The organism is Flavobacterium hibernum, assembly GCF_000832125.1.
GTDB classification, from domain to species: Bacteria; Bacteroidota; Bacteroidia; order Flavobacteriales; family Flavobacteriaceae; genus Flavobacterium; species Flavobacterium hibernum.
Genome location: NZ_JPRK01000011.1, coordinates 230,687 through 288,357, shown reverse-complemented (window position 1 = coordinate 288,357; position 57,671 = coordinate 230,687). Strand labels below are relative to the sequence as shown.

56 protein-coding genes and 1 tRNA gene (2 of these 57 running past the window's edge) are annotated in these 57,671 nt (G+C 32.9%); 23 read left to right on the top strand and 34 right to left on the bottom strand.

Features of this window, described 5'->3' with window-relative positions:
- On the bottom strand, positions 1 to 810 hold the beginning of the coding sequence (locus tag IW18_RS14110) for an ATP-binding protein (RefSeq protein ID WP_240475562.1). The gene continues 1,611 nt to the left of window position 1, outside the view; 810 of the gene's 2,421 nt are visible here — the first part of the coding sequence; the start codon lies at positions 808 to 810; the stop codon falls past the left edge of the window.
- A 199-nt stretch (positions 811 to 1,009) separates the two neighbouring features.
- Positions 1,010 to 2,911, bottom strand: coding sequence for a S9 family peptidase (locus tag IW18_RS14105; RefSeq protein ID WP_041518520.1), 1,902 nt, complete (start codon positions 2,909 to 2,911; stop codon positions 1,010 to 1,012).
- Between the two features lie 289 nt (positions 2,912 to 3,200).
- Between IW18_RS14105 and IW18_RS14100 the strand changes: the two genes are divergently transcribed.
- From IW18_RS14100 to IW18_RS14080, 4 genes are all read left to right on the top strand, one after another.
- The gene (locus IW18_RS14100; protein WP_041518519.1) at positions 3,201 to 4,313 is read left to right on the top strand and encodes an NAD(P)/FAD-dependent oxidoreductase; all 1,113 of its coding nucleotides are present in this window, start codon (positions 3,201 to 3,203) and stop codon (positions 4,311 to 4,313) included.
- Complete coding sequence (mtgA, locus tag IW18_RS14095) at positions 4,313 to 5,086, top strand: monofunctional biosynthetic peptidoglycan transglycosylase (RefSeq protein ID WP_041518518.1); 774 nt, start codon at positions 4,313 to 4,315, stop codon at positions 5,084 to 5,086. The genes IW18_RS14100 and mtgA overlap by 1 nt, the downstream gene beginning before the upstream one ends.
- Positions 5,076 to 6,032: a lipid A deacylase LpxR family protein gene (locus IW18_RS14090; protein ID WP_041518517.1), complete on the top strand. Its 957-nt coding sequence runs from the start codon at positions 5,076 to 5,078 to the stop codon at positions 6,030 to 6,032. Before mtgA ends, IW18_RS14090 begins: the two co-directional genes overlap by 11 nt.
- Before the next feature lie 621 nt (positions 6,033 to 6,653).
- On the top strand, positions 6,654 to 6,923 hold the full coding sequence (locus IW18_RS14080; RefSeq protein WP_041518515.1) for a hypothetical protein: 270 nt from the start codon (positions 6,654 to 6,656) through the stop codon (positions 6,921 to 6,923).
- 64 nt (positions 6,924 to 6,987) lie between these two features.
- Here the strand turns inward: IW18_RS14080 and IW18_RS14075 are convergent, their stop codons facing one another.
- Positions 6,988 to 7,383 (bottom strand): helix-turn-helix domain-containing protein, encoded by a 396-nt coding sequence (locus IW18_RS14075; RefSeq protein WP_041518514.1) that lies wholly within the window; start codon positions 7,381 to 7,383, stop codon positions 6,988 to 6,990.
- Positions 7,384 to 7,604: 221 nt separating this feature from the next.
- On the bottom strand, positions 7,605 to 7,988 hold the full coding sequence (locus IW18_RS14070; protein ID WP_123902551.1) for a membrane lipoprotein lipid attachment site-containing protein: 384 nt from the start codon (positions 7,986 to 7,988) through the stop codon (positions 7,605 to 7,607).
- A 348-nt stretch (positions 7,989 to 8,336) separates the two neighbouring features.
- Between IW18_RS14070 and IW18_RS23210 the strand changes: the two genes are divergently transcribed.
- The gene (locus tag IW18_RS23210) at positions 8,337 to 8,513 is read left to right on the top strand and encodes a hypothetical protein (RefSeq protein ID WP_165587336.1); all 177 of its coding nucleotides are present in this window, start codon (positions 8,337 to 8,339) and stop codon (positions 8,511 to 8,513) included.
- A gap of 68 nt (positions 8,514 to 8,581) precedes the next feature.
- Here IW18_RS23210 and IW18_RS14065 read toward each other — a convergent pair whose 3' ends face one another.
- The 3 genes from IW18_RS14065 to IW18_RS14055 all read right to left on the bottom strand — a co-directional run bounded on the left by IW18_RS14065 (position 8,582) and on the right by IW18_RS14055 (position 11,669).
- Entirely contained in the window at positions 8,582 to 10,051 is a 1,470-nt protein-coding gene (locus tag IW18_RS14065) for a serine hydrolase domain-containing protein (RefSeq protein WP_041518512.1), read from the bottom strand.
- A 156-nt stretch (positions 10,052 to 10,207) separates the two neighbouring features.
- Complete coding sequence (locus IW18_RS14060; protein WP_041518511.1) at positions 10,208 to 11,347, bottom strand: helix-turn-helix domain-containing protein; 1,140 nt, start codon at positions 11,345 to 11,347, stop codon at positions 10,208 to 10,210.
- A gap of 248 nt (positions 11,348 to 11,595) precedes the next feature.
- Positions 11,596 to 11,669 (bottom strand) — tRNA-Ala (locus tag IW18_RS14055).
- 187 nt (positions 11,670 to 11,856) lie between these two features.
- Here IW18_RS14055 and IW18_RS14050 point away from each other — a divergent pair.
- The 4 genes from IW18_RS14050 to IW18_RS14040 all read left to right on the top strand — a co-directional run bounded on the left by IW18_RS14050 (position 11,857) and on the right by IW18_RS14040 (position 14,183).
- Complete coding sequence (locus IW18_RS14050) at positions 11,857 to 12,621, top strand: enoyl-CoA hydratase/isomerase family protein (protein WP_041518510.1); 765 nt, start codon at positions 11,857 to 11,859, stop codon at positions 12,619 to 12,621.
- A gap of 96 nt (positions 12,622 to 12,717) precedes the next feature.
- Positions 12,718 to 12,894 (top strand): hypothetical protein, encoded by a 177-nt coding sequence (locus IW18_RS23205; RefSeq protein ID WP_165587335.1) that lies wholly within the window; start codon positions 12,718 to 12,720, stop codon positions 12,892 to 12,894.
- Positions 12,895 to 12,925: 31 nt separating this feature from the next.
- Positions 12,926 to 13,378: a 6-pyruvoyl trahydropterin synthase family protein gene (locus IW18_RS14045; protein ID WP_041518509.1), complete on the top strand. Its 453-nt coding sequence runs from the start codon at positions 12,926 to 12,928 to the stop codon at positions 13,376 to 13,378.
- Between the two features lie 64 nt (positions 13,379 to 13,442).
- Complete coding sequence (locus tag IW18_RS14040; protein ID WP_041518508.1) at positions 13,443 to 14,183, top strand: UDP-2,3-diacylglucosamine diphosphatase; 741 nt, start codon at positions 13,443 to 13,445, stop codon at positions 14,181 to 14,183.
- 3 nt (positions 14,184 to 14,186) lie between these two features.
- Here the strand turns inward: IW18_RS14040 and IW18_RS14035 are convergent, their stop codons facing one another.
- The 9 genes from IW18_RS14035 to IW18_RS13995 form a co-directional block, all read right to left on the bottom strand.
- Entirely contained in the window at positions 14,187 to 15,398 is a 1,212-nt protein-coding gene (locus IW18_RS14035; protein WP_041518507.1) for a cytochrome c3 family protein, read from the bottom strand.
- Positions 15,399 to 15,482: 84 nt separating this feature from the next.
- A complete protein-coding gene (locus tag IW18_RS14030; RefSeq protein ID WP_041518506.1) occupies positions 15,483 to 15,839 on the bottom strand; it encodes a hypothetical protein in 357 nt (118 codons plus the stop codon).
- 149 nt (positions 15,840 to 15,988) lie between these two features.
- Positions 15,989 to 16,903 (bottom strand): alpha/beta hydrolase, encoded by a 915-nt coding sequence (locus IW18_RS14025; protein WP_041518661.1) that lies wholly within the window; start codon positions 16,901 to 16,903, stop codon positions 15,989 to 15,991.
- A 128-nt stretch (positions 16,904 to 17,031) separates the two neighbouring features.
- Complete coding sequence (locus IW18_RS14020) at positions 17,032 to 18,312, bottom strand: MFS transporter (RefSeq protein WP_041518505.1); 1,281 nt, start codon at positions 18,310 to 18,312, stop codon at positions 17,032 to 17,034.
- Positions 18,302 to 20,002 carry a single-stranded-DNA-specific exonuclease RecJ gene (gene recJ / locus IW18_RS14015; protein ID WP_041518504.1) on the bottom strand — a complete coding sequence of 567 codons (1,701 nt, stop codon included), beginning with the start codon at positions 20,000 to 20,002 and terminating at the stop codon, positions 18,302 to 18,304. Before recJ ends, IW18_RS14020 begins: the two co-directional genes overlap by 11 nt.
- A gap of 189 nt (positions 20,003 to 20,191) precedes the next feature.
- Positions 20,192 to 20,536 (bottom strand): HopJ type III effector protein, encoded by a 345-nt coding sequence (locus IW18_RS14010; RefSeq protein WP_041518503.1) that lies wholly within the window; start codon positions 20,534 to 20,536, stop codon positions 20,192 to 20,194.
- An 8-nt stretch (positions 20,537 to 20,544) separates the two neighbouring features.
- Complete coding sequence (locus tag IW18_RS14005) at positions 20,545 to 20,958, bottom strand: hypothetical protein (RefSeq protein ID WP_123902550.1); 414 nt, start codon at positions 20,956 to 20,958, stop codon at positions 20,545 to 20,547.
- A 7-nt stretch (positions 20,959 to 20,965) separates the two neighbouring features.
- Positions 20,966 to 21,700, bottom strand: coding sequence for a 16S rRNA (cytidine(1402)-2'-O)-methyltransferase (gene rsmI / locus IW18_RS14000; RefSeq protein WP_041518501.1), 735 nt, complete (start codon positions 21,698 to 21,700; stop codon positions 20,966 to 20,968).
- A 41-nt stretch (positions 21,701 to 21,741) separates the two neighbouring features.
- Complete coding sequence (locus IW18_RS13995; RefSeq protein WP_041518500.1) at positions 21,742 to 22,788, bottom strand: hypothetical protein; 1,047 nt, start codon at positions 22,786 to 22,788, stop codon at positions 21,742 to 21,744.
- Positions 22,789 to 23,024: 236 nt separating this feature from the next.
- Between IW18_RS13995 and IW18_RS13990 the strand changes: the two genes are divergently transcribed.
- Entirely contained in the window at positions 23,025 to 23,615 is a 591-nt protein-coding gene (locus tag IW18_RS13990) for a thymidine kinase (RefSeq protein ID WP_041518660.1), read from the top strand.
- Positions 23,616 to 23,644: 29 nt separating this feature from the next.
- On the top strand, positions 23,645 to 24,082 hold the full coding sequence (locus IW18_RS13985) for a hypothetical protein (protein ID WP_041518499.1): 438 nt from the start codon (positions 23,645 to 23,647) through the stop codon (positions 24,080 to 24,082).
- A gap of 266 nt (positions 24,083 to 24,348) precedes the next feature.
- Here IW18_RS13985 and rpoN read toward each other — a convergent pair whose 3' ends face one another.
- From rpoN to IW18_RS13970, 3 genes are all read right to left on the bottom strand, one after another.
- Positions 24,349 to 25,809: an RNA polymerase factor sigma-54 gene (gene rpoN, locus IW18_RS13980; RefSeq protein ID WP_041518498.1), complete on the bottom strand. Its 1,461-nt coding sequence runs from the start codon at positions 25,807 to 25,809 to the stop codon at positions 24,349 to 24,351.
- A gap of 142 nt (positions 25,810 to 25,951) precedes the next feature.
- Positions 25,952 to 27,397: an asparagine--tRNA ligase gene (gene asnS, locus IW18_RS13975; protein ID WP_041518497.1), complete on the bottom strand. Its 1,446-nt coding sequence runs from the start codon at positions 27,395 to 27,397 to the stop codon at positions 25,952 to 25,954.
- Positions 27,398 to 27,832: 435 nt separating this feature from the next.
- The gene (locus IW18_RS13970; RefSeq protein ID WP_041518496.1) at positions 27,833 to 30,199 is read right to left on the bottom strand and encodes an efflux RND transporter permease subunit; all 2,367 of its coding nucleotides are present in this window, start codon (positions 30,197 to 30,199) and stop codon (positions 27,833 to 27,835) included.
- Positions 30,200 to 30,376: 177 nt separating this feature from the next.
- On the opposite strand from IW18_RS13970, the gene IW18_RS13965 reads away from it, so the two are divergent.
- The 5 genes from IW18_RS13965 (at position 30,377) to IW18_RS13945 (ending at position 35,410) form a co-directional block, all read left to right on the top strand.
- Positions 30,377 to 30,706: a DMT family transporter gene (locus IW18_RS13965; RefSeq protein WP_041518495.1), complete on the top strand. Its 330-nt coding sequence runs from the start codon at positions 30,377 to 30,379 to the stop codon at positions 30,704 to 30,706.
- A gap of 29 nt (positions 30,707 to 30,735) precedes the next feature.
- Positions 30,736 to 31,296 carry a hypothetical protein gene (locus tag IW18_RS13960; protein ID WP_041518494.1) on the top strand — a complete coding sequence of 187 codons (561 nt, stop codon included), beginning with the start codon at positions 30,736 to 30,738 and terminating at the stop codon, positions 31,294 to 31,296.
- A gap of 159 nt (positions 31,297 to 31,455) precedes the next feature.
- Positions 31,456 to 32,217 carry a sensor histidine kinase gene (locus IW18_RS13955; RefSeq protein ID WP_041518493.1) on the top strand — a complete coding sequence of 254 codons (762 nt, stop codon included), beginning with the start codon at positions 31,456 to 31,458 and terminating at the stop codon, positions 32,215 to 32,217.
- A complete protein-coding gene (locus IW18_RS13950) occupies positions 32,180 to 32,899 on the top strand; it encodes a LytR/AlgR family response regulator transcription factor (protein WP_041518492.1) in 720 nt (239 codons plus the stop codon). Before IW18_RS13955 ends, IW18_RS13950 begins: the two co-directional genes overlap by 38 nt.
- Before the next feature lie 240 nt (positions 32,900 to 33,139).
- Positions 33,140 to 35,410 (top strand): cation:proton antiporter, encoded by a 2,271-nt coding sequence (locus IW18_RS13945; protein WP_041518491.1) that lies wholly within the window; start codon positions 33,140 to 33,142, stop codon positions 35,408 to 35,410.
- A 315-nt stretch (positions 35,411 to 35,725) separates the two neighbouring features.
- On the opposite strand, the gene IW18_RS13940 is transcribed toward IW18_RS13945, so the two are convergent.
- The 3 genes from IW18_RS13940 to pyrH form a co-directional block, all read right to left on the bottom strand.
- Positions 35,726 to 38,221 (bottom strand): DUF5686 family protein, encoded by a 2,496-nt coding sequence (locus tag IW18_RS13940; RefSeq protein WP_041518490.1) that lies wholly within the window; start codon positions 38,219 to 38,221, stop codon positions 35,726 to 35,728.
- A gap of 120 nt (positions 38,222 to 38,341) precedes the next feature.
- Complete coding sequence (frr, locus tag IW18_RS13935) at positions 38,342 to 38,905, bottom strand: ribosome recycling factor (protein WP_041518489.1); 564 nt, start codon at positions 38,903 to 38,905, stop codon at positions 38,342 to 38,344.
- A 150-nt stretch (positions 38,906 to 39,055) separates the two neighbouring features.
- Positions 39,056 to 39,763, bottom strand: coding sequence for a UMP kinase (gene pyrH, locus IW18_RS13930; RefSeq protein ID WP_041518488.1), 708 nt, complete (start codon positions 39,761 to 39,763; stop codon positions 39,056 to 39,058).
- Positions 39,764 to 39,955: 192 nt separating this feature from the next.
- Here pyrH and IW18_RS13925 point away from each other — a divergent pair, with 192 nt between their 5' ends.
- A complete protein-coding gene (locus IW18_RS13925) occupies positions 39,956 to 40,573 on the top strand; it encodes a thioredoxin family protein (RefSeq protein ID WP_041518487.1) in 618 nt (205 codons plus the stop codon).
- Positions 40,574 to 40,921: 348 nt separating this feature from the next.
- On the opposite strand, the gene truB is transcribed toward IW18_RS13925, so the two are convergent.
- From truB to IW18_RS13905, 4 genes are all read right to left on the bottom strand, one after another.
- Positions 40,922 to 41,617 (bottom strand): tRNA pseudouridine(55) synthase TruB, encoded by a 696-nt coding sequence (truB, locus tag IW18_RS13920; RefSeq protein WP_041518486.1) that lies wholly within the window; start codon positions 41,615 to 41,617, stop codon positions 40,922 to 40,924.
- Positions 41,617 to 42,414, bottom strand: coding sequence for an undecaprenyl-diphosphate phosphatase (locus IW18_RS13915; protein WP_041518485.1), 798 nt, complete (start codon positions 42,412 to 42,414; stop codon positions 41,617 to 41,619). The genes truB and IW18_RS13915 overlap by 1 nt, the downstream gene beginning before the upstream one ends.
- A gap of 107 nt (positions 42,415 to 42,521) precedes the next feature.
- A complete protein-coding gene (locus tag IW18_RS13910) occupies positions 42,522 to 42,776 on the bottom strand; it encodes a DUF3098 domain-containing protein (RefSeq protein ID WP_041518484.1) in 255 nt (84 codons plus the stop codon).
- Between the two features lie 85 nt (positions 42,777 to 42,861).
- Positions 42,862 to 43,737: a cell division protein FtsX gene (locus IW18_RS13905; RefSeq protein ID WP_041518483.1), complete on the bottom strand. Its 876-nt coding sequence runs from the start codon at positions 43,735 to 43,737 to the stop codon at positions 42,862 to 42,864.
- A 162-nt stretch (positions 43,738 to 43,899) separates the two neighbouring features.
- Here IW18_RS13905 and IW18_RS13900 point away from each other — a divergent pair, with 162 nt between their 5' ends.
- Positions 43,900 to 46,971 (top strand): leucine--tRNA ligase, encoded by a 3,072-nt coding sequence (locus tag IW18_RS13900; protein ID WP_041518482.1) that lies wholly within the window; start codon positions 43,900 to 43,902, stop codon positions 46,969 to 46,971.
- Positions 46,972 to 47,344: 373 nt separating this feature from the next.
- A complete protein-coding gene (locus IW18_RS13895) occupies positions 47,345 to 48,034 on the top strand; it encodes a zinc metallopeptidase (protein WP_041518481.1) in 690 nt (229 codons plus the stop codon).
- 83 nt (positions 48,035 to 48,117) lie between these two features.
- Here IW18_RS13895 and IW18_RS23110 read toward each other — a convergent pair whose 3' ends face one another.
- The 4 genes from IW18_RS23110 to IW18_RS13880 all read right to left on the bottom strand — a co-directional run bounded on the left by IW18_RS23110 (position 48,118) and on the right by IW18_RS13880 (position 50,608).
- Positions 48,118 to 48,390 (bottom strand): hypothetical protein, encoded by a 273-nt coding sequence (locus IW18_RS23110; protein ID WP_123902548.1) that lies wholly within the window; start codon positions 48,388 to 48,390, stop codon positions 48,118 to 48,120.
- A 45-nt stretch (positions 48,391 to 48,435) separates the two neighbouring features.
- Positions 48,436 to 48,906, bottom strand: coding sequence for an Lrp/AsnC family transcriptional regulator (locus IW18_RS13890; protein WP_041518480.1), 471 nt, complete (start codon positions 48,904 to 48,906; stop codon positions 48,436 to 48,438).
- 269 nt (positions 48,907 to 49,175) lie between these two features.
- Entirely contained in the window at positions 49,176 to 49,925 is a 750-nt protein-coding gene (locus IW18_RS13885; protein WP_041518659.1) for a uroporphyrinogen-III synthase, read from the bottom strand.
- A 14-nt stretch (positions 49,926 to 49,939) separates the two neighbouring features.
- On the bottom strand, positions 49,940 to 50,608 hold the full coding sequence (locus IW18_RS13880; RefSeq protein WP_041518479.1) for a DUF4271 domain-containing protein: 669 nt from the start codon (positions 50,606 to 50,608) through the stop codon (positions 49,940 to 49,942).
- A 105-nt stretch (positions 50,609 to 50,713) separates the two neighbouring features.
- Here IW18_RS13880 and IW18_RS13875 point away from each other — a divergent pair, with 105 nt between their 5' ends.
- Genes IW18_RS13875 through IW18_RS13865 form a run of 3 tightly spaced genes read left to right on the top strand, consistent with a single transcriptional unit; the run spans position 50,714 to position 53,274 of the window.
- Entirely contained in the window at positions 50,714 to 51,439 is a 726-nt protein-coding gene (locus IW18_RS13875) for a polyprenol monophosphomannose synthase (protein ID WP_041518478.1), read from the top strand.
- A gap of 14 nt (positions 51,440 to 51,453) precedes the next feature.
- Entirely contained in the window at positions 51,454 to 52,794 is a 1,341-nt protein-coding gene (locus tag IW18_RS13870; RefSeq protein WP_041518477.1) for a dihydroorotase, read from the top strand.
- Positions 52,795 to 52,803: 9 nt separating this feature from the next.
- Entirely contained in the window at positions 52,804 to 53,274 is a 471-nt protein-coding gene (locus IW18_RS13865) for a DUF4296 domain-containing protein (RefSeq protein ID WP_041518476.1), read from the top strand.
- 2 nt (positions 53,275 to 53,276) lie between these two features.
- On the opposite strand, the gene IW18_RS13860 is transcribed toward IW18_RS13865, so the two are convergent.
- Positions 53,277 to 54,278: an NAD-dependent epimerase/dehydratase family protein gene (locus tag IW18_RS13860; RefSeq protein WP_041518475.1), complete on the bottom strand. Its 1,002-nt coding sequence runs from the start codon at positions 54,276 to 54,278 to the stop codon at positions 53,277 to 53,279.
- 174 nt (positions 54,279 to 54,452) lie between these two features.
- Here IW18_RS13860 and tyrS point away from each other — a divergent pair, with 174 nt between their 5' ends.
- Positions 54,453 to 55,748 carry a tyrosine--tRNA ligase gene (gene tyrS / locus IW18_RS13855; protein WP_041518474.1) on the top strand — a complete coding sequence of 432 codons (1,296 nt, stop codon included), beginning with the start codon at positions 54,453 to 54,455 and terminating at the stop codon, positions 55,746 to 55,748.
- Positions 55,749 to 55,820: 72 nt separating this feature from the next.
- Here tyrS and IW18_RS13850 read toward each other — a convergent pair whose 3' ends face one another.
- The 3 genes from IW18_RS13850 to IW18_RS13840 form a co-directional block, all read right to left on the bottom strand.
- Complete coding sequence (locus IW18_RS13850) at positions 55,821 to 56,801, bottom strand: LuxE/PaaK family acyltransferase (RefSeq protein ID WP_041518473.1); 981 nt, start codon at positions 56,799 to 56,801, stop codon at positions 55,821 to 55,823.
- A 142-nt stretch (positions 56,802 to 56,943) separates the two neighbouring features.
- Positions 56,944 to 57,282, bottom strand: a complete 339-nt coding sequence (locus tag IW18_RS13845) for a T9SS type A sorting domain-containing protein (RefSeq protein WP_041518472.1) — start codon at positions 57,280 to 57,282, stop codon at positions 56,944 to 56,946.
- A gap of 108 nt (positions 57,283 to 57,390) precedes the next feature.
- Positions 57,391 to 57,671 carry the 3' end of a hypothetical protein gene (locus IW18_RS13840; protein ID WP_041518471.1) on the bottom strand. The gene runs 901 nt beyond the window's last position, so only the last 281 of its 1,182 coding nucleotides appear in the window; its start codon lies off the right edge, out of view; the stop codon is at positions 57,391 to 57,393.

The following is a 57,671-nucleotide window of genomic DNA, read 5'->3' as shown; positions in this document are numbered from 1 at the left end:
TACAATTTCGTTGACTTTTTTAAGTGATTTTTCTTTTAAGGAATTGTTTTTTATCGAATTGATAATGATTTCTCTTTCAATAATTCGAAGTACTTTCCTGAGTTGATCAGAAATTGCAATTTCGTTTTTAAGTAGTTTATTCTCTTCAAAATTCAAAGACTCTTTTTTCTTCTCAGCCTTCAGTTTTACATTACTAAGCAGTTTTTTCGAATTGGCTAAAATTGAGTCAGAAGCTTGCTTGCTTAATGTATTTGTGCTGTCATCCGGAATATTCTGATTGAGATAATCGACATATTTTTGAAGTACATTTCGCTGGTAACTTCCCAATTGATTTGGATTTTTATTAAAATCCTGAAGTTCTAATTTTCGGAGTTTAAACTCCATTTTAGTAATTTCATCAATAGCCGTATTGACTGAAACTTCGTCTTCGGCTTTGTTTTTTATAGCTTTTAATTGTTGGATGTTTTTGGTCTTTTCAGACAATAAATAGGTAACACTATCAAGTAAAGTTTTTTGATATTGAGTCGAAACAATTTGCTTTAAAGTATCAATTCTGGATTTTAGAGAATCGGTTTCAATAAGATAATTTTTAAAATCTTCTTCAGAATTGTTTTGAATTGTTTTTCGGGCTAAACTTTCGGTTTTATAAACATTCGAAAACAATTTACTCACTTTAAGAATCTTAGTTTTTTCGAATGCTATTTTACTTTCTAATTTATTATAAACTACATTTTCAGAATACAAAAACCATCCTACCGTAACAACCAAAGCCAGTAATGCAACATAACTGAAAAGGACTTTAATAGGCATGTAACTTTTTTTACTCTCCATAGAATGTTATTGTTGCGATTTTTGGGTTTTGTATTGGAAACAACTGCAATTTATTTAAAATTTATGTTTTAGAAATACAAATAAATGCTAATCTTTTACATAATTAAAAGGTACAGAAAAGAAAATAGCCGCAGATTATATAAATCTACGGCTATTTTTATATCAAATTATCGTTTGATTAAAGCGTTTCTTTTAACCATTTAAAAAATTCACCTTGCCAAACCTGAGCATTTTGTGGTTTTAAAACCCAGTGATTTTCATCAGGGAAATAAACAAATCTACTTTTGATTCCTCTTAATTGAGCCGCTTGAAAAGCTTCTTGTCCTTGTCCAATTGGTACACGGTAATCTTTTCCACCTTGGAAAATTAAAATTGGCTTGTTCCAATTTTGTACTAAAGTTGCAGGATTAAAAGTAGTGTAAGCTTTTTGAGCAACAGCATTGTCTTTTTCCCAATAAGCGCCACCAAAATCCCAGTTGTTAAAGAAAACCTCTTCAGTCGTTCCTAACATACTAACTGTATTGAAAACACCATCGTGAGCAATAAAAGTTTTGAAACGATTTTTATGAATTCCAGCTAAGTAAAACACAGAGTATCCACCGTAGCTTGCACCAACGCAACCTAAACGAGATTTGTCAACATAGTTTTCTTTAGATACATCATCAATCGCAGATAAGTAATCATCCATAACCTGTCCGCCCCAATCCTTACTAATTTGTTCGTTCCATTCAACACCATGTCCAGGCATTCCGCGACGATTTGGTGCAACAACAACATATCCTTTTGCAGCCATTAAAGAAAAATTCCAACGGAAAGAATACGATTGTGTCAACGCAGATTGTGGTCCACCTTGACAAAATAACAAAGTTGGATATTTTTTAGAAGCATCAAAATTTGGAGGTAAAATTACCCAAACCAACATTTTTTTACCGTCAGTTGTCGTAACGTAACGTTTCTCAGTTTTACTAAGAGTTAATGTTTTGTATGTTTCTGTATTTACATTCGACAATTGTTTCCAAGTATTTTTCTTCAAATTAAAAGAAAAAATCTCCGGAGCATGATTCATATCGTTTCTAGTTACGATAATATCGTCACCAGCAAAACCAACTAAATCATTAACGTCAAAATCACCATTTGTTAGTTGACGAACAGTAATTGCAATTCTGGTTAAGCCTGGAAAGTTTACCGTAAAAAGTTGTTTTGTACCATCAACCGGAGCAACAAAAAATACATTTTTACCATCTTTACTCCAAATGAAATTATCTACAGTTCCATCCCAATTTGCAGTTAAGTTAGTTTTAATACCTTTAAATTCAACAATAATGTCGTTTTTGTCAGCCTCATAACCGTCACGTTTCATTTGCAACCAAGTTAAATTTCCTGTTGGAGAAAATTGCGGAGCAGTATCGTAACCCAAATTAGCTTCGGTTCTGTTTGTAGTTTTTTGAGTCTCTAAATTGTACTCATAAATATCTGTATTTGTAGAAATAGCATATTGAGTTCCGGCTTTTTTCTTGCAAACATATAAAATGCTTTTGCTGTCAGGAGACCAGATATAATCTTCGTCACCACCAAAAGGTTTTTGTGGAGAGTCAAAATTTTCACCTTTTAAGATGTCAATTCCAGCAGCACCATCTTTGTTTTCTTTGTAAAAAACATGATTACATTTTCCTTCGTTCCAAGTGTCCCAATGACGATAATCTAAACCATCATAAATTTGAGCGTCAGATTTTTCAAGTTTCGGATAAAAATCTTTACCTAAAACTTTTTCAAGTTTTACCTCTTCATTGTACACTAAAAATTTTCCATCAGGCGAAACATTTTTGTCTGCCAAAATTTCTTTTGTGTCTTTAATTTCAGTTGCATTTCCTCCGTTTACAGGTACAATGTAAAATTTAGAAGACGATTTGTTTTCCTCAACAGAAGGAGTCGAAACCTTAAAAACAACATTTTTTGCATCTTTTGAAAGACCAAGCGCACTCACTCTTCCTAATTTCCATAACAATTCCGGAGACATCACATTTTGTCCGATAGCGTTTAAACTCATCATTATTAAGGTTGTAAATAATACTTTTTTCATAATAAAATTCTAATATTCGTGGGGCTAAAAATACAACATTTAAACACCAATATTTAAAATCCAAATTCCAATTATTGTTAAAGTTTTCGTTTTAAATTCCAATACAAAAATCCCAAATTCGAAAAACGCTTAAGAAATATTCAGTTAGAAATTCACGAATATTAATTCTCAAAGATTATTAAAAAAATAATTCGTGAATTCGTGGCAATTAAAATCAAAGCAAAACCTTAAATTTATTTCCTAAATTGGAATTTGGAATTTAAAATTTGGAATTTACTTTAAGATAAAGATGGAATTAAGTTATTGGGAACTTAAAAATTGGTTTACAAATGTAGACTATACTATTGTAGGAAGCGGTATTGTGGGTTTGCACGCAGCATTGCGCTTACGCGAAAGATTTCCAACGGCCAAAATTCTGGTACTCGAAAAAGGAATGTTGCCGCAAGGAGCAAGTACCAAAAATGCTGGTTTTGCCTGTTTTGGAAGTCTTTCTGAAATTATGGAAGATCTCAAAACACATTCAGAAGAAGATGTAATAAAACTGATCGAAAAACGTTGGAAAGGTTTACAATTGCTTCGAAAGAGATTGGGAGATGCTGCAATAGATTTTAAGCCTTACGGCGGATACGAATTGTTTTTGAAAGAAGATGAAAACGGATTTAATCAATGTATTTCGAAATTGCCTTTTGTCAATGAAATTTTGAAACCACTTTTTAAAGCAGATGTTTTTAATAAAGAAATTGATCGTTTTGGATTTGAAAATATCCAGGAATATTTAATCTTTAATCCTTTTGAAGCCCAAATTGATACCGGAAATATGATGCAGGAATTGCTGAAACAAGCTGTTTCTGAAAATATTTTAATCCTAAATCAACAAACCGTAACAGCATATTCTGATTTAAGAAATCAAGTCGAAATTGTCCTGAACGATTTTAGTTTTAAATCCAGAAAGATGCTTTTTGCGACCAATGGTTTTGCAAACGCAATAACAAAAGGAGCAGTGCAACCCGCAAGAGCGCAAGTCTTGATTACAGAACCAATCGAAAATTTGGCGATTAAGGGAACTTTTCATTTAGATCGCGGTTATTATTATTTTAGAAATATAGGCGACAGAATTTTGTTGGGCGGCGGACGAAATCTTGATTTTGAAACTGAAACGACAACAGAATTTGGTCAAACGAAAATTGTTCAAAATAAATTGGAAGATTTACTTAAAAATGTAATTTTACCAAATCAGGATTTCCAGATCGCACATCGTTGGAGCGGTATTATGGGAATTGGGAACAGTAAAAATCCTGTTGTTGCACAACTGTCTGAAAACGTGTTTTGTGGAGTGCGTTTGGGCGGAATGGGAGTAGCAATTGGGAGTTTAATAGGAACAGAATTAGCAGATTTAATATAATGGCAGTAGCGAAAAAACCAGCACCAAAAACAACCGCAAATAAACCAAAACCCAAAACGGCACCCAAAAAAGGCAATCGATCTTTTGGCGAAAAAGTGAAATGGTTTTTTATCAAAGCGTGTTTGTGGTTCTTTGGAGTCTCAATAGCATCGGTAGTGATTTTTAAATATATTCCGGTGCCTTTTACGCCATTGATGGTTATTCGGGCAATCGAAAATAAACTGGCAGGAAAAGAAGTTTATTTTGATCACGATTGGGAACCTATCGAAAAAATTTCGATGAATTTGCAAAAGGCTGTAATTGCCAGCGAAGACGGAACTTTTTTAAAACACAATGGTTTTGATTTTAAAGCACTTCAAAAAGCATATAAAAGTAACGAACGCGGACGTAGAATTCGTGGCGGAAGTACAATCTCGCAACAAACCGCCAAAAATGTATTTTTATGGCAAGGAAAAAGTTATTTGCGTAAAGGTTTAGAAGCTTATTTTACTGTTTTAATTGAGCTTATTTGGGGTAAAGAACGCATTATGGAAGTGTATTTGAACAGTATCGAAATGGGTGATGGAGTTTATGGTGCTTATGCAGCAACAGAACATTGGTACCGTCGCGATGCTTCGAGTTTAACGCCAATGCAAGCGGCAGGAATTGCGGCGATTTTGCCAAATCCAAGAAAATTTAAAGCAACAGGATCTTCAAGTTATATCAATCGCCGCAAAGAACGAATTGTTCGTGAAATGCGCGCGGTAGGAAAAATAAATTATAATGCGAAGTAAAAAAGCCTTTTTTGCGTTTTTAGTACTGACATCGGTTTGGGTCTTTGGACAGGGAAAAACGACCGAAATTGGTTTAATTACCGACAACGATTTATACACATCGTCTAAAAATGATATGTATTATACCAACGGTTTAGAGTTTTTTTATCGGTTTTTATCCAAGAATAACAACGAAAAAATCAACAAAAAAATTACCGAATTTAGAATTGGTCAATATATTTATAACCCAAGATTTATAAATGAAACGGCTGTCGATATAAATGATCGTCCGTTTACAGGTTATCTTTTTGCCGAAGCCGGACGAAGTTTTTTTTATAATAGTGAATCTGTTCTAAAAACCGATTTTCAGTTAGGTTTCATGGGGCCAAATGCTTTTGGTAGAGAAACGCAGGAAAGTTTTCATCATGTTATTGGGTATAAAAAAGTGTATGGTTGGGAAAACCAATTGCATAACGCTCTGGCTGTTCAGTTGCATGTCATGTATTCGAAGAAATTATTTCCAACAAAACACAATGATTTTATAGATCTCCATTTTCAGTCCGAAGCTAATTTAGGAACTATTTTTACCGGAGTTTCTACAGGATTCTTAACTAGAATTGGTTTCAAGAAATTACTCCCAATTTACGATTCTAATTTGCACGATGCTTCTGTAAGTGCGACACCACAATACAATATTCGTGAGTTTTATTTTTATGCAATGCCAAGTGTTAATTATCAATTTTATGATGCAACGATCGAGGGCAGTATGTTTAGCAATACAAGTCCGGTAACTTTTGATTTAGAACCGCTTCGTTTTAACGCCGAATTTGGTTTAAAATACCGCCACAACAACTTCAATATGTCGTATTCTTTTATTTATAGAGGACGAGAATTAAACGATCCGCTTACCAATACCAATTCAGGTTATTTTTATGGAAGTATCCGATTTGGGTTTTTGCTTCGTTAAGATTTCTTTTCAGAATAAAAATTTAAAAGTTATGTGGAATTATTTTTTCTTGTTCGTCTTTTTTGTCTTTTATGCTTTTATAAGCTATAAATTTGGAACGTTTTTGATTTCAAACTTTGTTGTGGGATTTTTTTTGTTGTTATTCTTGACATATTTTTATTATAAGTATACTGATAGAGGATTGATTATGATTTTTATGACTAATCTATTTTTTTATTTCCTTTTATTCCTTTCGTCGGGATTCATTTATTTTGATAAAGAAAATGAAAAAAGAATTTACTATATATTTCCTATTCTTACCTCTGTTTTATTAATGATTGTAGAAAAACAGACTATGAATTATGACGAGGCTTTTTGGGGTATTTATATGCCAGTTGCTGGGGCATTTTTTCCTTTATATTTTTTGAATTATTACAAGAAATATATTAGAGAAGAAGTCTGATATTTTTCCTGAGGTTTTTTTATAATAGCAGAAGATTTTTTTTTGATGAATATCAATAGCAATAGTTTATTATCGGTTTTTTCGATTTGACTATTTAGTTATAGAATAAAGTCTACACTACTTTTAAAAAATATTAGAAGTACCTTTGTAATAATTAACAAGCAGACCAATGGTCGCAGATGAAAAAAGGAGTTAAAAAGTTCATACCTATATTGGTGCATGTTGGATTATCAATGTTTCAAGTGAATAACTATAGTTATTCGTGTAATGAAAGTATAAAAATTAGCCGAATTAAGAATGAAAATTGTCGAATTGAGAATGTAAATAATAACGGAAAATTAAACAAAGAAATGGAGGTAAACATGGAAGCAAAAAAAACAATAATAGTAACGCAAGAAAAGCATGTAACAATAAAAAAATCTAATTCATCTGTTAGACATCAATTATAAAAGCTCAATATTTTTTATTGGGCTTTACTTTTTTTCTAATTGTTTTGTCAGATTATAAAAAGACTTATTTCTCCTTAAATAGTTTTTCCAAATACTCAACTTTATCTTTTTCAGCTTGAACTAAACGTTCGTAAAGTTCAACCACTTTATCAAGAGGATTAAAATTGCAAATTGCTCCATTCGCAAAAGTTCCAAAGTTTCCGGGACTATCGTTGAAAGTATTAAAGTAAGTAATCATATTTTCTTCTGAAAAACTTTTTATGGCTTCAGCAGTAACACCAAGTGCTTTTGCTATTTCAACTAGTTTTTCTTCTTCTATAGTTTCGCTGTTTTCTATTGCAGATACAGTTTGCTGGCTCATGCCTAAAGCTTGTGCCAAAGCTTCTTGCTTCATATCGCGAAGTTCACGAATACGGCTTATTTTGCGCCCTATATGATTTGATTTTGTTGCTGTGCTCATAATTCAAAGATATTTAAAATTCTTTTAGAAAATGGGTTTTGGTAAAAAACAGACTGTTGGGGTAAATTACAGTTTTGAAAAATTCATTATAATATAATCTACTATGTTTTGTGATAAACAAAAATACAGTTTTTCATACAGTATTTACGGTTTTTTGAATACGTAACTTTTACTTTCTGGTAAAAAAAAACCGCATTACAAATTGATAATGCGGTTTTTGATTAATGTTTTTTATAGTTACCACTAAGGTGTTCATTTGATGTTATTTTGGTAGCAGATATTTTGGAGAAACTAAAAATAGTTGTTTTATTAGAAACTTTAAATTCTGCAATATAACTGTCATTTGTTTTTGTTTCTGTAATGCTATAAGTTGATTTTCCACTTTTTAAAAATGCTACTTTATCTTTGTATGAAACTCGATTGCCTTCAGATGTGCAAATTATATCATCATTTCTAAAGGTATACATTGTACCATTATCTGATCTCCAGCTCCCTATTATCCAATCTGGTGGATTAAAATTGTCTTTTGAGTTTTCTTCATTGTCTGATGTAGAACATGCAGTAAGTATGACTAACAGACTAAATAATAAAATTAACTTTTTCATTGTTTTTTGGTTTAAGTGAATATATAGTTTGATATTATCCATGTGTTAGAATTAAACAAATCTATATGTTGACTCAAATAAATAATGCCTATAAAAGCTATATTTATATTAAAATAAGTTTTATCGCGTTTTGAATTATAAAATTAAAGAATGAGAAAAATTCTCAAAAAGCTTGAATGTAGTAAGATGAAAAGGATATATTCCTGCTATCTGGAATGTACAATTGGTCTTTTTTAAACTTGAATTTTGTAATGTTGATTTTTATGATGTTGTTTTTCTTTAAAGGCTTAACCTTTTGATAATGTGTTCAATATTTTTAAATTATATTTTTATTTAAAAATTAAAACTATGGATATTAATTGGGTAGTAATAGGAGTTGTAGCATTATTGATTGTCATTTTGGTTGTTTTAACAATTAAAAAAAATCAGAAGGAAAAAAAGAAGTTAACGAATCTTTTAAATAATGATTTCAAAAAAACTGACAAAGAAAGAGTAGATTTCGAGGATAACGCAAATGAACGATAATAGATTTGTTTAAACCAAAAAGCTGTAATACAATTGGAGTACTACAGCTTTTTGTTTTAAATCAGAGTTTATTTTGCTTTCTTGGTTAAGTCAACTTTAGTAGTAAGATTATCTCTCATTAAGGTTACAGAATTTGCTTTTCCATTGTCAAAATCGAATTTTAGTAAGTTTGGATAATCAACGATTTTAAAATATCCGTTTTTTAAATACACCAACTCATTATCATTTTTTCCTTTAAAATGATCCAATAACATAGATTGAACATAAAGGCGATTGTTTTTTTCTACAATTTTGGTTTCTACGCCTTGCGCATAAAGAAAATCATCATAAGTACCTACTAGCTTTTCTTTTAGAGTTGAAGGCATTTCCTGAATTTCGTCATTAGATGTCTTGTTGTCCCAGTTCATCAATTTTAAAAGCGTTTTTTGAGTATTTCCCATTACAGGAAAACGATTTGGTTTTTCGCCATTAGTTAAAAATGTAAAGCCATTTCCATCTGTCATCGTTGCAAAAATACTTCCGCCAACTCCTGTATTCGAACCATTGCATATAAACCAATCGTAGTTATTGTAACCAAAGGATTTTTGCCATCCGTAACTCCATCCGCCAACAGCATCTTTTATAGCAGTAACTTCTGTTACTTTTTTTGCAACATTATGAGAAATTACTTTGTTGTTTTTATTGCGCAAAGCATTTTGCATTTCAATAGCAATTATGGCTAGATCAGTAGGAGTAGACCACATTCCAGATGCTCCAACTTGCGGCGTAATTGGCAAACCTGTTCTAATAACTTTTTCGTTTTCGTCGTGAACCAGTGCTACATTTGTTGGGAATCCTTTCTCGTCAGGTTGTATCATTGTAGTGTTTTTTAGTCCAAGAGGAGCGAAAATGTATTCTCTGGCAAGTTCTCCAATAGGTTTTTTAAAAGTATCTTCTAATGCCATTTGAACAATTACATAACCACCGCCACTATATGCCCAACCCGTTCCAGGCGTGAACAAGAAATCTATTTCTTTATCATATCGCGGAATTTTTCCTAAAAGACTTTCTTTTATTGTTGGTATTGTATCGCCTTCATAATAATCGGCAAATCCGCTTTGAGTTGTGCCAGCCGTATGATTAAGAAATTGTCTCCATGTTGGGCTGTTATTCTCAGTAAATTTACTTTTTGGTAAATGCCAGCGTTTTAGGTAGCCATCTATCGGAGTATCTAGATTAATCAATCCTTTTTCTTCAAGCATAAAACAAAGTAACGCTGTAATTGGTTTTGAAATTGAAGCTGTAGAAAAAGCAGTGTTTTGATCTATTTTCTCTTTTGAATCTATTGATTTTACACCAAATTGGTTCGTGTACACAATCTCGTAGTTTTGAAAAACAACAAGACTAAATCCTGCAAGTTTATATTTCTCTAATTGTTTGTCAATATTTAAGCTGTCTGTAAGAAAGCTATAATCTCTTTCTTTAAATGCTGCTTTTTTGTTTGTTTGAGCACTTGCGACTGTTACTATAAGAAGTAATAAATAAATAGCGTTTTTCATGGTATCGTAAATTTTAAGGTTAGAAATTTATTTCGATACAAAGATGTGAGAGAAATTAAACCTATGCGACCGAATAAAAATATTCGAACGCATTTGTTTTAAAAAACTAGTACGAATATTTAAAAATGGAAGTACGAGTAATTACAAAGTCTTGTTTTATAGGCTTTTGCGGTAAGTTGTTGGAGTGTTTCCGGTATGTTTTTTAAACGCAGTATTAAAAGAAGATTTTGAATTAAAACCTACATCGTACAAAATTTCTAAAATAGTTACTTTGCTTTTGGTAACATCTTTTAAAATATTCATTGCATTTTCGATACGATAGGTATTAACGAAATCATAAAAATGCTGTTCTAGTTTGTGATTAATCAAAAGCGATAAGTCACGAACAGGAATTTGAATAGCAGCTGAAACATCTTGAATCGTTAAGGAAGGATTTAAGAATGGTTTTTCCTCTGCCATATATTGTTTCAACTTAATTAACTCTTGGTTGTATTCCTTTTCGTTTGTGGTTTTTTGGTCGTTATTTTTTTCTTCAGAAATAATATCCTGTACCAGTTTTAATTTTGAATCAATGTTTCTAAATAAATCTGGATGATTTAATGCCTTGTATAAGTACCAACATATAATAATGAGTTGAAACGGTACAATTCCAATTTTGATCCATTCGGAAATGTATGGGTAATCCGAAAATTTAAAAATATTCTTTACAAGAGCAATCAAATATAAAATAGTTAGTACACTCGTAAATTGAAATAACCAATTATAAGAATTTATACTCGCGCCTGAGTTGTTTTCGAGATATAGTTTTTTAGTTCTTTTTAAGATGACAAAAACGGCAGTAATATAGACAACTATTTGAATGTGAAATAGAATATGAATAAGCTGAAGCTCGATCATATTTTGACGATTTTGAATAAAACTAATTTTAGAAGCAAGATCAACGGCGTAAAAACGAGGTAATAAAATTAGATTTACAATCAAAAACGGAAGTAGGTGTATGAGGTTTTTAGATTTAAGCTTAAAATCAGAATAACAAACAGAGAGTACGTAAAGATAAAAAACAGGAATTTGCAAAAAAGCAAATGTAGTTCTAAGCATCCCTAGATTTGACGGATTTTTAACCACTAAGCTTAATAGGGGATCAATACTGTCTAATGCAGTTAGAAGCAGAAAAATCGCAAAAAGAGAATTGCTTAACTTATGTTTTGTTTTGACGGTAAAGAGAAAAAAGGCAAGAAATAATGAAACGAATAGGGTAATAATGATCACAATAATTAATAAATTAATTTTATCCATTCAGTATATTCTTTTGGTAATGTTGTGGTTTGTAATTGGTTCTTTCCGAAATTTCGGATGTTAATCGAATCAAAAATAGTAAAATATTCTTTGATTATGAAAATTGTTTAGCAAGGTTTAGAATTATTAAATACTCGATCAAATCAAGTGAATATTTATGTTCAGTGAAGTCTTTAAACAGATTTTAAAGGACATAAAAAAAAATACCCAAACAGATTTGTTTGGGTATTTTTGTTGTAAAATATTTGTGGAGAATACCGGATTCGAACCGGTCACCCCTTGCCTGCCAGGCAAGTACTCTAGCCAAATGAGCTAATCCCCCGTTAGTTGGTTTTGAAGGAAAATTCGAACTGTCACCTTCCCGATTTTTCATCGGGATACTCTAGCCAAATGAGCTAATCCCCCAAAGCGTTAGCAAATAAAGTCAATTAATTTACAAAAAACAAATTTCGAAAGCCATCAACTTAAAATAGTTGCAAAACCGTAACTTTACGTTCAAATCTATTTTTATGAGTACAACAATTCAAAACGGTTCTTTACAAACTATTTTTAATAATGCAGTTGCAACAGTACAGTTTGGTCATCCGGCCAGTAATTCTTTTCCGCGCGAATTATTAGATCAATTATCTGCCGAAATTAATGCTTTGAGTCTTAATAAAACGGTTTCTGTAATTGTTTTGCAAAGCGAAGGTTCGAAAGTTTTTTGTTCAGGAGCTTCGTTTGATGAGCTTTTGGCTGTAAAAAATGAAGAGCAAGGTGCTGAGTTTTTCTCGGGATTTGCTCATTTGCTAAACGCAATGCGAAATTGTTCTAAACTTATAATAGGTAGAGTTCAGGGGAAATCTGTTGGAGGAGGAGTTGGTATTATTTCGGCTTGTGATTATGTTTTGGCAACACCGGAAAGTGCTATAAAATTATCAGAATTAGCAATCGGAATTGGACCATTTGTAATTGAGCCAGCAGTTTCGCGTAAAATTGGAAAAGCAGCAATGGCCGAAATGACTTTGGCGGCTCACGAATGGAAATCGGCAGAATGGGCTTTAAGCAATAAACTTTTCTCTGAAATTCACTTGGCAGAGAATCTGGATAACGCCGTGGCAAATTTTGCACAAAAACTAAGTTCATACAATCCCGAAGCTTTATCTGAAATGAAAAAGATTATCTGGGAAGGAACAGAACATTGGGAATCGTTGCTTCTGGAACGCGCAGCAATTACAGGAAAATTAGTTTTGTCTGATTTTAGTAAAAATGCATTAATACAATTTAAAAAGTAATTTTTGCCACAGATTAAAGGATTAATAAGATTATTTTAAAATCATTTTAATCCTTTAATCTGTGGCAAAATAAAATATCAATAAAGATAATCTACAATGAAATTCATTTTATTACTGCAGCAAGTAGATGTTGCTGAGAAAATTAAAACCGCGCCTGATGGCAGTTATCAGATTGGAGTTGTTATTGGATCGTTTCTTCCGTTCGTAGTTCTGGTTGGAATTGCGTATTGGATGTATAACAGAGCCAAAAAAAGAGATAAAAACGGTTATTAATTCGTAAATTTGCAACCTAAAATTCAAATCGATGAGTAATATCAGAATTACAAAACAATTTAGTTTCGAAACCGGACATGCTTTGTACGGTTATGACGGAAAATGCAAGAACGTTCACGGACACAGTTATAAATTATCGGTAACAGTTATTGGTTCGCCAATTACAGATCGATCGAATGTGAAATTCGGAATGGTAATCGATTTTTCGGATCTAAAGAAAATTGTAAAAGAAGAAATCGTCGATCAATTTGATCACGCAACAGTTTTTAACGAAACTACACCACATATCGAATTAGCAAATGAATTAAAAAATCGTGGTCATCATGTTATTTTAGTTGATTATCAGCCAACAAGTGAAAATATGGTTGTTGATTTTGCCGATAGAATCATAGCTCGTTTGCCTGCAGATATTTCTCTTTTCTCACTTAAACTTCAAGAGACAGAATCGTCGTTTGCCGAATGGTACGCGAGTGATAATCTGTAAATAGTAAAAAGTAAATTGTGAAATGTAACACGTTTCACATCTCACAAATCACATCTCATAATACATGAAAAAAGTATATTTCGCTTCTGATCAGCATTTTGGTGCTCCAACGCCTGAATTGAGTTTGCCTCGTGAACAAAAATTTGTGGCTTGGTTAGATGAGGTTAAAAAAGATGCCGAAGCAATTTTTTTACTAGGCGATTTATTCGATTTTTGGTTTGAGTATAAAACGGTTGTACCAAAAGGTTTCGTACGTGTTTTAGGAAAATTGGCCGAAATTCGTGATAGCGGAATTCCGGTTTATTTTTTCGTAGGAAATCATGATTTGTGGATGAATGATTATTTTGAAACCGAATTGAATATTCCGGTTTATCATGATAACAAAGAATTTACTTTTAACGGAACAACATTCTTAATTGGTCACGGAGACGGAAAAGGTCCTGGTGATAAGGGATATAAACGAATGAAAAAGGTATTTACAAATCCATTTTCAAAATGGCTTTTCCGATGGTTACATCCCGATGTTGGCGTGAGTTTAGCGCAATATTTATCCGTAAAAAACAAACTGATTTCTGGAGACGAGGACGTTAAATTTTTAGGTGAAGAAAATGAATGGTTAGTTTTGTACGCCAAACGTAAACTCGAAACCAAACATTATAATTACTTTATTTTCGGACATCGTCATTTACCAATGATTATTCCGGTTGGTGAAGATTCAAAATATGTGAATCTAGGTGACTGGATTGGTTATTTTACGTATGGAGTTTTTGATGGCGAAACTTTTGAACTTAAAAAATTCGAATAATAATTACTTTTTATTGTTTGAATAAATTCCAATTTTGTGCGTGCGCAAAATGTAATTCGATAATTGTTTACTGTCAGAAAGTTGGAATTTAATCGCTCCGGACGATTTTTTAGGCATATGACATTCTACACAATTATTAGCCAATAAACTTCCTGACATTGTTTTTAACGTAGTTTCATTGTGTTTTAATCCTTGATGACAACTCATACAAATTTTAGAATAAGAAGCTAAATTTTTAGAAGCATTTTCGTGTGGATTGTGACACGTAATGCAATCCATTTTCTCGCTTTTAATAAAACATTTGCTTTGCGACATCAAACGAAATTGATTTCCGTGTACGTCAAATTGCGCTGTATCGGTAACGCTTCTAGTATTTCGGTAGAAATCAGATAAATTATCTCCCGGTTTAAAATCAAAACGAGATTTCATTTTCATTCCGTCATTTCCAGCATGACAAAGTGCGCAAGCATCTAATTTTTGTTGTCTGTTTAAGGTTTTAAAACTTGTAATACTATTTGCAGTTTTAACGTCAGGATTTTTTAAATGAAAGTCAACATGTTTTTTGGCTGGTCCATGGCAACGTTCGCAATCAATGCCGTAAACAATTGTTTTTTTATCAATAACATCTTCAACCTCTATCGAGAGAAAGTTTTTGTCCTGCGAGTTTTGGTTTATATTTCGACTGCTAATATTAGAGCTGTGACACGAATAACAGTCTTTAACCACCATTCTGTCAAAATAAGGTTTGTCCGCAGGAAATCCAGGACTTGTTGCCCAGTTATTTATCGAATTGTAGTAAGAAATTGGTAACTCGTAAGTATTATGATCTCGCCAGTAAACAGAAGTTTGCGCGTGTTTTGTTCCAAAAACGATTTCAAATCGATGTGCTTCAACTTCCTTCCCGTTTTTATACAAAACCTGATAAAGGCTGTCATTGCGTTTTTCCATGACCAATTTAGTGTTTTTGTCATAGATAAAAGTGTGATTTCCTTTGTCAAAATCTCCTAGAACATTTCCTGAAATAGCTGGAGCAGTCGCTTTGAAATGTGAACTTTTAGAAGCCATTTCATATTGCGTCTGATGACATTGAATACAGCTTTCAGAACCTGCGTAATCAGTTCCACGCGGGTCAATGTATTCGTCAGATTCGTTCTTGCAGCTTGTTAGAAAAGCGACTAAAACAACGATAGCAAAAAGAATGCAGTTTTTTTTCATTGTTGTAAATATAATTGTTTTTAAAGAAAATCAAAATATATTTAGATAATGAAAATATAGTTGTTAAATAAATGGGAATATGTGTTAGTTTAATCCAACTCCATAAACATATTCGTCTAATTCAATTCGGAATAATGATCCTTCGACCAAATCTTTAATTGATTTTAATTCTTTTACAGAAACAGCTAAGTCTATAGACGCGCAAGGAGTTTTTAATAAAAATTTGTTGCAGGAATTTTTTAGTTCGCAAGCTTCGCAACAAGCGTTTTCAATCATACTATCTTCGATTAAATCACAAAAAAGATTTAATTCCTGAACTGTAAAGTAAAAGCCAGTTTCCTTAAAAACCAATTGTATTTTATCAGTTATAGTTTCGTTTTCCTTTTTCCAGTAAAAAGCGATTCCAAAATTATTGTGGTATAATTGTTCTATTTCTCTCATTACAAATCCATTTATTTCAACAAATATAAATATTATTTATATTTATTCTAAATAAAAAATTCATAAAATTTGAAAATATATTTAACAGATAATTGATATCAGTTCATTTAAAAAGAGGAAGCTTATATCACTTATGTGGTTTAAAATCTTTATTTAAACCATTTTTTGATGTAAGATAGAAATTCTTTCTGTTGGTCAACAAATAAATAATGGGAACAATTGTTTAGTAAAGCAAAATGATTATCGCCCGCCAATTTTTTAATCGAATTGATTTGGTTAGTCGAAAAGATACCGTCTTCTTTACCGTAAATAGCATAAATAGAAATGCCTTCGGCTTTTATCTTCTTTAAAGAAGATCTCGTATCTATATTGTTTTTCTTTTCATTTTGATAGAAAAGCAGCGGAGCATTTTTGTTTCTGATATTGGTTTTAAAAAAGTCACTTGATTCATAATCGCTATAAAGCTTTTTAGAATCTGTTGTTGGATTTGGCATTTTAAAATAGTTATTTTCACTGGCTAATTCAAAACAAGCTTTTCGATATTGCGCAGAATTTTTGTCGAGTTTTTCTACCACGCTTATTTTATTTAATTGCTCAGATTCATTGCTGTATCTTTTCTTTAAAGAATTTATAATGTGATCGTAGGTTTCCTGTTGCGAGAATAAAGCTCCAGCCAATATCAATGAATTGACTTTTTGAGGATATTTCTCTGTAAAAAGAGTTGCAACCAAACCTCCAAAACTATGTGCAAGAAGTGTAGCTTTCTTTAAATCGTATTTTTTGTAAATGCTGTTTAAATCCTGAAAAGCTTCGTCATAAGTAAATTTTGCATCAAGATCTGTAGATCTTCCTTCGCCTCTTCGGTCGTAAACAATTACATAAAATCCAAGATCAGCCAATTTTTGAGCTGTTGTACTTTCGAATAAAGTCGAATTACCACTTGGACCGCCGTGAATAAAAATGATGCTTTCGTTTTTTTTGTTTCCGTACGTTTTGTTGTAGAGATTTTGTCCGTTTACAAAAAATGATATTGTTAAAAAGAATGTGAAAAGCAATGATTTCATCTCTTTATGAATTAGTGTTTTAAAACATGATGTATTTGCAAAAATCTTCACCATATAAGTGATATAAGTTCATTTAGAAAGAGAAAACCTTAAATTATCTTATATCACTTATATGGTAGAAAAACACGTTACTCCATATTATGGTGATCATCCATATCTTTCTTAAGATCTAAATTTCTAAATGTCGGTGATTTTAGTGCCGTTACAACAACAGTTAAAAGTGTAATGCTTCCTCCAAAAACGACAGAAGTTACAGTCCCCATTAATTTTGCTGTTGCACCACTTTCAAAAGCACCTAATTCATTAGAAGATCCAACAAAAATTGAATTTACGGCACCAACTCTTCCGCGCATATGATCGGGAGTTTTAAGCTGTAAAATCGTTTGACGAATTACTACAGAAATTCCGTCAGCTAGTCCGCTTAAAAATAAAGCGAAAACAGAAAGCCAGAATGACGTAGAAAGGCCAAATAAAATGATTGACAATCCGAAAATAAAAATGGCAACTAAAAGTTTCTTTCCCGCATTTTTATATAAAGGCACATAAGCCGAAACGAGCATCGTAATGAAAGCTCCTACTGCTGGAGCAGCTCTTAAAATTCCAAAACCTTCAGCACCAACTTTTAAGATATCCTGAGCAAAAATAGGTAATAATGCTACAGCGCCTCCAAAAAGTACTGCAATCATATCAAGCGATAAAGCGCCTAAAACAATTTGATTTTTGAATACGAAATTTAAACCTTCTGCAAGGCTGTCTTTTATTGATTCACCAATCTTAGGATTTGTGATTGGTTTTTTACTGATTTGCGACAAGGCAATTAACGAAAGAATCGAGAATCCAAAAACTAGACACATTGACCAATGAACGCCAATCCAGTTAATTGAAAATCCTGCCAGCGCCGGTCCCATTACGGCTCCGATTTGCCAAACCGAACTGCTCCATGTAGCGGCATTTGGATATGCTTTTTTAGGAATAATTAACGATAGAAGAGAGAAAATAGTTGGCCCAAGAAAAGCTCTAACTAATCCGCCTAAAAAAACTAATGTGTAAATTGAGTATAAAATAATCGTTGGAGATAAATCGCCAACAACTCTTGGCCACGTCACTAAAAACAATCCAAAGCTAATTACAGAAAATCCTAGAATACATTTTACTAATAATCCCTTCTTTTCCTTTTGATCCACAATATGTCCGGCAAACAATGCCATTCCCACTGCCGGAATAACTTCCATTAAACCAATAATTCCTAACGAAAGTGGGTTTTTAGTCAAACTATAAACTTCCCATTCGATCACTATAAACTGCATCGCCCAAGCAAAAACCATGGCAAAACGCAATAATAAAAAAACATTAAATTCCCTGTAACGTAATGCCTGATAGGGATCTTGTTTGGTTGTTTTAGTTGTCATTTGGTCTAATATCTTTAAGCATTAGTTGAGTAGAAACCGTTCCGTTCCATTCATTTTCGGATAATGAGTAGGCTAGTTGAAATGGTTTTAGATTTTTTACAATGTCTATTTTTTTTCCGAGTCCAAAGCCAATCGCGGCAATTCCATCAGAATTATTCTGTTTAACAAAAAGTCTTAAATGCTCGTCTTCAGAACCTAAAGTTTTTGCATAACCCGTGTCTTTTGCGTCTTTAGTCATAAAAACAGGCGTCATATTTAAAGGGCCAAAAGGTTCAAACTGTTTTAAAATCCGAACTAGTTTTGGAGTAATATCGGCAAAGTTAATTTCGGCATCGACCTCAATTTCCGGAGTTCGCATTTCTGGTAAAATGGTTTCCTCAACCTGTTTTTCGAAAGCGTCTTTAAATGTTTTATAGTTTTCGGCTTTCAAAGTCATTCCGGCAGCGTACATATGTCCTCCAAATTGCTCTAAATGTTCAGAACAAGCATCAAGAGCATTATAAACATCAAAACCTTTTACAGATCGTGCAGAAGCAGCATATTTATCACCGCTTTTAGTAAAAACTAAGGTAGGACGATAATAGGTCTCGATTAATCTCGAAGCTACAATCCCGATAACGCCTTTGTGCCAGTCTTCCTGAAAAACAACGGTAGAAAATCGTTCAATTTCATCATTATCATGAATTTGTTGAAAAGCTTCTTTAGTGATTTTTTTATCTAAGTCCTTTCGGTCTGCATTATATTGTTCTATTTCTGAGGCAAATTGTTGCGCTTGGTCAAAATCAAATTCAGTTAACAATTCAACCGCATGATTACCGTGTTTAATTCTTCCAGCCGCATTTATGCGTGGAGAAACAATAAAAACAACATCAGTAATATCCAAAGTTTTCTTTTTTACCTGATGTACCAAAGCTTTAATTCCAGGTCTTGGATCTGAATTGATTACCTGTAATCCGAAATAAGCCAAAACACGATTTTCGCCAGTAATAGGAACAATATCGGCAGCAATTGCGGTAGCTAGCAAATCCAGATACGGAACGAGGTCGTTTATCGTTTCATTTCGATTTAGGCCTAAAGCCTGAATCAATTTAAAACCAACTCCACAGCCGCACAATTCATCGTACGGATACGTGCAATCTTCTCTTTTTGGGTCAAGAATTGCAACAGCGTCCGGCAGAAATTCTCCGGGTCTATGGTGATCGCAAATAATAAAGTCAATATTTTTTTCTTTCGCATAAGCGATATGATCAATAGATTTAATTCCGCAATCGAGAGCAATAATTAGTGAAAATCCGTTATCATCGGCAAAGTCAATTCCTTTAAAAGAAATTCCGTAACCTTCGGCATAACGATCCGGAATATAAGTAGCAATATTAGGATAATGCGATTTTAAATACGAAGAAACCAAAGAAACGGCTGTTGTTCCATCGACATCATAATCGCCAAAAACCAAAATGTTTTCATGGTTTTCAATCGCCTGTTCGATTCTTGCAACTGCTTTATCCATATCTTTCATCAAGTATGGATCATGAAGATGTTCTAAAGAAGGACGAAAGAAATTCTTAGCATCTTCAAAAGTTTCAATACCACGCTGAATCAAAAGTGTTGCTACAAAATCTTCTACATTCAAGGCTTGAGCCAAATGTTTGATTTTATCTTTAGAAGGTTTTGGTTTTATTGTCCAACGCATGGTTGATTTTAGATTTTAGAGTGTTGATTTTAGATTGTAGAAATCGGAAATCGTTTAATCGGATATTTGTTTTTTTTGCCACAGATTTAAAGATTTAAAAGGATTTTTTTGATCTGTGTTAATCTGTGAAATCTGTGGCAGAAATATTTTGTATTGAAAAAGGCTTCGACTTCGCTCGGCCTGACAATATTATTTTGCTTCTAAAGCATTTCCTTCAAACTGGATTCCGTCCCAACCTAAGTTGATGAAGTTTCTAATGTTTTGATGATTCGTTCCGTTTGGATCTCCTAAAACTTCTTCAAAATAAAAAGCTCCAAAACATGCTAAAGTTTCATCTTTACTTAAGTTTTGAAGTTTTGCGAACGAAAATAATTTGCATGAACCCGAGTTTTCTCCGGCTGCATTATGTTGTGTCCCGTTTTGGAAAGCAGTTGGAGTAAAATTGTAATTTTCCTCAATTACTGTAATCGTTTCAGGGAATGTTATTTCGGTTGGAGTTTGTTTTAGTTTTTCTAAAAAGGCTTGTATACTCATGATATGCTTTATTTATTTTCAGATGGATTTAAATGTCTTTTATTTTCTATTTCTAACAATTGCTTTTCAGAATATTTAAAATCATAACTACTATTATTTTTTTGGTGAATCCTAACGACAATGTTATTATAATTATATTCATTTTGTATTAAAAAATTCCTATACAAAATTGCAATTTTCGCAGAATGACCTTTTAAAAATTTCATGTTTTTTTCTAATAAATCGCTATTGTAAATATTTATTTCGTAGCTTTTCTTATTTAGATCAATATCACTTTTAACAGGTCCGGTATTTATTTTTTCTGGCTGATAAAGATGCCCTATTTTCTGAATTTCAGTATCATTATCTTTAGAATGATCAATTTCTTTATTCTTGCAAGAAATTGTAATAATCAATAGAAAGAAAAATATTATTTTTTTCATAAATAATTTAATCTTCTTCGTTTTCTTCTGGTTCATCCTTCGAAAACTTGCTTTTCTTAGGTTCTTTTGTTATTGTTTTTCCGGCAACAACTACTACAATTTCACCACGTGGCGCTGTTTTTTCGAAATGGGTTAAAACTTCTCTTGCGGTTCCGCGTACATTTTCTTCGTGTAATTTTGATAATTCTCTAGAAACACAAACTTGTCTGTCCTCTCCAAAATACTGAATAAATTCTGCTAAAGTCTTAACGAGTTTATGTGGCGAAACGTATAAAATCATCGTTCTGGTTTCTTCGGCTAAAGCTAAAAAACGAGTTTGACGTCCTTTTTTGTCAGGCAGGAAACCTTCAAAAATAAATTTATCATTAGGTAATCCGCTGTTTACTAAAGCCGGAACAAAAGCAGTTGCTCCGGGCAAACATTCGACTTCGATTTTATTTTCCACACAAGCACGTGTCAATAAAAATCCAGGATCTGAAATTGCAGGAGTTCCAGCGTCCGAAATCAAAGCGATGGTTTCGCCGGCTTTCAAACGTGCAATTAAATTCTCGGTTGTTTTATGTTCGTTGTGCATATGATGGCTGTGCATGTGCGTGCCAATTTCAAAATGCTTCAACAGTTTTCCGCTCGTTCTGGTATCTTCGGCCAAGATCAAATCGACTTCTTTCAGAATCCGAATGGCGCGAAAAGTCATGTCTTCGAGATTGCCAATTGGCGTTGGAACGATATATAATTTAGACATAATTTAATATTGTGAAATGTAAAATGTGGTTTGTGAAAAGATTAAGAGAATTTCTTTTCTACAATTGCCAAGAAACGCTCAGCGTAATCATCTTTTCCTTCCCAGTTATTGTAATCTGGTTTTACCATATTCTCTATAAATTCCTGCGCTTCACCATAAGTGTCAAAAGTCAGTAATTGGTTTAGAACACGGCTATAATCTTCAGAGCTATTTCCGAAAAGATTTTTAGTAAAAGCAATTCTGTCATTCAAATCTACATGGAAACCTTTTGCAAGTTTTTCGTTCAAAGTCACCGTTTTTGTTTCGACAGGAGTTTCTAAAACTGCTGTTTCAACAATTTTTTGTTCTTTAAATTCGCTAATAGAAGGAGTTGGAGTAGCAGTAACGTTTTCAAAACTATCAACTTTTACAAACTGCGCATCTGCATAATTGATTCCAAAATCCTCAAACGAAATTGTAATAGGAGTTGGTTTTGATGTTGTTTCTGCTTTTGGTTCCTCTTTTATGGGCTCTTTTTCTTCTTCTATTTCTTCTAATTCGAAAGCAGGTTTAAAATCAGCAATCGGGTTTGAATCATTTACAGTTGTAAAAGATAATTGTTCAGCTTTTTCGACAACAGGTTCTTCGATAATTTCAGCAACAGGTTCAGGAGTTGTTTCTGTTATAGGTTCCGGAATAACTTCTTCTGGAATTTCTGCAACGATTTCTTCTTCAGCTTTGATCTCTTCAGGAGTTTCTGCGATGATTTCTTCCTCGATTTCTTCTGGAGTTTCTTCGGCTTTAACTTCTTCTGTAATTTCTGGCTCAGCCATTGTTTCAACTGGAGTTTCTACAACTACAATTGAAGTTTCAATTTCGGCAGGAGTTATTTCTTCCTTATCAAAAATAGATTCAATTTCAGAATTAATCTCGCTGTGGCCAATTGTTGGTTTTAAAGTGTCGAAATTTTCGTCTACAAACTTTAAAATTGCTAGTTTTTCATATAATTTCTGTGTTTCAAGATACAATTGATTGATATCGGATTTGTTTTTAAGCTTTAAAATTCGATGTGCAATGCTGATTAAATCGGCTTCCAATTTTTTTTTCATAACTGTTGAAATTATAGTGAATAGGGTATTTTAGTATATTTTGTATTTGAATGTCTTTATTCCTGGTAGAAATCCGAAAGATATTTTTTTATTTCTGTTAATAAGCGTTTGCGAATCCTCGATTTGATAAAATTTTTCTATTTTTGAAAAACCGTAAAACAGCAAATTTTTGCGTCGATTTATTACCAGTACAAAGTAATAAAAACTATTCATTTTTAAAGGTAGAAAAATACAAAATGTTTCTCGAAAATACAGTAAATCACAAAGAACAATTTGGTTGGATTGAAGTTATTTGTGGATCAATGTTTTCGGGTAAAACCGAGGAGTTAATCCGCAGATTAAAACGCGCCCAATTTGCCAAACAAAGAGTCGAAATTTTTAAACCCGCTATTGATACTCGCTATCATGACGAAATGGTCGTGTCGCATGATGCCAACGAAATCCGATCAACTCCAGTTCCCGCAGCAGCTAATATTTCTATTTTAGCGCAAGGTTGCGATGTAATTGGAATTGATGAAGCACAATTTTTTGATGATGAAATTGTTACAGTATGTAATGATTTGGCCAATCAGGGAATTCGTGTGATAGTTGCAGGACTTGATATGGATTTTAAAGGAAATCCTTTTGGGCCAATGCCTGCACTTATGGCAACTGCAGAGTATGTAACAAAAGTTCATGCAGTTTGCACCAGAACAGGAAATTTAGCCAATTATAGTTTTCGTAAAACTGACAATGATAAATTAGTTATGTTAGGCGAAACCGAAGAATATGAGCCTCTTAGTCGCGCGGCTTATTACAATGCAATGAAAAAAAGTCAAGAGAAATAAATTTTAACTCATTTAATTTTCAGTAAACTATGCAAGAAAAGGAAAGCAGAAGAAAACAAAATATCTTACTATTAGTTGTAATTGGAGTAGCTATAGCATTAGCTGTTTTTTTTCAGTTTTATTTATCCGAAAGTACTGCTGAAGTAAAAACTGAAATTGTAGAATTAGTTGGAAAGTACAATAAAAACTGCCCTTTAGCAATTCAGGAAGGCATTCGTCTGGATAGTGTTAGTTTGCCTGAAAGAGGTGTGGTTCAGTATAACTTGACATTATTGAATGTAGAAAAAGAAGCAGCTGAGTTGGACGTAATACAAGAGGAAATTGAAAAAAGCCTTTTAAGTACGGCAAAAGCAAATCCGGGGCTTCAGGTTTTTAGAGATAATGATTTTTCATTAAATTATAGTTATTACGACAAAAAGAAGGCTTTTTTGTTTAACATAAGAATACTTCCGGATCAATATAAGTAATTATAAAATTCACTTTACAACAAACCCGACAAATTTTGAAATTTGTCGGGTTTGTTGTTTTTAAAAATGATTGTCATCTTGAGCGAATTCGAAGGCTTGATTTTTGTAAAAAGCGTTGTGATTGTGCTCATTCATATGAAAGTGGAGTAAATTGATTCGAAAAGGTTCTATAAAACGAAACCCGACAGGTTTTAAAAACCTGTCGGGTTTGTATATAAAATTCAAGAATTTAATCCTTAATAATCTCTAAATCGTAAAAAAAAAATCTAAATTTTCTTTCTCATTCTCGCTACCGGAATGTCAAGCTGTTCGCGATATTTTGCAATAGTTCGTCTCGCAATTGGGTAACCTTTTTCTTTTAAGATTTCGGCCAATTGATCGTCTGGCAAAGGCTTCTTTTTATCTTCTTCTTCAATAGTATTTTGAAGGATTTTTTTGATTTCTAAAGTCGAAACATCTTCTCCCTGATCATTTTTCATGGCTTCAGAGAAAAACTCTTTGATTAGTTTTGTTCCGTATGGAGTTTCAACATATTTGCTGTTTGCAACACGCGAAATCGTCGAAATATCCAAACCAACCATATCTGCAATGTCTTTTAAGATCATTGGTTTTAGTTTGGTTTCGTCGCCATCTAAGAAATATTCTTCTTGATAATGCATAATCGCATTCATCGTTACAAAAAGTGTCTCCTGACGTTGTCTAATCGCATCAATAAACCATTTTGCAGAATCTAATTTCTGTTTGATAAACTGAACCGCATCTTTTTGAGCAGACGATTTATCACGAGAATCTTTATACGTCTGCATCATTTCCTGATAATCTTTAGAAACGTGCAATGACGGTGCATTTCTTCCGTTTAAAGTCAATTCCAGTTCTCCATCAACAATTCTGATGGCGAAATCAGGAACTACATTTTCTGTAACTTTATTATTTCCGGTGTAAGATCCGCCCGGTTTTGGGTTTAATCTTTCAATTTCGTGAATCGCTTTTTTAAGCTGTTCGTTCGAAACACCATATTTCTGTAATAGCTTATCGTAATGTTTTTTGGTAAAAGCATCAAACTGATTTTCGATAATATCAATTGCTAGATCAACATATTCTGTTGGCGTTTTGTGCTTTAATTGCAATAATAAACATTCTTGTAAATCACGTGCTCCAACTCCGGATGGTTCAAGTTCATGAATTACCTGAAGCATCTTTTCGACCATTTTCTCATCGGTATAAATACCTTGAGTAAAAGCCATATCATCTACAATATCAGGAACACTTCTGCGAATGTAGCCCATGTCATCAATGCTTCCAACAAGGAATTCAGCGATTTCGCGCTCTTCATCATTCAGAATAAAAGTATTCAACTGATTGATTAAATCCTGATGAAAACTAATTGGCGAAGCAAAAGGAGTTTCTCTTTCTTCGTCTTCACTATAGTTATTTACCTGAGTTTTGTAATCAGGAGTATCGTCGTCGCTTAAATATTCGTCGATATTAATGTCGTCTGCTTCGATTCTGTCGCCTTCTGCATCATCATAATCGTCGTAGTCTTCATTAGCAAATTCATCGGCTTCGTATTCATCCTCTTTTCCAGCTTCAAGAGCCGGATTTTCGTTCATTTCTTCTAATAAACGTTGTTCAAAAGCTTGCGTAGGCAATTGAATTAACTTCATCAGCTGAATTTGCTGTGGAGATAATTTTTGAGATAATTTTAAATTTAAAAATTGCTTTAGCATTTGATTTTGTTAAAAGTTTCAAGTTTCAAGTTTCAGGTTGTAGAACGTGACACAACTTGAAACTTGAAACCTGAAACAAATATTATTATTTTAGTTCGCGTCCCAATAACTTGAAACTTGAAACTTTTTTAAACTAAATCGATTAAAATTCTGCATTTCCAGGAGTTCTCGGGAAAGGAATTACATCTCTGATGTTTGTCATTCCAGTAACAAACAATACCAAACGCTCAAATCCTAAACCGAAACCTGCGTGAGTTGCAGATCCAAATCTTCGGGTATCTAAATACCAAGATAATTCTTCTTCGTCGATTTCTAATGCTTTCATTTTTTCTATCAAAACATCATAACGCTCTTCTCTTTCAGAACCTCCAACAATTTCTCCAATTCCAGGGAAAAGGATATCCATTGCGCGAACAGTTTCTTTTCCTGGCTCTGTGTTGTCATTCAAACGCATGTAAAACGCTTTGATGTTTGCTGGATAATCGTATAAAATTACCGGACATTTAAAGTGTTTTTCAACTAAATAACGTTCGTGTTCAGATTGTAAATCAGCTCCCCATTCGTTAATCAAATAGCTAAATTTTTTCTTTTTATTTGGAGTAGAATCTCTTAAAATATCAATTGCTTCAGTATAAGAAACACGTTTGAAGTTGTTCTCCAAAACAAAGTTTAATTTCTCTAACAAAGCCATTTCGCTTCTTTCTGCTTGTGGTTTCGATTTTTCTTCTTCAAGAAGTCTTCCTTCCAAAAATTTTAAATCGTCTTTACAATTGTCTAAAGCATATTTAATTACATACTGAATAAAATCTTCAGCCAAATCCATGTTGTCATCAAGATCGTTGAAAGCAACTTCTGGCTCAATCATCCAAAATTCTGCCAAGTGACGAGATGTATTTGAATTTTCGGCTCTAAAAGTTGGTCCAAAAGTATAAATCTGACCCAAAGCCATTGCAAAAGTTTCTCCTTCAAGTTGTCCAGAAACGGTTAAGTTTGTTTCTTTTCCAAAGAAATCTTCTTTGTAGTTTACTTTTCCATCTTCAGTTCTTGGTGTATTGTCAAATGGTAAAGCAGTAACTTTAAACATTTCTCCGGCACCTTCGGCATCAGATCCAGTAATAATTGGTGTGTTTACATACACAAAACCTTTTTGTTGAAAATAATTGTGAACCGCAAATGACAATACAGAACGTACACGCATAATTGCTCCAAAAGCATTTGTACGAACACGTAAATGCGCATTTTCACGCAAGAACTCCAAAGAGTGTTTTTTAGGCTGCATTGGGAATTTCTCAGCATCAGAATCTCCAAGAATTTCAAGTTTGTTTACTTGAATTTCGTATTTCTGACCCGCACCTTTACTTTCAACCAAAGTTCCAAAAACAGAAACTGCAGCTCCAGTTGTGATTCTTTTTAAAGTCTCTTCTGGTGTATTTTCAAAATCAACAACACATTGTATATTATTAATGGTAGAACCGTCATTAAGCGCGATGAACTGATTATTTCTAAAAGTTCTTACCCATCCTTTTGCATTAACCTCCTGAAGCGTCGTCGTACTGTTTAATAAGTCTTTAACTTTTGTGTGTTTCATTTTATATACAATATTGAAATTAAATTATTTGTTGTGTATTAACTGCAAATATAAACGATAATAATTAAAATTAGAAGCTGTTTCCCGCTCTCTGCTCTATCTTTCTATTTTTAAAGGAAAAATAGAAAAGATGCCTCCCGAAACTTCGGGACGATCGGGGCTATGGCTCTTCGTTTTCAAAAGAAGCAATTATTTATTTTTTTTTGTCATTTCGACCAGAGGGAGAAATCACACTAGTTGATCGACAAAGATTAACAACATTCTTTGCCAAATTTCTGGTGTGATTTCTCCTTCGTCGAAATGACAAACTTTGTAAAAATGCTATATTTTTAATATAACATTAATATGTCAATCTTTGTCCAAATTCAAAAATTCGACAAAGGTCAGGGCTATAAATTCGTGTTGATTTGTGAAATTCGTGGCAAAAGAAAATTTTTACCCCTCCAAATCCTCCGAATCTTCTCTCTTTGCTTTCTTCTTCTCGAAAGTCAAAACCAAAGCTGGTAAAACCAATAAATTCGCAAACATGGCAAACGCCAATGTGCAAGAAATTAATCCACCAAGTGCGATAGTTCCGCTGAAGCTCGAAAGCGTGAAAGTTGCAAATCCTAATATCAAAACTACTGATGTATAAAAAGTACTGATTCCCGTTTCCCTTAAAGCACTGAAAACAGATTTTTTAACCTTTCCTTTATTCTCTAATAAATCAAGTCGATACTTTGCCATAAACTGAATCGCGTTATCGACCGAAATACCAAACGCAATACTAAATACCAGAATTGTAGACGGTTTAAGCGGAATTCCAAAATAGCCCATTAATCCTGACGTAATACAAAGCGGTAAAATATTAGTAATTACCGATGCAAAAACCATTTTGAATGATCTGAATAAAAACAACATTAATGCAGCAATTACAAGTATCGCAAAAATTAATGACTCAATTAAGTTATCTACCAAATATGATGTTCCTTTCTGGAAAACCAAAGCTTTTCCGGTAATGGTGACTTCGTAACGGTCTTTTGGGAAAATCTCATCAATTTTTGAGTGCAATTTTTTCTCCACTTTTGCCATTTCATCCGTTCCAATATCTTTCATGAAAGTCGTAATTCTGGCATACTGTCCCGTAGAATCGACATAAGCTTTCATTAAATTGTCTTTGCTGTTTTTTGTTGCATTTTTGGCATACGACAAAATAAAAGTCTGTTCTTGAGATGTCGGTAATTGATAATATTCAGGATTTCCATTGTAGTAAGCCTGTTTAGAATATTTTACCAAGTTTACGATAGAAACAGGTTTAGATAATTCAGGAAGACTTGCAATTGTATTTTGCAATTCGTCCATTTTTTTCATTGTAGATAATTTCATAACACCTTTTTTATGTTTGGTGTCAATCATAATTTCTAGAGGCATTACGCCGTTGAATTCTTTTTCGTAGAATAAAATATCTTTAAAGAAAGAAGCGCTTTTTGGCATTTCGCCAATCAAACTTCCTGAAACCTTCATTTGTGCAACACCAATTACGCTAAAAACCAAAAGCAATCCGTAAATCGTGTAGATTACTTTTCGTTTGTTTTTTACCATATTTTCAACAAAATCCAACAAAGTCGAAATGTAAGTTTTAGTCAAATGATATAAATGTTTTTCATCTGGAACTGACATGAAACTGTAGATAATTGGCACTATTAAAAGCGTCAATAAGTAAACCGAAATTACATTGATAGAGGTTACTAAACCAAATTCAAAAAGTAAATCATTACCCGTAATCATAAATGTTGCAAATCCCATTGCTGTAGTTAAATTCGTCATTAAAGTCGAAACTCCAATTTTAGAAATAATACGTTGCAAAGCTTTTGCCTGATTGTTATGTAGTTTTATTTCCTGCTGGTATTTATTGATCAGGAAAATACAATTCGTAATACCAATAACGATAATTAATGGCGGAATTATAGCAGTTAGAATTGTAATTTTATAATGAAATAAGCCTAAAGTCCCAAATGACCAAATAACACCTACAATTAAGATGCAAATTGAGATAAATGTTGCTCTGAACGAACGGAAAAAGAAAAAGAAAATTAAAGAAACAGTGAATAGGGCTGCTCCAATAAAAAGTCCAATTTCGCCTTTCATATTATCGGCATTAATCGTTCTAATGTATGGCATTCCAGAAACGCGAAGATCTATTCCAGTTGTTTTTTCGAATTTTTCAATTTTCGGAACCAGATTTTCTAGAATAAAAGTTTTTCTTTCGGCAGTATTTACAATGTTTTTTTTGATGTAAACCGCAGAACGAATACTACCACTTTCTTTATTAAAAAGTAATCCTTCGTAAAAAGGCAGATTATGAAACAAATCATATTGCGCCTTTTTTAAATATTCCGAATCAAGTGCTTTCTTTTGATCGATAAACGGAGTAAGAACAAATTTTTGGTTGACAGTATCTTTTTCTAATTTTTTTAAATCATTCAAAGAAACAACCAAATCTACTTCTTTAGAATTTTTCAAACCCGTCATTAACTCATTCCAGGCGGCGTAATTTTTTGGCGTGAAGAATTTTGGATCTTGAAAACCAATAACGACAAGGTTTCCTTCTTCTCCAAATTTAGAAAGGAATTTTTGGTAATCTTTATTTGCAATATGATTTTTAGGAAGCAAATTAGCTTCGGTATAAGTCATAGCAAGGTTTTTCCATTGGTAACCAAGGAAGATTGTTAATAGTGAAACTCCAACCAGAATTGAAATTCTATTTTTAAGTATGATTCTGGCTAGTTTTTCCCAAAATCCAACTTGTACAGCGTTTTTCATAAAATTTGTAAAATGGATGCAAATGTAGTGAAAAGTGCTCGAAATCATAAATATTCGGTTGCATTTTACGCAATGTTAACACAATTTGCAATTTGTGTTTGTGATAAAATTCTTTCTTTTTGCTGTTTAGTCGCTAGCTTTTCCCATATTTGCATTTAATTTAAAAATGAGAAGATAATGAATTGGATTTTATTAATTATTGCGGGACTTTTCGAGGTAGGATTTGCATCTTGTTTAGGAAAAGCCAAAGAAACAACAGGAATGATCTCAACATATTGGATGGTCGGTTTTTTTGTATGTCTTTCTATTAGTATGTTATTGCTTTATAAAGCAACTCAAGTTTTACCAATTGGAACTGCTTATGCTGTTTGGACTGGAATTGGAGCTGTAGGAACTGTTTTAGTTGGAATTTTGGTTTTTAAAGAACCAGCGACATTCTGGAGAATATTTTTTCTTTCAACATTAATTGCTTCCATTATCGGATTGAAATTTGTTTCTAGTCATTAATTATTTGTAGGCTTATAAAGTTTTGTATAATGAGAAATCCATTTTTAGTTTTATTATTTTCCTTTCTTGTAATAAGTTGTCAAGATAAAATAGGGTATGGTGACTTACATCCAGACTTAATGAAGCCTAAATGGGATAATGTTAAAACTGACAAATTGAAATTTAAAATTGGGGATGTAATTTCAATTTATCCTGATAAATATTGTTATTTAGGAGTTATACTTGATTTTGATAAAGATGAAAGTGGAATTTGGTACGGAATATCATTAAGCAACTATAGATGGATTAGCCCCAATAAGAAAAAGATTAGTGATTTGGATTTTTTTGGTAGAAGAATTTCAAGTGGTTTTACTGGTGATTTTATTGATTGCTTTGATCTTGTCTACATTAATGAAAAGACTATAGATAAGAGGGTTCATTTAGTGAAAAATGTTAAAGTTGATATTGACAAAATTAGTATAGGATCTATTTATCCGATTACAGATTTAAGACAGATAGAAACAGAATATGTAAATGGAGTAAAAGAAAGGCGGGCACCAAATAAAGTAGTAGAAAGATATTTTAAAATTGAAAATATTTTGCTCAAATAATATTTTTTTGCTGATTATCTGATTGAAATTTGTTTCTAGTCATTAGAAAATATATGCCACAGATTTTAAAGATTCTCACAGATTAATTTTTTAAATATCCTTAGAAAAAATCTTTTTAATCATTTTAATCTGTGGCAAAAAATAAACTTTACATAAACAATGCAGGAAAACAATACCACAACATTTATTTTTTTAGCAATTCTGTTGCTTCTAATTGTCATAATTTGCTTTATGATCTATCAATTAATGCAGGCAAGAAAAGCAAAAGATGATGCTGAGAAAAGTTTTTATGCACTCGAAATGAAAGTCAATGATTTGCAGTTAGAGACTTTAGAATCAAAGTTGAATCCGCATTTGTTTAAGAATATTTTAAATTCGATTCAGTCGCACGCTTATCAAACCTATTTTGCTTTAGATAAATTGGCGAATGTTCTGGATTATATTTTATACGAAAGCAAAAAGAAATTCGTCACCGCTAAAGAAGAAATTGATTTTGCGATGAATTTAATCGAAATCAACAAAATTAAAATCAGTCCACTTTTCGAATTAAAGATAAAAACCAATATCAATAAAGAAGACAAATTATACGACCAACCTTTATTGGCGCCGTTAATTTCTATCGATTTAATCGAAAATGCCTTTAAACATGCTGATTTGCAAAGTGCTGATGCTTTTATTTCGGTTGTTTTTGAGTTTAGAGACAATGCCTTTTTTATGACAGTTTCAAATAAAATCTCAGATAAAAAGGTTTTGAAAAAAGAACGAAGCGGATTTGGTCATGCTACTTTAGAACATCGTTTAAGAATCATTTATAAGAATAATTTTAAACTCGATCGATTCATTGAAAATGATGTTTATATTGCGCATCTAAAAATAGATCTACTTGAATACAAAACTGAAATGCTTGCTTCTGGACGATGAGTTACCGGGATTGATGTACTTAAAAATGCTTTGCGAACAAATTGACGAAGTCGAAATTGTAAAGACATTTAATAATCCTGAAAAACTCCTTGCTGATATTCCGAATCTCGATTTTGATTTATTAATATCAGATATCGAAATGCCGGGAATCGACGGTTTGCATTTGGCAGAAATGCTAGAAAATAAATTAGTCATTTTTTGCACCGCTTATAAAGAATATGCTTCCGAAGCTTTTAATATAGATGCGGTAGATTATATTACAAAACCTGTAAAATTAGAACGTTTACAAAAAGCGATCTCAAAAGCTTTTGAACGTTTTCATAAACCCGATGCTGCTAAAAAATTCATTCAGCTAAATACCGATAAAGGAAAAACTTTATTGTATTTCAATCAAATTCAATACATAAAAACTGCTATTAGCGATAGTCGTGATAAAACGGTTTTATTGTCTGATGGTAGCTTTTTGAATTTAAAAAATGTTAAGTTCGATACACTTTTAAGTGAATTGCCAGAATCTGATTTTTGCCGTGTTAATAAAAAAGAAATTGTGGCCGTAAAAGCCATTAAGTTTTTTAATCATAACGAAATTGTTTTGCATCACACTGAAGAAAACAATAAAAACGCCACCTTAATTTTAAGCGAAACCTACCGTTCTGATTTTTTGAAAAAGGTAAAACTCTAGAATGACAGTTTTTTACGAGATATTCTAAGTAAAGCTATGTCGGGCTCAGCGTCCCGACGCTTCGGGAGAAGCCTTTTTTTGGTGATAAAAGCTTTCAATTTGGATTAGAAATAGATTGATTTTGCAACTTATTACAAAGTTTTTCCGACTTATTACATACATTAAAAATTAGATGTAAATTTACGCTTTCACTTCGTTTTCAGTTCTGATATTTGCAGCAATAAATCAAAAAAATGAGTTATGAATAACATTAAAAACTCCTTATTTTATGTTACTGTTATTGGCGGTTTTACTGCTTTAATATATTGGGTAATCTCAAAAGGTGCATCACTCGAAGTGGGTCGGGGAATTATTAAGAAAAAAATTGAAAGCAATCATTGGAATGATTTTCTTCATTCGATGGTCGAAAATCTACAACATCCCTTAGCTATTTTACTAGCGCAAATCGTTACTATTATTTTAGTGGCTCGTTTGTTTGGATGGGTTTTTAGAAAAATTGGACAGCCTTCTGTAATTGGAGAAATGATTGCAGGTATTGTTTTAGGGCCATCTTTGGTCGGAATGTATTTTCCTGAATTCTCAGCCGCATTGTTTCCAAAAGAATCTTTAGGAAATCTTCAATTCCTAAGTCAAATTGGTTTAATCCTTTTCATGTTCGTTATTGGTATGGAATTGGATTTGAAAGTATTAAAAAATAAAGCGCATGATGCTGTTGTTATCAGTCATGCAAGTATCGTTATCCCTTTTGCCCTGGGTCTATCATTAGCTTATTTTATCTACCATACTTTTGCGCCTGTTGGTGTAGAATTCGCATCTTTTGGTTTATTCATGGGAATTGCGATGAGTATAACAGCTTTCCCAGTTCTGGCCAGAATTGTTCAGGAACGAGGCATGCAAAAAACAAAACTTGGAACTATTGCCATTACTTGTGCTGCTGCGGATGATATTACAGCTTGGTGTATTTTGGCAGTTGTAATTGCTATTGTAAAAGCAGGTTCGTTTACGAGTTCATTGTACGTGATTGGTTTGGCTATTTTGTACGTAATAGTGATGTTAAAAATAGTTCGTCCGTTCTTAAAACGTGTGGGTGATTTAAATTCAACTCGCGAAAGTTTGAACAAACCTGTTGTTGCTATTTTCTTTTTAACGCTTTTGTTTTCTGCATACGCATCTGAATTAATTGGAATCCATGCTTTATTTGGAGCGTTTTTAGCGGGAGCAATTATGCCGGAAAACAATAAATTTAGAAATATATTTATCGAAAAAGTAGAAGATGTTGCCATTATTGTATTATTACCATTGTTCTTTGTTTTTACCGGTTTACGTACACAAATTGGGTTACTAAACGATCCTTATTTATGGAAAGTTACTGCTGTAATTATTGCTGTTGCTGTTGCAGGTAAATTTTTAGGAAGTGCGTTTGCAGCAAAATTTGTTGGACAAAGCTGGAAAGATAGTTTGGCAATTGGAGCTTTAATGAATACTCGTGGTTTAATGGAGTTGGTAGTTCTAAATATTGGTTACGACTTAGGAGTTTTATCAACAGAAATTTTTACTATGATGGTAATTATGGCGTTAGTAACTACTTTTATGACTGGGCCGGCACTAGATTTTATTGGATTTATTTTTAAAGATAAAGCAACCGTAGTTCCGCAGGAAATTGGAAATAAAAGCAAATACAAAATTTTACTTTCGTTTGCGACTCCGGAAAGAGGAAAGAAATTGTTGAAAATCGCAAATAGCTTAGTGAAGAAGCAAGGCGATAATTCGATTGTAACAGCAATGCATTTGTCGTTAAGTACCGAGATACATTCGTTTGATGTAAAAGATCATGAACGCAAAATGTTGGTGCCTGTTATCGAAGAGTCAGAGCGATTGAGCCAAAATATGGTGAGTGTTTTTAAAGTCACAAACGATATTGATACTGATATTATTGATACAGCAAATCAAGGTGATTATGACTTATTGTTAGTTGGATTAGGGCAATCTATTTTTGAGGGAACTTTACTTGGAAAGATTCTTGGTTTTACCACAAGAATTGTGAATCCGGATCGTTTGATCGATAAATTTACAGGAAAAGAAGGTTTGTTTGAAAACTCTCCTTTTGACGAAAGAACGCGTCATATTATTGCAAAAAGTAAAATGCCGGTGGGAATTTTTATTGATAAAGATTTAGAAGAAGTCAATCAGGTTTTCATTCCGATTTTTAGTAAAGAAGACGCTTTCTTGATTGAATATGCTAAAAAGTTAATCAATAATAATGGATCGCAAATTACGGTTCTTGATGCAAGTGGAGAAGTAAAAAGTACACGCGATATTCAGGAAACTATTCGCTCAATCGAGCAAATAGCACCAAATCATATTATGATTATGCACGACAGAATCATAAAGAAAGAGTTTTTAGAAAATCAGAATATGATGATTATTAGTTTGGACAGTTGGAAAAAACTAATAGAATCTCAAAGTACATGGTTGAATAATACACCGTCTGTTTTGATTTTGAAACCATAAAAGGAAAATAAATTTTAATATTTTTAAATTCCAAATTCCAATTTTATTGATTGGGGTTTGGGATTTTTTTTTGAGGATTTTGGAGATTGCGGGATGACACGCGGATGATACGGATTCGCTAATGCGAAAACACGGATTTATACGGATTTTTTTATAGCAGGTTTTGTTAGCGTATGTCAGACTGAGCGAAGTTGAAGTCCCACAAGAAACTCCTCAGAGAATATCGCCAATCTTTGTCAAGCTACTTGCATGTCCTTCGACTTCGCTCAGGATGACAAGATTGAAGATAATTAGAGTTTGGAATTTAACTTTAAGTTATAATCCCAAATCCAAAACATAAGAAATCTTAACCGCTATATTATCCTCAAATTTTAATAATTGATTTGGACCATAACGATAGAATCCGCCAAGACCGAAGCCTTTGTAAATTTTGTTTAGTTCAATTCCGGATTCAAAGAAACCTTTGTCAAGAGTTTTGTATTCTGGACCAACATGCTGCTCAGGATTTTCCATATTTCCCCAAGCCATTCTTGTAACCAGAACTAGAGAAGGACGAACTTTTTTAAGTATTCTAATACGGTCAAAGCCGTGCTTAATTTGAAAGAAGATATATTGGCTCGAGAAAAACTCGTTAAAAAACATCGTTTCAAAACTGTTTCTTCCTGCAAAAGTAATACGTTGAATTATGGTTTCTTTGGTTAAGTTGTTAGGCATCGTATTGTATAAATGCGTAAGCGGAACATCGCCCATTGCATAACCTCCTTGTAAAAGTAAACTTGTTTTTTGACCGTTTAAATAGTTCTTTTCATATTCTGTTTTAAAATCAATTTTTCCAAAAGTGAAATCATTTTCTAAAACATTCGGTAGAGATTGTGTGTACTGAAAAGTAAATCTAGGAAACCTTTTATCAGATTCAGTTCTTCCTGTAGGCGTTTGCATGAAATCGCTAAAAGGAGCCCAAACAATCGAAACCATTGCGGTGGTCATGATGTAATTAGAATACAGTTTTCCGTTGTAATTAAAGAGATAATCAAATTCTGGTTGCACATATGTTCGTGCGAGTTCTAAAACAGCCTCGGTCTTAGGAACAATTTTAGATTGAACATTTGCTCGCCAGCCCGTATATTTATAAAAAGTACTAATGTTGATTGGGCGTGGATCATAAATCTTAAAAACACGTTTGTCGACCGCAAAAAAGGTACTCGCAATCTCGCGAACATCATCAGTATAATATCCGTTTACCCACGTATTAGTATTTTTGTCCAATAAAACACCCGTTCCCAGACTGTATTTGAATTCTCCGTCTTTTGTTCCGTAAGCAGAATATCCTTCAATCCTGAAATTCTTAGAAAAACGATCATTAGTAATTCCGCCAAGACCAAGTCTAAAACCTTCATAATTGTTAAAACTGATAATCTTTTTCAAATCCAGGTCAACCGGACCAATAGGGACGTAACCATTGATAATTTTTCGCCCAAGACCCAAACGGTTTTCAATTCTTTTCTTGATCGAAATGCTATCCAGTAATTGGTACGTTTTTTGGCTTTTTAGGTCAAGACTTTCTTTTCTGTACTCATTCCAGAAAGCTTCAGGTTTTTTGCTGGCATCGTCTTTAATTTCGATATAAAGAGCTGGATTTTTTATAGGCTCATTTGTATTGTAATGAATATCGAAATTATTACTCTCAGAAAGTAAATAAGTAAAATCTGAAGCCGATTTTTTTCTCGGTTCAAAATTGTCTTCAACATCTCCATCAAATTGTATCGTTCCGCCTAAAATCTTAATATCATCGTCGTTTTTTCCTTTTACGATTTTAAATGTTGTGTTACTCTGAAACCATAATTTCTCGCTTGGAACATATTCAAATTCATGAATTCCACTAATGTCCAAAACACCTTTTATACGCATAACGGCTTTAGCAACCGCAAAATTTTCCTGATCAATATACAAAACGCCCTCAAGTCCGGATGATTTTCTTTTTTGTTTATTTTTAAAGTAAATCATATAAGTATCACGGCCTTTTATGTTTACAGTGTCTAAAAGTTTGTAATTGTAACTTGATGGAGCGCCATTCGAAATTGGGTTTTCGTATTTGGTTTCGAATAACTCGTATTTGACACCATAAATAGAAATCGACTGAAGATTAAACGCAATGACTTCGTAGATGGGTTGTTTAAAACCAGCCATTTTAGTACCTAGAATAGTTTCTTTTAATTTATGGTTTCCAAACTGATATTGCGAAATTTTTTCGGTCTGAAATAAATGTTGCTTGCTTATTATTTCTTTGAATTTATAATCTGAAGAATCGATGTTGATTCGTTTTTTATCAAAATCTTTGTATGCTGCAGATGAATCAATTCTTCCGTCAATAGAGTCCGGATTGGCAGTAACAATTAATTTATTGTAGCTTTTGTATTGAAAACTGCTTAGTTTTTTTTGCGGATTGTTTTTGTCTTTATTCGCAATTACTTTTTTAATAATCGTTAAAGCAGGGTTTTCATTAGAAATAATAACCTCTTTTAAGTCATCTGTTTTTTGTGAAAGCGATATTGAATAGAATTTTTTTTGATCAAGAATTTCAATTGTTCTCGATTGAAAACCAATATAAGAAACCAAAAAATGATTTGCTTTTACAAGATAGTTTAGTGTAAATTTTCCGTCAACATCAGTAATTGTATTATGATTGTCAGAAGTGGTAATAGTGGCAAAAGGAAGCGGTTTATTGTTTGAATCGGTTACAATTCCGTTTATTTGAAATTGCGCTTGGATTGTAAGCGTGAAAAACAAAGTCAACAGACAGAATAGCTTCATAGAGAGAATTATAATTTCAAAAACGTAAACAAAATGATTTTGGTATGCAAAAATAAGAATAAAAAAATCCGTCTAGTACAATTTAACTAAACGGATTTTTTATTTTGTGTCGAATTAGAACTACACCTTCATGATTTCAGCTTCTTTCGCAGCCAATAATTCATCGATTTTTTTGATGTAAGTATTTGTTAAGTTTTGAACTTGTTCTTCTGCAGATTTACAAATATCTTCAGAAGTTCCTTCTTTTTCTAATTTTTTAATATCACTATTAGCGTCTTTACGTACGTTACGAACACCAATTTTAGCATCTTCAGCTTCAGATTTTGCTTGCTTTGCCAATTCTCTACGACGATCTTCTGTCAAAGGCGGAACACTAATGATAATTACATCACCATTATTCATTGGGTTAAAGCCAATATTGGCAACCATAATTGCTTTTTCGATTACTTGTAGCATATTTTTTTCAAAAGGCTGCAAAGTGATCGTTCTTGCGTCCGGAACACTAATTTTTGCCACTTGCGAAAGTGGTGTTGCTGATCCGTAGTAATCTACAAAAACACTTCCTAGCATTGCAGGAGAAGCTTTCCCTGCACGAATGTTTAGGAATTCTTTCTCTAAATGCGCAATCGAACCATTCATTGATTCTTCTGTACTATCTAATATAAAGTCTATTTCTTCCGTCATTTTTTTTAGATTTTTTGTCCAATCCCAAAAACTTCGGGATGGGATAGATGATTAATTTTTTGATTTTCAAGAAAAAATTAACTTCTCTAATTTACTAACTAATATGGTTTCTTATTTTTTTTTGAATCTTACTTTTGATAATGAAACAATTTAGATGCTTACTACTGTTCCGATATTTTCGCCTTCGCAGATTTTTAATAAATTTCCAATTTTGTTCATATCAAAAACAAGGATTGGTAATTTGTTTTCCTGACTTAAAGTAAAAGCAGTTGTGTCCATTACATTTAATCCTTTTTTGATTACATCGTCAAACGAAATAAAATCAAATTTTACAGCCGAAGCATTTTTTTCAGGATCAGAATCATAAACACCATCAACACGAGTTCCTTTTAGGATAACATCAGCATTGATTTCAATTCCTCTTAAAACTGCTGCAGTATCAGTTGTAAAGTATGGATTTCCTGTACCGGCACCAAAAATTACAATTCTTCCTTTTTCAAGATGACGATCTGCTCTTCTTTTAATGTATGGTTCTGCAATAGATTCCATTTTTAAAGCAGTTTGCAAACGAGTCTTCATTCCTTTGTCTTCAAGAGCGCCTTGTAATGCCATACCGTTAATTACAGTTGCTAGCATTCCCATATAATCGCCTTGTACTCTATCCATACCTGCGCTTGCACCAGCAACGCCTCTAAAAATATTTCCTCCTCCAATAACAATAGCAATTTCTACTCCTTTGCTGTGAATTTGCTTAATTTCTTCAGCATATTCAGCTAATCTTTTAGGGTCAATTCCGTATTGTAAATCACCCATTAATGCCTCGCCGCTAAGTTTTAGAAGAATTCTTTTATATTTCATGTGTGTGTTGCGTTAATTTGTGCAAATATAGACATATTCTGATTTTTAAAAATAATGTTTGCAAAAAAATAATTGCTCTTTGTGAATTTAAATTTATAAAGACTTTTACGACTTATTTGAATTGAATATGATAAAAGTCATCTAAGCAACTTTTAAAATTTGTAAATTTATCATATTCAAAACGAAACAAGTATGAAAAGCACTGTAGCAAAAGCATTATTTCACAGTTATTCCTATGCCGAATATCGAAAATTAGTGACCGATTTATTGTTAGAAGGAAAGTCAACCGGTAATGAGCAATCTGAAAGTTTGACAAATTATTCGCGTTTAAACGAAGCCCGAATGAATCGACTTGAAAAAACCATCAAAATTTCTGAAGATGTAATTTCAAAACTACAAAACTTAGACAATCATTATTTTTGGTTGGTACTTTCTGAAGGCTGGTGTGGCGATGCAGCTCAAATACTTCCTATACTTAATAAAATGGCGGCAGAGTCAGATAAAAAGATCGATCTTCGAATTGTTCTAAGAGATCAAAACGAGGAATTAATGAATCAATATTTGACAAATGGAGGAAGAGCTATTCCAAAAGTAATTGTAGTTTGTAAAGAGGCTGGGATTGTTCGTGCAGATTGGGGGCCAAGACCAAAAGGAGCGACGGAGTTAATGGCAAATTACAAACGAGATTTTGGTGTAATTGATGATAAGATCAAGACTGATTTACAATTATGGTATTTGGCTGATAAAGGAATTTCGGTTCAGCAAGAATTAGTAGAGATTATGGAGAATATAAAGTATAACAGGCTTTGATTGTTAGGGAGTGTTTAGAACGTTTTATTGTTGTTAAACTGTTGATAATAAATATCATACTGTTTTAAAGAGGGTTATTTTTTTTGTATATTAGTGGTGTAATCCCACTTCTATTATTTACTTTTTGATTTGCTCTTTTTATTGGTGTTTATTTATTGTTTAACAATTAAAAAATACACTATTATGAAAAAGTTGTTCGAAAGGTTTTACGATTATTTTTCTAGTTTATTGTTTGGAGGAAAAAATGTATGTAATTATTAACTCTAAAAAAGATAAACTATGAAGTAACACTACTTTTATGTAGAAGTTGGCACATTACTATTTTTATATTGTAATGTGCTTTTTCATTTATTCTAATTTAAGACTTTCTTCAAATAAAGTAATATCAATCGCATTTTTCACATCATAATCGCCAATTTTAGTTCGGCGTAAAGCAGTTAAATGAGATCCCGAATTCATAGCTTTTCCAAAGTCAAAAGCTAAAGAACGTATATAAGTTCCTTTGCTACAAACTACTCTAAAATCGATTTCGGGTAAAGCAATTCTGGTAATTTCAAATTCGTGAATAGTAGTTTTTCTGCTTGCAATCTCTACAGTTTCTCCAGCTCGTGCATGTTCGTACAAACGAACTCCGTCTTTTTTAATCGCAGAGAAAATTGGTGGCTTCTGATCGATTTCGCCCAAAAACTGTTTAACAGTTTCATGAATCAAAGCTTCGTCAATATGAGAAGTTGGAAAAGTCTCGTCGATTTCTGTTTCTAAATCATACGATGGAGTAGTGGCTCCAATATAAAAAGTTCCAGTATATTCTTTGGCTTGACCTTGCAGTTCCGAAATTCGTTTCGTGAATTTTCCCGTACAAATCAATAACAATCCTGTGGCCAAAGGATCTAAAGTTCCGGCATGACCAATTTTGAACTTTTTAGGAAGTCCAACTTTGTTTATTAAAAGATATTTTAATTTATTGACAGCTTGAAACGAACTCCATTTTAAAGGTTTGTCAATCAATAAAACTTGTCCGTTTAAATATTCTTCAGGAGTCATTATATAATCGTAAGAGGATGAATTAAAAAGTGAATCAATAATAAAATGATTCCGGCAATGATACGGTAATAACCAAAAACTTTAAAGCCATTTTTAGTCAAGAAACCAATGAAGGTTTTGATGGCTAAAAGCGCTACAATAAAAGCAACTACGTTTCCGATAACTAATAAGTTAACTTGATCGTGAGATAATTCGAAACCAGCTTTATAGTAATCGTAGCATTTTTTTGCAGTTGCGCCTAACATGGTTGGAACTGCTAAAAAGAATGAAAATTCGGCCGCAGTTGTTCTGCTCAGCTTTTGAGACATTCCACCTACAATACTGGCTCCGCTTCGTGAAACTCCTGGGATCATTGCAAGACACTGAAATAATCCAATTTTAAAAGCTTGCAAATAGGTGATTTCTTGAGCTGATTCGGCAATGTTTGGTGTGTTAAACCATTCGTCAACTTTTAATAAAATTATTCCACCAATTAAAAGTGAAACAGCAACTGTAACCGGATTTTCTAATAAGCCATCAATAAAATCACTTAATAATAGTCCCAAAACGACTGCCGGAATAAAAGCAACTAAAAGTTTAAAGTAAAAGTCAAGCGTTTGAAAAAAACGTTTGAAATATAAAACTACTACAGATAATATTGCACCAAGCTGGATAACAATTGTAAAAAGTTTGGTGAAATCATCATGAGCAATTCCAAAAAAAGAAGAGGCAATAATCATGTGGCCAGTTGAAGAAACAGGTAAAAATTCTGTGATTCCTTCAATTATGGCAAGAACGATAGCTTGTATTGTGTTCATTTAATTTTGATTGTTAGATTATTTAGGCTTCCTAGATGTCAGACTTTTTTAAAAAGATTAATCTAATAACCTAAAGATCTAAATTGTCTAAGCAGTCTAAAGAAAATCTATTTAGATTTTTTGAAGATTGAATAAATCGTGATTCCAAAACCAATTAAAACGGTTGTTGGCGCTAAACGAATACGTCTGAAGCTAAAAACATCTTCATTAAAAACGTTTGGATCGTTACTTCCTCCGCCAGACATTAAGATAAAACCTAGTGCAATAACACCAATTCCGATAAGAAGAATTTTATAATTAATTCCATCAAAAAGAAATTCTTGTTTTTGCGTTTGTTGCTCTTCGATATTGTTATTTTTCATTTTATTTCTTTTGTTGTTGTTCCTCTAAATTAGGTCAAAGGATATTTGTTTTTACAATAAACTAAAAACTGAGACTGAATACTTTTTAGTAAAGATCGTCTGTTCTTAGGTTTAAGAAACGTTGTGTTGCAAAGTGAGTACTTACCCAAGTAATTAATACGCCTAAACCAAAAACAGCAAGTAATACTAATCCAATTAAGGCTTTGTCTTCTAGAATTCCTAATCCAGGAAAATTGGTTTCTACATAAAATAAAAGACCAATCAAGGCTACAATAGCCAATCCTGCACCCAACATTCCTAATTTTACACTACGCATTACAAACGGTTTACGAATAAATGATTTTGTTGCCCCAACCATTTGCATCGTTTTAATGATAAAACGGTTTGAGTGTATGGATAAACGTAATGAACTATTGATTAATAAAACGGCAATTACAGCAAGAAAACCGCTAATAATCAAAATCCACATGCTTACTTTTTTTATGTTATCATTTACTAAATTAACCAATTGTTTGTCGTAAACAATATCTTCAATCATAGTGTTTTGACGCAAGCTACTTTCGATTTTAGTAATACTGTCTCTTTCAACGTAGTCTGCTTTTAAGTGAATATCGTATGAGTTCAATAACGGATTTTCTCCTAAAAAGGTCAAAAAGTCTTCTCCAATAATATCGGTATGTTCTTTTGCTGCTTTTTCTTTCGAAACGTAAGCATAAGATTTTGCAAAAGGAGCCCTTTTCAATTCAGTGTTAAATGCTTTTATTACACTATCATTAGCTTCGTTTTTAAAGAAAACCGTCATTGCGATTTTTTCTTTAAAATCATTAGCTAGTTTTTTAGAATTGATAATGAATAATCCCAGTACTCCCAAAAGGAATAAAACCAAGAATACACTTAATACAACTGAAAAATAAGAGGAAATTAACCTGCGCTTTTGAAATTTATCAAAGTTAGAACTCATAGTTTGCTTAAATTATGTGGTAAAAATAATAAAGAATTTCTTTATTTGAAGTTAATAACGACCAAAGTTTTAACTTTCGTACAATAAATGTAAATTTGCGGTCTTAATTAAGTGCCAAAACCTTAGAGCCTTTGTCACTTTGCAACTTTGAACCTTTTTATAATGAAATACAATCCAAACGAAATCGAAGAAAAATGGCAAAAATATTGGGCTAAAAACCAAACTTTTGCTGCAAGTAATAATTCTGATAAACCTAAGCATTATGTTTTAGATATGTTTCCTTATCCGTCAGGAGCGGGATTACACGTTGGGCATCCGCTGGGTTACATAGCGTCAGATGTATACTCTCGTTTTAAGAGACATCAAGGTTTCAATGTTTTACATCCAATGGGTTATGATAGTTTTGGATTGCCTGCAGAACAATATGCTATTCAAACAGGACAACGTCCTGAAGATACTACACGTGTAAATATTGATGGAGGAGTAGATAAAGAAGGGAAGCAAATTGCCGGTTATAGAAAACAATTAGATAAAATTGGATTTTCATTTGATTGGAGTCGTGAAGTACGAACTTCAAATCCTGATTATTACAAACATACACAATGGATTTTTATTCAATTATTTAATTCATGGTATTGCAAAAAACAAGGAAAAGCATTTGATGTTTCAGAGCTTGTAACTGTTTTTGAGGAAAGTGGGAATGCTTTAGTAGAAGCTGTGTGCGATGATAATGTTGCTATTTTTACTGCTTCCGAATGGAATTCTTATTCTGAAGATCAAAAAGAAAAAATCCTTTTGCAATATAGAATGACTTATTTGGCTGAAACAGAAGTAAACTGGTGTCCTGGTTTAGGAACGGTTTTGGCAAATGACGAAATCGTAAACGGAGTTTCTGAGCGTGGAGGATATCCCGTAATTCGTAAAAAAATGACACAATGGAGTATGCGAATTTCTGCTTATGCAGAGCGTTTGCTTCAAGGGTTAAATGATATCGATTGGAGTGAATCAATAAAAGAAAGTCAACGTAACTGGATTGGAAAATCTGTAGGTGCGATGGTGTCGTTTCATGTAAAAAATCACGATGAGGTTATAGATGTATTCACTACAAGACCTGATACTATTTTTGGAGTGACTTTTATGACTTTGGCTCCAGAACATCCTCTAGTTTCTAAAATAGTTACTGAAGAGCAAAGAGGAGAAATCGAAGCTTATATCGAGAAAACAGCAAAACGTTCAGAGCGTGAGCGTATGGCCGATGTAAAAACTATTTCAGGTGTATTTACCGGAGCTTATGCTGAACACCCTTTTACAAAAGAAGCCATTCCGGTTTGGATTGGAGATTATGTTTTGGCAGGTTATGGAACTGGTGCTGTAATGGCGGTTCCTTGTGGAGACGAGAGAGATTATGCTTTTGCTAATTTCTTTAAAGGTAATCCCGAGGCTTCGGGAGGAATGCCTCCAATCAAGAACATTTTTGCAAATGTTGATATTTCTGAAGCAGCTTACGGTTCTAAAGACAATGTCGAAATCGCTAATTCTGATTTCTTAAACGGATTAAATTATAAAGAAGCTACTCAGGCTGCAATTACAGCTTTAGAAAAAATAAATCAAGGAACAGGAAAAACAAATTACCGTTTACGTGATGCTGTTTTCTCTCGTCAACGTTATTGGGGAGAGCCTTTTCCGGTTTATTATGTAAACGGATTGCCAAAAATGATTGATGCGCAGCATTTGCCAATCATTTTGCCAGAAGTAGAAAAATATTTACCAACCGAAGATGGTTTGCCTCCATTAGGAAATGCAACTGTTTGGGCTTGGGATACATCAAATAATAAAGTTGTCAATACTGATTTAGTAGACAATGCAACAATTTTTCCACTTGAATTGAATACAATGCCAGGTTGGGCTGGAAGTTCATGGTATTGGATGCGTTATATGGATGCGCACAACGAAACCGAATTTGCAAGCAAAGAAGCGTTGAAGTATTGGGAAAGTGTCGATTTGTATATTGGAGGAAGCGAGCACGCAACCGGACATTTATTGTATTCTCGTTTTTGGAATAAATTTTTAAAAGACAAAGGTTTTGCTCCAACCGAAGAACCATTCAAAAAACTGATTAATCAGGGAATGATTTTAGGTACAACTGCTTATGTTTACAGGCTCGGTCGTCATCTTTTTGGGAGAATTGGAGAAAACAAGGGAGAAATAAGTAATATACCAGAGGTTTTTATTTCAAAAAATAAGAAAGAGTTGCTAGAAAAAGAAGACTCTGTTCTTAGTGAAACTGACTTAATCTTAAAGCGTAATTTGGTTAAAGAAATTGAAGAAAAGGGAAATTATTTGACATCTTTATTGAGTGAAGAACTTAAGAAATCAGCATCTGTTAAAATATCTAAATCTGGTTCAGCTATTCCTATTCGCGTCGACGTTTCAATGGTTAATTCCTCTGATGAGTTGAATGTTGAGAGATTTAAATCTTGGAGAAAAGATTATATTGATGCTGAGCTTATTTTAGAGGAAAACGGAAAATACATTGTAGGGCGTGAAGTCGAAAAAATGTCGAAATCATACTATAATGTAGTAACTCCAGATGATATTTGTAATGAATATGGTGCTGATACTTTGCGTTTGTATGAAATGTTTTTAGGGCCACTAGAACAAGCTAAACCGTGGAATACTGCTGGGATTTCGGGAGTTTTTGGTTTCCTGAAAAAATTATGGAGATTGTATTTTGATGATAACGGTTTAATTGTAAACAACAACGAACCAACAAAAGACAACTTGAAATCATTGCATAAAACCATCAAAAAAGTAGCAGAAGATATTGAGAGTTTCTCTTTTAATACATCGGTTTCTCAGTTTATGATTTGTGTAAATGAATTGTCTTCTCAAAACTGTCATTCTCGTGCAATTTTAGAGCCGTTGGCAATTTTAGTTTCACCTTACGCACCACATATTGCTGAAGAATTATGGTTGCAATTAGGAAATACAACTTCAATTTCTGAAGTTCCTTTCCCTGTTTTTGAAGCTAAACATTTGGTAGAGACAAATAAAGAATATCCAGTTTCTTTTAACGGAAAAATGCGTTTCACGATCGAGTTGCCTTTGGAATTAACCAAGGAACAAATCGAAGAAATTATTATGAAAGATGAAAGAACTTTGAAGCAATTAGATGGTAAAACGCCAAATAAAGTAATTATTGTTCCTGGAAAAATTATCAATTTGGTTGGATAATCAAATAAATTCTAATATAAAAATTCCAAATTCCAACTTTTGTTGGGGTTTGGGATTTTTTTTATACTTTTTTTTTGAGGTTAATTTGTTGTTTCAAGGAACGAGAAATCACACTTGTAATTCAGTAAAGATTGATGAAAATCTATGTGAAATTCTGTGTGTGATTTCGCGTTCCTCTAAATGATAAGGTTGAAGGAAAGGCTTTTTGGTCTCGAGTTTTTGCGAGTATAAAACTTCTGTACTTTGCATTTTTTTTTAGCTTCTTTTTAATGTTAGATTGTCTTGTAAAGTGACAAAATGACATTTTTTTAGTTTGGTTCAGAAATTGCGATTTGTTTTGTAACTTTAAAAATCAATCAAAAAAATAAAAGATATGGGAAGTGGATATATAATTATTGCGGGATTAATCATGCTGTTTAGCTGGATGGTTAGTGCTAAACTGAAAAGTAAATTTGAATTATACTCAAAGCTGCAACTGAGAAACGGAATGAGTGGTGCTGAAATTGCAGAAAAAATGCTAGCCGATAACGGAATTACAGATGTTCGTGTTATTTCGACTCCGGGCCGATTAACAGATCATTATAATCCGGAAGATAAAACGGTTAATTTAAGCGAAGCTGTTTATAATCATCGTAATGCAGCAGCTGCGGCTGTGGCGGCACATGAGTGTGGTCATGCTGTACAGCATGCGCTTGGGTACGAGTGGTTAATCATGCGTTCTAAGTTAGTGCCAATTGTAAGCGTTGCGTCAAATTTCATGCAATGGATTTTGTTGGCAGGAATCTTAATGATTCAGGTTTTTCCTCAATTGTTATTAATTGGGATAATACTTTTTGCGGTTACAACTTTATTTTCGATTGTAACTTTGCCTGTAGAGTATGATGCAAGTAACAGAGCTTTGGCTTGGTTAGAAAATAAACACATGCTAACACAGCAAGAACAAGCGGGCGCTAAAGATGCCTTAAAATGGGCAGCAAGAACTTATCTTGTAGCTGCTCTTGGATCAATAGCAACGTTGTTATACTATATCTCGATTTATTCAGGAAGTAATAGGAGGGATTAATTTAATGAGATAATTTAGTCAATGAGATAATTTGCTAAACCCGACTGGTTTTTAAAACCTGTCGGGTTTGTTGTTTTTAGGGTTTATACGTTTAATTTTAAAAGAAAGAAAAATAAAATCCATATTCCTGTCAAGATGTAGATAGAGTTTAGGTATTGTCGGTCTTCTGATTTGTATAATTTGTAAAAAAGAATTATCAAATAAATAAGGCTTATCGGAATGGAGAGAAATAACAAAGCGCCACCCATACCTGGTGTACACGGACCTCCAGGGTCTAATTTGGTACAAATGAAGACTGTTGCGAAATAAGCAACAAAAAACACTAAAGTTTTAATTTCGGTTCTAATATTTGTCATAGTGTTTTAAAATTGTCTAATTTTCTATTTGCCACATTTTCTAATTTATAGTTGAATCTGTCTGTCAATTTGTTGATCTAATGAAATGAAAGTTTCAGTTCTTGAAACACCTTCAATAGCTTGAATTTTGGTATTTAAAAGCTGCATTAAGTGTTCGTTATCACGACAGATGATTTTTATTAAAACAGACCAGTTTCCTGTGGTATAATGACATTCCAGAACTTCAGGTATTTTCTTTAAATCTTTTACAGCTTCAGAGTTTCTTGAAGCTTTATCAAGGTAAACGCCAATGAATGCCATTGTGTTATATCCTAAAACTTTTGGGTTTACGGTAAATTTAGAACCGGATATTACGCCAGATTGTTCTAGTTTCTTTAAGCGTTGATGTATTGCAGCTCCAGAAATGCCTATTTTATTTGCGATTTGTAAAATAGGTTTTCGAGCATCATCCATTAAATAGCGTAAGATTTCTTTGTCGATACCGTCAATTTCAATAATTAGGGAGTTAATTTTCATTTGGGTTGTGATTTGAAACTAATTTTAGTTAATTGGGTTTTAGTTAGAAATCAAATGTAATGAAAATGCTGTGAAAATAAAATTACAATTCTTGAAATTCCAAATTCCAATAATTGAGTGATAATTGGAGTTTTGTAGTGTTTTAGTTTGTAGTTCACGGTTTCAACCGTGAGAGAAAAATGTTGATGTGAATACTTTAAAAATAAAAAATCCAAATCTCAACAATAAAGCTGAAATTTGGAATTTTAAAAATTGAATATTTTGAAGGATTATTTTCCTTTGTTTGCTTCTGCGATATATTTTTCTAAAGCCATTGTCATCGAAGGAGTTTCAGGAGTTGGAGCAAGAATATCGATTCTTAAACCATGATCAAGAGCTTCTTTTTGAGTAGTGCTTCCAAAAACAGCAATTCTGGTATCGTTTTGTTTGAAATCAGGGAAGTTTTTAAACAACGATTTGATTCCGGTTGGACTGAAAAAAGCTAAAACATCATAATAAACATCAGCAAGATCAGATAAGTCACTCATTACGGTTTTGTAAAAAACAGCTTGAGCCCAGTCTACTTTTAGATTGTTTAAAGTGATAGGTGCATCTGCATTTAATTGATCAGATGCTGGTAGTAAGAATTTTTCGTCCTTATATTTTTTGATAAGCGGAGATAAATCTGCAAAATCTTTTGCTCCCACATAAATCTTACGCTTTCTGTATACTACATATTTTTGTAGGTAAAACGCAACTGCTTCAGATTGACAAAAATATTTCAATCCTTCAGGAACTTTATAACGCATTTCATCAGCTACTCTAAAAAAGTGATCTACCGCATTACGGCTCGTCAAAATTATGGCAGTATAGTGATTAAGATCGATTTTTTGTAATCGAATCTCTTTTGCATTAACCCCTTCCACATGAATAAATGGTCTGAAATCAATTTTTATTTTGTGTTTTTGTTGGAGCTCAAAGTAAGGAGAATTTTCCACTTTAGGTTCAGGCTGTGACACCAAAATTGTTTTCACTTTCATATTATAAACATTTACTAAGCCGCCTCTTTTGTAATCCAATAATACATGAAATAATAAGGGGCTATTTCAAGAGCGCAAAGATATAAAATAAAATAAAATAACTTACTGATTATTGCATTTTGATACGTTTTTATTGAAATATAATATGAGTAGAGGCTAATACACAGCGAAATACCTATGATTGCTAGCGGTATAATTTTCGGAATATTGTCATAATAAAACAAAACTGCATTAATAGGAAGGATTAAAACGCCAATATAAGTTCTGTAAGTTACTTTTTGTAAGTTAAAAAGGTCTGCAAATTCATCAATATTAAAAGAAGTTGCTACAATTTTTTCAATTAAAAACTTTCCTAGAATAAAGTATAGCAAAAATGTAGCGATCTGAATAAAGAGAACCCAGTCTGTTTTTGAGGCGTATCCAAAAATATGCATAGTCAATTGAATGAAGAATGCATAAGAAACAATTTGGACAAAGAATAAACCAACAGTAAAACTACTTTTAAGATGGTTGTTATCTCTATAAATTTTAGCGTATTTGTCTGAGAAAATTAGTTTGCTGAATTCGCTAAATCTAGTTTCATAAGCTGATTTTGTCATAGCAACAACAGCAAAGGTAACTACGAATAAAAGCGTAGCCCAGTCTTTGTTTTCCAGAATTCGGGGATGAAGTTGTTCAATCATAGCGATGCAAAATTAGTAATTTTTTGTCTCAATACTTTTATTATATATTTATTATGAATCAAATGCTATAAAAAGTTTACTTTTGCGATGAAATTACTCAGAAAAATGAATGATTGTATTGTCATAATCCCCACTTATAACGAAATTGAAAATATTGAAAGTATAGTTAGAGCTGTACTTTCGCAACATAAACCTTTTCATCTTTTAATAATTGATGATAATTCGCCGGATTTTACCGCTAATAAAGTGGTTGCATTGCAGGAAGAATTTCCAGACAGGTTATTTTTAGAAAAAAGAGCCAAAAAATCTGGATTAGGTACTGCTTATGTTCACGGTTTTAAATGGGCTTTGGAACGTAAATATGATTTCATTTTTGAAATGGATGCCGATTTTTCACATAACCCCAACGATCTTGAAAAACTATTTGATGCTTGCCATTTTGGTGGAGCAGATTTAGCTATTGGATCACGTTATGTTACTGGTGTAAATGTTGTAAACTGGCCGTTAAGTCGTGTTTTGATGTCTTATTTTGCATCAGTTTATGTAAAGTTTATTACCGGAATGAAAATTCATGATGCAACTGCAGGTTTTGTTTGTTATAAAAGAGAGGTTTTAGAAAAAATCAATCTAAACAAAATTAAATTTGTTGGTTATGCTTTCCAAATCGAAATGAAGTACAGGACTTATTGTGCCAAATTTGAAATTAAAGAGGTTCCTATTATCTTTACAGATAGAACAAAAGGAGTTTCAAAAATGAGTAATGCTATTATCAAAGAAGCTATTCTTGGTGTAATTTCATTAAGATTAAAAAAATTATTCAATACCTTATAATACCACACATGGCGATGAACAGGATTTTAATAAAGAATGCTAAAATAGTAAACGAAGGATCTATTTTTGAAGGAGATGTCTTAATTGAAAACGACTTAATTGTTGAAGTGGCAGACAGTATAAGTTTGAAATCATCTGATTGTAAGGTGATTGATGCAGAAGGGAGTTATTTAATTCCGGGTGCAATTGATGATCAGGTGCATTTTAGAGAACCTGGTTTAACACACAAAGGCGATATTGAGTCAGAATCAAGAGCTGCGGTTGCTGGAGGAATTACTTCATTTATCGAACAGCCTAATACAGTTCCAAATGCTGTAACTCAGGAAATATTAGAAGATAAATATCAAATAGCTGCCGTAAAATCATTTGCGAATTATTCGTTTATGATGGGAGCGACCAATGATAATCTTGAAGAAGTTCTAAAAACAAACCCTAAGAATGTTGCAGGAATTAAAATTTTTCTTGGTTCATCAACCGGAAATATGTTGGTTGATAACGAAGCTACTTTAGAAAAAATATTCTCAAGTACGCCAATGTTAATTGCGGTTCATTGTGAAGATGAAACTACGATTCAGGAAAATCTTGCTAAGTTTAAAGAAGAGTATGGAGATGATATTCCGGTAACGGCGCATCATTTAATTCGTAGTGAGGAGGCGTGTTATTTATCGTCTTCAAAAGCAGTTGCTTTAGCGAAAAAAACAGGAGCGCGTTTGCATATTTTTCATCTTTCGACAGCAAAAGAAATGGAATTGTTTACTAATAAAATTCCGTTAGAAGATAAAAAAATCACTGCTGAGGTTTGTGTGCATCATCTTTGGTTTACAGATGAAGATTATAAAAAAAAAGGAAATTTCATTAAATGGAATCCTGCTGTAAAAACAGCAAATGATAGAAAAGCACTTTGGGAAGCTTTGAATGACGGACGTATCGATGTAATTGCTACAGATCACGCTCCTCATACAAAAGAAGAAAAAATGCAATCCTACTTAAAAGCGCCTTCTGGAGGTCCGCTTGTTCAGCATGCAGTTGTTGCAATGTTTGAGGCGCATCATCAAGGGAAGATCTCTGTAGAGAAAATCGTGGAAAAAATGTGTCATAATCCTGCGAAGATTTTTAAAATAGAGAAAAGAGGTTTTATTAAAGAAGGATATTTTGCAGATTTAGTTATCGTGAATCCTAGTTTGCCTTGGAGTGTGAAACCCGAAAATATTTTAGCAAAATGCGGATGGTCTCCTTTTGAGAATTATACTTTTAAATCGAGAATTACACATACTTTTGTAAACGGTGAAATGGTTTACAATAATTTTAAAGTAAAAGATATTCGCGCAGGAAAACGATTATTGTTTGATAGATAAAAAGCTGAAATGAAAAATTGGATAGTTATAGTATTGGTTTTGTTTCTTTCTGTAAGTTGTAAAAAAGAGTTGGTCAAACAACCTGCAAAACTTATTGAGAAAGAGAAAATGATTGATATTATGTATGATCTTTCTCTTTTGGAAGCCATGAAATATCAAAATCCAGCTTCGATAGATTCTAGTGAAACAAATGCAACGAAGTTTATTTTGAAAAAATATAAAGTGGATAGTTTACAGTTTGCGCAAAGTAATATGTATTATGCTGCAGATTATGATAACTATAAAGATATGTTTGATCAAATTGGAAAAAGATTAGCGGTTGAACAGCGTGCAGTCGATTCAATTGTAAAGATTGAAGAGAAAAAAGCTTTAAAATTAAAAGCTAAAGAGAAAAAAGTGGTTAATAAAGATTTTCTTAAGGCCGTTATGAAGCAAGTAAATGTTGATTCAATAAGAAAAATAATACAGTCAAAAAAATAGTTCTATAGTTTTGAAGTATCTTTTATGTACTGATGTACATCTAAAAAAACCGTTCCTAGAGCGGTTTTTATTTTTTCATTAGCATACAAGCTTGTAGAGTAAGAAGCTTTTGCGGTCGCTTTTGTAAAACGCCTTTTTTGAAAGAATAAAGTAGAGAATATTAAATCTGCAATCCAAAGAAAGTTCATGAATAGTGGCTTTGCATGAATGCTTGGTCTTTTTACTTTTAAGGTATCGGCAATTGTATTGAGAAGATCTCTAAAAACAATATTGTCCGCAATTAAAGTAAAGCGTTCGTTTTTGATGTCCCTTTTCATTAATTCAAGCATGATTTTTACTACATCATTTACAGTAATAACACCAGTGCTTCCTAAAGTGTAAAAGGGTAATCCGTTGGCGACTTTTCTATACAATTCGTTGCTGCCTTCATCGAAAATTTTTGTTGTAGGAATTGGTCCCAGAATAACACCCGGATTTACAATAATAACATCTAAACCTTCTTGAAGTCCGCGCCAAACTTCCATTTCCGCTCCGTATTTAGAAATAGCATAATCACTGTGCGGTTTTTCGGGATTCCAATCAGTTTCTTCAGTAATAGATACTTCGTGTTGTGCTAAATCTCCCAAAGCCGCGATAGAACTTACATAGCAGAATTTCTTAATGCCTTTTGCAATTGAAAAGTTGACCATATTGGCCGTTCCTTCAATATTTGTCTTTCGAAGCGCCTCTTCATCTTTGGGATCAAATGAAATTAATGCGGCGCAATGATATACATAATCAACGTTGATAAAAGCAGTTTCGAGAGAAGGAACATCCAAAATATCGGCTTCAAGCCAATTGATTTTGTCGAACAAATCAGCTTTTTTATACAATTCAAAAACCGATTTTGTTTTTTGGATATTAGTTTGATTTCGGTAAATAGCCCGAACATTTTGTTCATTTTCAATTAAATGAAGCAATAAATGCGCGCCAACTAAACCTGTGCCTCCAGTTACTAATACCATTTTGTAAATATACCGATTTTGGTTTAAAGGTGCAAAAAGACAAAGGTTCAAAGTTGCAAAGGTTTTTTGGGAAAAGTTCAAAGTGGCAGAGGTTCAGAGTTTTTGTTTTGTTATTGCCATTGCTTTTTGATATTGCCATTGTCATTGATTATATTTGCACAAAATATTTTAAAAATGAAGAATCTAGTTGAAGAATTAAAGTGGCGCGGTTTGTACCATGATAGCATGCCAGGAACGGAAGAACAATTGCTAAAAGAGGTAACTGCGGCATATATAGGTTTTGATCCAACGGCAGATTCGCTGCATATTGGCAGCATGGTTCAGATTATTTTATTGGTTCATTTAAATAGAACTGGTCATAAAGCAATTGCTTTAGTAGGTGGTGCAACCGGAATGATTGGTGACCCATCTGGAAAATCTGACGAAAGAAATTTGTTGAACGAAGAAACTTTGGCTAAAAACGTTGCCGGAATCAAAAGTGTTCTGTCTCGTTTCCTAGACTTTAATTCAAAAGAAGCAAATGCTCCAGTTATGGTAAATAACTATGATTGGATGAAAGAATTCTCGTTTATTGATTTTGCGCGTGAAGTTGGAAAACGTATCACGGTAAATTATATGATGGCGAAAGATTCTGTAAAAAAGAGAATTAATGGTGAAGGTGAAGGAATGTCTTTTACGGAGTTTACATACCAATTAATTCAAGGATACGATTTTTATCATTTATATAAAAACAATAACTGCCTTTTGCAAATGGGGGGTTCTGACCAATGGGGAAATATTACCACGGGTACAGAATTAGTTCGTAGAATGGGTGGTGAGAATGCTAAAGCGTATGCTTTAACAACTCCTTTGATTACAAAAGCAGATGGTTCTAAATTTGGAAAATCTGAAGGTGGAAATGTTTGGTTGGATGCTGATAAAACATCTGTATATAAATTTTACCAATTTTGGGTAAATGCAACTGATGTTGATGCTGAAAAATATATTAAAATCTTTACTTTTTTAGATAGAGAAACAATTGACGCTTTGATTGAAGAGCATAAAGCTGCTCCACATTTGAGAGTTTTACAGAAAAAATTAGCCGAAGAAATTACCATTTTTGTACATTCTGAAGAAGAATTAGAAAAAGCAATTCAGGCTTCGAATATTTTGTTTGGAAATTCTACAGCGGAAGATTTGAAGAAGTTGGATGAAAAAACTTTCTTAGAAGTTTTTGACGGAGTTCCTCAGGCTGAAATTGCAAAAGCAGATTTAGAAAACGGATTGGATATTGTAACTGTTTTAAACGAAAAAACAGGTTTCTTTAAATCTAACGGAGAAGCAAGAAGAGCTTTAACAGCAAATTCAATTTCTGTAAATAGAGAAAAAATAAAAGAAGATTTTGTATTAACAGCAAATGATTTAATTAACGATCAGTTTGTATTGTTGCAAAGTGGAAAGAAGAATTATTTCGTGATAAGAGTGGTTTAAATGTTGAATCGGTTAATTGTTTAATCGGGTTTCAAGCCGATTAAACGATTTTAACAAATAAACGATTAAACATTAAAGAACCATTAGGTTACAACCACGAATATCAGAATTATCAAAACGTCCCAATACCTCGAAAGAGTTGTTGGGATATTTTTTGCCTAAATCTTGCGTCGCAATAAACGAGCATGAATTGATATTGGCCAAATCAATAACGTTGATTCCACCAGTTTTTCCGGCTTTTACATAAGTAAGAGCGTCTTCGGGATCGCGAACCAAGATATTCATCCATGATGGACATTCGAAAATACCTTCGCCTAAAGAATATGCTTGTCCTAAAAGTTCAGTCATTCCATATTCTGAGTGAATTGCAGAAACTCCAAAACCTTTACAAAGCTGTTCGTGTAATTCTTCGCGAATCATTTCTTTGCGTTTTCCTTTCATTCCGCCAGTTTCCATAATAATGGTATTCTGAAGTTGAAATTGGTGTTTTTCTATTAAATCTAGCAAAGCATATGTAACGCCAATTAAAATGACATTTTGACCTGCTTTATCTAATTCGGTAAGTTTTTTAATTAAGTCGTCGTGATTGTGCAAATAAAACCCACTATCAGATTGATTGGATAGTTTTATTAAGTCTTCGACCATGTAAATAAGCGAAGATCCCTCACGTTCGAGATAAGACGGTAAAAGAGCTAAAACAACGTAGTCTTCGATGTTACCATAAAATTGCGAAAATCCGCTGCGGTAACTTTCCTCATACAGGGAAACATCGGTCACTAAATGACGACTTGTAATCATTCCTGTCGTTCCGCTGCTCGTGAAGGTAACTTGTGCCGGATTTGTATTTGAAACAACATTATGACTCTTGAAAAATTGAATTGGCAAGAATGGAATTTGTTCCAAAGATTTTACCTGTTGCGGATTTACTTTCAAGAAGTCGCAGAAGTCGCGATATACTTGATTATTCTCGTGCTGAAAGCGAAACACTTTTAGTGCTATTTTTTCAAATTGTTTCTGACTCGAAATGGTAAATATATCGTTGGCTGTAATCAAAACTTTTTTTGTGTAAAGGTAAGTATAATTGTAAAAAGTTTTCAGTCTCAGTCTCAGTTTTCAGTTGCAAAGTAAACTGTGACTGAAAATTGAGACTGAAAACTAAAAAAGCTCCCGGAAAGGAGCTTTTTTTTTATATGTTTTATCGAATGATGAGCTTTCGGGTTGCAGTAGCGTTTTCTTCGCTTATTTTGATGATATAAACGCCAGGAACTAAATCAGAAACGTTTAATTCTCTTGAAACGATATGTGTTTGAAGTACTTTTTTACCTAATACATCAAAAACAATAATTTCTTTCTCTAAATCATTTTTAGATGAAATATATACTTTTCCGTTAGTAACTGGATTAGGGTACAAGCTTAATCCCTCAATGGTAGTTGCCTCTTGAGGTTTTGGTAATTGCTTACTCTCTTGTGCCGAAACACTTAGAGTAAAGAAAAATGCCAATAAGAAAGTAATATAAAAGTAGTTTTTTGCCATCGCATGAATTTGATTACAGTAAATATACAAAAAAAATACAAAAACTACGCCAAAAAAAAACATCCTAAATATTTAGGATGTTTTTTAACATTTTATCTTTTTAACTAATTAGAAACCTACTGACCATCCAGCAGCCCATGTTGGTTGAGCAATACCGTTTCCTGCTCCAGTTGCAGTTGCAGATTCAGTGATTACACCAGTTACACTAGCAGAAGTTCCGTCTGTTTTCTTTCCTTTAGTTTTTGTAGGTACATCAGCAAGAAATAAGATACTTGAAACTTTTAAATCTGTACCAACAAAAGCAATAGTTTCGTCGTTTTCAACATCAACACCAGTTGCCCAAGCAGTTACTACTACGTTAGAGATTTTAGCTTTAGTTCCTCTTCTTA

What these genes read in the sequence shown, in the direction of transcription:
- IW18_RS14105 (WP_041518520.1), bottom strand. Translation starts at nt 2,911, where the DNA reads ATGAAAAAAGTATTATTTACAACCTTAATAATGATGAGTTTAAACGCT.
- IW18_RS14100 (WP_041518519.1), top strand. Translation starts at nt 3,201, where the DNA reads ATGGAATTAAGTTATTGGGAACTTAAAAATTGGTTTACAAATGTAGAC.
- mtgA (WP_041518518.1), top strand. Translation starts at nt 4,313, where the DNA reads ATGGCAGTAGCGAAAAAACCAGCACCAAAAACAACCGCAAATAAACCA.
- IW18_RS14090 (WP_041518517.1), top strand. Translation starts at nt 5,076, where the DNA reads ATGCGAAGTAAAAAAGCCTTTTTTGCGTTTTTAGTACTGACATCGGTT.
- IW18_RS14080 (WP_041518515.1), top strand. Translation starts at nt 6,654, where the DNA reads ATGAAAAAAGGAGTTAAAAAGTTCATACCTATATTGGTGCATGTTGGA.
- IW18_RS14075 (WP_041518514.1), bottom strand. Translation starts at nt 7,383, where the DNA reads ATGAGCACAGCAACAAAATCAAATCATATAGGGCGCAAAATAAGCCGT.
- IW18_RS14070 (WP_123902551.1), bottom strand. Translation starts at nt 7,988, where the DNA reads ATGAAAAAGTTAATTTTATTATTTAGTCTGTTAGTCATACTTACTGCA.
- IW18_RS23210 (WP_165587336.1), top strand. Translation starts at nt 8,337, where the DNA reads ATGGATATTAATTGGGTAGTAATAGGAGTTGTAGCATTATTGATTGTC.
- IW18_RS14065 (WP_041518512.1), bottom strand. Translation starts at nt 10,051, where the DNA reads ATGAAAAACGCTATTTATTTATTACTTCTTATAGTAACAGTCGCAAGT.
- IW18_RS14060 (WP_041518511.1), bottom strand. Translation starts at nt 11,347, where the DNA reads ATGGATAAAATTAATTTATTAATTATTGTGATCATTATTACCCTATTC.
- IW18_RS14050 (WP_041518510.1), top strand. Translation starts at nt 11,857, where the DNA reads ATGAGTACAACAATTCAAAACGGTTCTTTACAAACTATTTTTAATAAT.
- IW18_RS23205 (WP_165587335.1), top strand. Translation starts at nt 12,718, where the DNA reads ATGAAATTCATTTTATTACTGCAGCAAGTAGATGTTGCTGAGAAAATT.
- IW18_RS14045 (WP_041518509.1), top strand. Translation starts at nt 12,926, where the DNA reads ATGAGTAATATCAGAATTACAAAACAATTTAGTTTCGAAACCGGACAT.
- IW18_RS14040 (WP_041518508.1), top strand. Translation starts at nt 13,443, where the DNA reads ATGAAAAAAGTATATTTCGCTTCTGATCAGCATTTTGGTGCTCCAACG.
- IW18_RS14035 (WP_041518507.1), bottom strand. Translation starts at nt 15,398, where the DNA reads ATGAAAAAAAACTGCATTCTTTTTGCTATCGTTGTTTTAGTCGCTTTT.
- IW18_RS14030 (WP_041518506.1), bottom strand. Translation starts at nt 15,839, where the DNA reads ATGAGAGAAATAGAACAATTATACCACAATAATTTTGGAATCGCTTTT.
- IW18_RS14025 (WP_041518661.1), bottom strand. Translation starts at nt 16,903, where the DNA reads ATGAAATCATTGCTTTTCACATTCTTTTTAACAATATCATTTTTTGTA.
- IW18_RS14020 (WP_041518505.1), bottom strand. Translation starts at nt 18,312, where the DNA reads ATGACAACTAAAACAACCAAACAAGATCCCTATCAGGCATTACGTTAC.
- recJ (WP_041518504.1), bottom strand. Translation starts at nt 20,002, where the DNA reads ATGCGTTGGACAATAAAACCAAAACCTTCTAAAGATAAAATCAAACAT.
- IW18_RS14010 (WP_041518503.1), bottom strand. Translation starts at nt 20,536, where the DNA reads ATGAGTATACAAGCCTTTTTAGAAAAACTAAAACAAACTCCAACCGAA.
- IW18_RS14005 (WP_123902550.1), bottom strand. Translation starts at nt 20,958, where the DNA reads ATGAAAAAAATAATATTTTTCTTTCTATTGATTATTACAATTTCTTGC.
- rsmI (WP_041518501.1), bottom strand. Translation starts at nt 21,700, where the DNA reads ATGTCTAAATTATATATCGTTCCAACGCCAATTGGCAATCTCGAAGAC.
- IW18_RS13995 (WP_041518500.1), bottom strand. Translation starts at nt 22,788, where the DNA reads ATGAAAAAAAAATTGGAAGCCGATTTAATCAGCATTGCACATCGAATT.
- IW18_RS13990 (WP_041518660.1), top strand. Translation starts at nt 23,025, where the DNA reads ATGTTTCTCGAAAATACAGTAAATCACAAAGAACAATTTGGTTGGATT.
- IW18_RS13985 (WP_041518499.1), top strand. Translation starts at nt 23,645, where the DNA reads ATGCAAGAAAAGGAAAGCAGAAGAAAACAAAATATCTTACTATTAGTT.
- rpoN (WP_041518498.1), bottom strand. Translation starts at nt 25,809, where the DNA reads ATGCTAAAGCAATTTTTAAATTTAAAATTATCTCAAAAATTATCTCCA.
- asnS (WP_041518497.1), bottom strand. Translation starts at nt 27,397, where the DNA reads ATGAAACACACAAAAGTTAAAGACTTATTAAACAGTACGACGACGCTT.
- IW18_RS13970 (WP_041518496.1), bottom strand. Translation starts at nt 30,199, where the DNA reads ATGAAAAACGCTGTACAAGTTGGATTTTGGGAAAAACTAGCCAGAATC.
- IW18_RS13965 (WP_041518495.1), top strand. Translation starts at nt 30,377, where the DNA reads ATGAATTGGATTTTATTAATTATTGCGGGACTTTTCGAGGTAGGATTT.
- IW18_RS13960 (WP_041518494.1), top strand. Translation starts at nt 30,736, where the DNA reads ATGAGAAATCCATTTTTAGTTTTATTATTTTCCTTTCTTGTAATAAGT.
- IW18_RS13955 (WP_041518493.1), top strand. Translation starts at nt 31,456, where the DNA reads ATGCAGGAAAACAATACCACAACATTTATTTTTTTAGCAATTCTGTTG.
- IW18_RS13945 (WP_041518491.1), top strand. Translation starts at nt 33,140, where the DNA reads ATGAATAACATTAAAAACTCCTTATTTTATGTTACTGTTATTGGCGGT.
- IW18_RS13940 (WP_041518490.1), bottom strand. Translation starts at nt 38,221, where the DNA reads ATGAAGCTATTCTGTCTGTTGACTTTGTTTTTCACGCTTACAATCCAA.
- frr (WP_041518489.1), bottom strand. Translation starts at nt 38,905, where the DNA reads ATGACGGAAGAAATAGACTTTATATTAGATAGTACAGAAGAATCAATG.
- pyrH (WP_041518488.1), bottom strand. Translation starts at nt 39,763, where the DNA reads ATGAAATATAAAAGAATTCTTCTAAAACTTAGCGGCGAGGCATTAATG.
- IW18_RS13925 (WP_041518487.1), top strand. Translation starts at nt 39,956, where the DNA reads ATGAAAAGCACTGTAGCAAAAGCATTATTTCACAGTTATTCCTATGCC.
- truB (WP_041518486.1), bottom strand. Translation starts at nt 41,617, where the DNA reads ATGACTCCTGAAGAATATTTAAACGGACAAGTTTTATTGATTGACAAA.
- IW18_RS13915 (WP_041518485.1), bottom strand. Translation starts at nt 42,414, where the DNA reads ATGAACACAATACAAGCTATCGTTCTTGCCATAATTGAAGGAATCACA.
- IW18_RS13910 (WP_041518484.1), bottom strand. Translation starts at nt 42,776, where the DNA reads ATGAAAAATAACAATATCGAAGAGCAACAAACGCAAAAACAAGAATTT.
- IW18_RS13905 (WP_041518483.1), bottom strand. Translation starts at nt 43,737, where the DNA reads ATGAGTTCTAACTTTGATAAATTTCAAAAGCGCAGGTTAATTTCCTCT.
- IW18_RS13900 (WP_041518482.1), top strand. Translation starts at nt 43,900, where the DNA reads ATGAAATACAATCCAAACGAAATCGAAGAAAAATGGCAAAAATATTGG.
- IW18_RS13895 (WP_041518481.1), top strand. Translation starts at nt 47,345, where the DNA reads ATGGGAAGTGGATATATAATTATTGCGGGATTAATCATGCTGTTTAGC.
- IW18_RS23110 (WP_123902548.1), bottom strand. Translation starts at nt 48,390, where the DNA reads ATGACAAATATTAGAACCGAAATTAAAACTTTAGTGTTTTTTGTTGCT.
- IW18_RS13890 (WP_041518480.1), bottom strand. Translation starts at nt 48,906, where the DNA reads ATGAAAATTAACTCCCTAATTATTGAAATTGACGGTATCGACAAAGAA.
- IW18_RS13885 (WP_041518659.1), bottom strand. Translation starts at nt 49,925, where the DNA reads ATGAAAGTGAAAACAATTTTGGTGTCACAGCCTGAACCTAAAGTGGAA.
- IW18_RS13880 (WP_041518479.1), bottom strand. Translation starts at nt 50,608, where the DNA reads ATGATTGAACAACTTCATCCCCGAATTCTGGAAAACAAAGACTGGGCT.
- IW18_RS13875 (WP_041518478.1), top strand. Translation starts at nt 50,714, where the DNA reads ATGAATGATTGTATTGTCATAATCCCCACTTATAACGAAATTGAAAAT.
- IW18_RS13870 (WP_041518477.1), top strand. Translation starts at nt 51,454, where the DNA reads ATGAACAGGATTTTAATAAAGAATGCTAAAATAGTAAACGAAGGATCT.
- IW18_RS13865 (WP_041518476.1), top strand. Translation starts at nt 52,804, where the DNA reads ATGAAAAATTGGATAGTTATAGTATTGGTTTTGTTTCTTTCTGTAAGT.
- IW18_RS13860 (WP_041518475.1), bottom strand. Translation starts at nt 54,278, where the DNA reads ATGGTATTAGTAACTGGAGGCACAGGTTTAGTTGGCGCGCATTTATTG.
- tyrS (WP_041518474.1), top strand. Translation starts at nt 54,453, where the DNA reads ATGAAGAATCTAGTTGAAGAATTAAAGTGGCGCGGTTTGTACCATGAT.
- IW18_RS13845 (WP_041518472.1), bottom strand. Translation starts at nt 57,282, where the DNA reads ATGGCAAAAAACTACTTTTATATTACTTTCTTATTGGCATTTTTCTTT.